At 67.1% G+C, this 57,671-nt stretch carries 50 protein-coding genes, 1 other RNA gene and 3 pseudogenes (1 of these 54 running past the window's edge); 22 read left to right on the forward strand and 32 right to left on the reverse strand.

What is annotated here, in order from left to right:
* Positions 1–2,880 carry the 5' portion of an ATP-dependent RNA helicase HrpA gene (hrpA, locus tag J2W68_RS04525; RefSeq protein ID WP_430539666.1) on the reverse strand. It extends 1,101 nt beyond the left edge of the window, so 2,880 of the gene's 3,981 nt are visible here — the first part of the coding sequence; its start codon is at positions 2,878–2,880; its stop codon lies off the left edge, out of view.
* A gap of 89 nt (positions 2,881–2,969) precedes the next feature.
* Between hrpA and J2W68_RS04530 the strand changes: the two genes are divergently transcribed.
* Complete coding sequence (locus J2W68_RS04530; protein WP_310150522.1) at positions 2,970–3,536, forward strand: Dps family protein; 567 nt, start codon at positions 2,970–2,972, stop codon at positions 3,534–3,536.
* A gap of 296 nt (positions 3,537–3,832) precedes the next feature.
* Here the strand turns inward: J2W68_RS04530 and J2W68_RS04535 are convergent, their stop codons facing one another.
* The 11 genes from J2W68_RS04535 to J2W68_RS04585 all read right to left on the reverse strand — a co-directional run bounded on the left by J2W68_RS04535 (position 3,833) and on the right by J2W68_RS04585 (position 15,633).
* On the reverse strand, positions 3,833–5,539 hold the full coding sequence (locus J2W68_RS04535) for a BatD family protein (protein WP_310233183.1): 1,707 nt from the start codon (positions 5,537–5,539) through the stop codon (positions 3,833–3,835).
* Positions 5,536–7,281, reverse strand: coding sequence for a VWA domain-containing protein (locus J2W68_RS04540; RefSeq protein WP_310233184.1), 1,746 nt, complete (start codon positions 7,279–7,281; stop codon positions 5,536–5,538). The genes J2W68_RS04535 and J2W68_RS04540 overlap by 4 nt, the downstream gene beginning before the upstream one ends.
* Positions 7,278–8,300 carry a vWA domain-containing protein gene (locus J2W68_RS04545; protein WP_310233186.1) on the reverse strand — a complete coding sequence of 341 codons (1,023 nt, stop codon included), beginning with the start codon at positions 8,298–8,300 and terminating at the stop codon, positions 7,278–7,280. Before J2W68_RS04545 ends, J2W68_RS04540 begins: the two co-directional genes overlap by 4 nt.
* Positions 8,297–8,761 (reverse strand): DUF4381 domain-containing protein, encoded by a 465-nt coding sequence (locus tag J2W68_RS04550; protein ID WP_310233188.1) that lies wholly within the window; start codon positions 8,759–8,761, stop codon positions 8,297–8,299. The genes J2W68_RS04545 and J2W68_RS04550 overlap by 4 nt, the downstream gene beginning before the upstream one ends.
* Positions 8,761–9,672, reverse strand: coding sequence for a DUF58 domain-containing protein (locus J2W68_RS04555; RefSeq protein WP_310233189.1), 912 nt, complete (start codon positions 9,670–9,672; stop codon positions 8,761–8,763). Before J2W68_RS04555 ends, J2W68_RS04550 begins: the two co-directional genes overlap by 1 nt.
* Positions 9,669–10,661 carry an AAA family ATPase gene (locus J2W68_RS04560; protein WP_310233191.1) on the reverse strand — a complete coding sequence of 331 codons (993 nt, stop codon included), beginning with the start codon at positions 10,659–10,661 and terminating at the stop codon, positions 9,669–9,671. Before J2W68_RS04560 ends, J2W68_RS04555 begins: the two co-directional genes overlap by 4 nt.
* Before the next feature lie 152 nt (positions 10,662–10,813).
* On the reverse strand, positions 10,814–12,712 hold the full coding sequence (locus J2W68_RS04565) for a type IV pilus secretin PilQ (RefSeq protein ID WP_310233193.1): 1,899 nt from the start codon (positions 12,710–12,712) through the stop codon (positions 10,814–10,816).
* Positions 12,713–12,726: 14 nt separating this feature from the next.
* Positions 12,727–13,248 carry a pilus assembly protein PilP gene (locus J2W68_RS04570; RefSeq protein WP_430539675.1) on the reverse strand — a complete coding sequence of 174 codons (522 nt, stop codon included), beginning with the start codon at positions 13,246–13,248 and terminating at the stop codon, positions 12,727–12,729.
* 20 nt (positions 13,249–13,268) lie between these two features.
* Positions 13,269–13,940: a type 4a pilus biogenesis protein PilO gene (locus tag J2W68_RS04575; RefSeq protein WP_310233195.1), complete on the reverse strand. Its 672-nt coding sequence runs from the start codon at positions 13,938–13,940 to the stop codon at positions 13,269–13,271.
* On the reverse strand, positions 13,937–14,575 hold the full coding sequence (locus J2W68_RS04580; protein ID WP_310233196.1) for a PilN domain-containing protein: 639 nt from the start codon (positions 14,573–14,575) through the stop codon (positions 13,937–13,939). Before J2W68_RS04580 ends, J2W68_RS04575 begins: the two co-directional genes overlap by 4 nt.
* Complete coding sequence (locus tag J2W68_RS04585; RefSeq protein ID WP_310233198.1) at positions 14,575–15,633, reverse strand: pilus assembly protein PilM; 1,059 nt, start codon at positions 15,631–15,633, stop codon at positions 14,575–14,577. The genes J2W68_RS04580 and J2W68_RS04585 overlap by 1 nt, the downstream gene beginning before the upstream one ends.
* Positions 15,634–15,822: 189 nt before the next feature.
* Here J2W68_RS04585 and J2W68_RS04590 point away from each other — a divergent pair.
* Positions 15,823–18,385: pseudogene (locus tag J2W68_RS04590) on the forward strand (penicillin-binding protein 1A).
* Positions 18,386–18,548: 163 nt separating this feature from the next.
* Positions 18,549–19,181 carry a hypothetical protein gene (locus J2W68_RS04595; RefSeq protein ID WP_310233200.1) on the forward strand — a complete coding sequence of 211 codons (633 nt, stop codon included), beginning with the start codon at positions 18,549–18,551 and terminating at the stop codon, positions 19,179–19,181.
* A 33-nt stretch (positions 19,182–19,214) separates the two neighbouring features.
* Here J2W68_RS04595 and J2W68_RS04600 read toward each other — a convergent pair whose 3' ends face one another.
* The 11 genes from J2W68_RS04600 to J2W68_RS04650 all read right to left on the reverse strand — a co-directional run bounded on the left by J2W68_RS04600 (position 19,215) and on the right by J2W68_RS04650 (position 30,656).
* Complete coding sequence (locus J2W68_RS04600; RefSeq protein WP_310233202.1) at positions 19,215–19,598, reverse strand: hypothetical protein; 384 nt, start codon at positions 19,596–19,598, stop codon at positions 19,215–19,217.
* Positions 19,599–19,913: 315 nt separating this feature from the next.
* Positions 19,914–21,215 carry a citrate synthase gene (locus J2W68_RS04605; RefSeq protein ID WP_310233204.1) on the reverse strand — a complete coding sequence of 434 codons (1,302 nt, stop codon included), beginning with the start codon at positions 21,213–21,215 and terminating at the stop codon, positions 19,914–19,916.
* Between the two features lie 263 nt (positions 21,216–21,478).
* Entirely contained in the window at positions 21,479–21,730 is a 252-nt protein-coding gene (locus tag J2W68_RS04610; protein WP_232134337.1) for a type B 50S ribosomal protein L31, read from the reverse strand.
* Positions 21,731–21,812: 82 nt separating this feature from the next.
* Positions 21,813–22,748: a nucleoside hydrolase gene (locus J2W68_RS04615; RefSeq protein WP_310233205.1), complete on the reverse strand. Its 936-nt coding sequence runs from the start codon at positions 22,746–22,748 to the stop codon at positions 21,813–21,815.
* Positions 22,749–22,873: 125 nt separating this feature from the next.
* Positions 22,874–23,662: a response regulator transcription factor gene (locus tag J2W68_RS04620; RefSeq protein WP_310233207.1), complete on the reverse strand. Its 789-nt coding sequence runs from the start codon at positions 23,660–23,662 to the stop codon at positions 22,874–22,876.
* 58 nt (positions 23,663–23,720) lie between these two features.
* A complete protein-coding gene (gene recG, locus J2W68_RS04625) occupies positions 23,721–25,829 on the reverse strand; it encodes an ATP-dependent DNA helicase RecG (protein ID WP_310233208.1) in 2,109 nt (702 codons plus the stop codon).
* A 16-nt stretch (positions 25,830–25,845) separates the two neighbouring features.
* Complete coding sequence (locus J2W68_RS04630; protein WP_310233209.1) at positions 25,846–26,229, reverse strand: RidA family protein; 384 nt, start codon at positions 26,227–26,229, stop codon at positions 25,846–25,848.
* Between the two features lie 63 nt (positions 26,230–26,292).
* A complete protein-coding gene (locus J2W68_RS04635) occupies positions 26,293–28,467 on the reverse strand; it encodes a RelA/SpoT family protein (RefSeq protein WP_310233210.1) in 2,175 nt (724 codons plus the stop codon).
* Between the two features lie 154 nt (positions 28,468–28,621).
* Complete coding sequence (gene rpoZ / locus J2W68_RS04640; protein ID WP_310233211.1) at positions 28,622–28,924, reverse strand: DNA-directed RNA polymerase subunit omega; 303 nt, start codon at positions 28,922–28,924, stop codon at positions 28,622–28,624.
* A gap of 106 nt (positions 28,925–29,030) precedes the next feature.
* Positions 29,031–29,675, reverse strand: coding sequence for a guanylate kinase (gene gmk, locus J2W68_RS04645; protein ID WP_310233472.1), 645 nt, complete (start codon positions 29,673–29,675; stop codon positions 29,031–29,033).
* A gap of 120 nt (positions 29,676–29,795) precedes the next feature.
* On the reverse strand, positions 29,796–30,656 hold the full coding sequence (locus J2W68_RS04650) for a YicC/YloC family endoribonuclease (RefSeq protein ID WP_310233214.1): 861 nt from the start codon (positions 30,654–30,656) through the stop codon (positions 29,796–29,798).
* A gap of 122 nt (positions 30,657–30,778) precedes the next feature.
* On the opposite strand from J2W68_RS04650, the gene rph reads away from it, so the two are divergent.
* The 7 genes from rph to pepQ all read left to right on the forward strand — a co-directional run bounded on the left by rph (position 30,779) and on the right by pepQ (position 38,566).
* The gene (gene rph, locus J2W68_RS04655; RefSeq protein WP_310233215.1) at positions 30,779–31,507 is read left to right on the forward strand and encodes a ribonuclease PH; all 729 of its coding nucleotides are present in this window, start codon (positions 30,779–30,781) and stop codon (positions 31,505–31,507) included.
* The gene (locus tag J2W68_RS04660) at positions 31,504–31,911 is read left to right on the forward strand and encodes a VOC family protein (protein ID WP_310233216.1); all 408 of its coding nucleotides are present in this window, start codon (positions 31,504–31,506) and stop codon (positions 31,909–31,911) included. The genes rph and J2W68_RS04660 overlap by 4 nt, the downstream gene beginning before the upstream one ends.
* Complete coding sequence (gene rdgB, locus J2W68_RS04665; RefSeq protein ID WP_310233218.1) at positions 31,908–32,513, forward strand: RdgB/HAM1 family non-canonical purine NTP pyrophosphatase; 606 nt, start codon at positions 31,908–31,910, stop codon at positions 32,511–32,513. The genes J2W68_RS04660 and rdgB overlap by 4 nt, the downstream gene beginning before the upstream one ends.
* Before the next feature lie 46 nt (positions 32,514–32,559).
* On the forward strand, positions 32,560–33,723 hold the full coding sequence (gene hemW / locus J2W68_RS04670; RefSeq protein WP_310233475.1) for a radical SAM family heme chaperone HemW: 1,164 nt from the start codon (positions 32,560–32,562) through the stop codon (positions 33,721–33,723).
* A gap of 179 nt (positions 33,724–33,902) precedes the next feature.
* Positions 33,903–36,173 carry a DUF1631 family protein gene (locus tag J2W68_RS04675; protein ID WP_310233219.1) on the forward strand — a complete coding sequence of 757 codons (2,271 nt, stop codon included), beginning with the start codon at positions 33,903–33,905 and terminating at the stop codon, positions 36,171–36,173.
* Positions 36,170–36,514 (forward strand): PilZ domain-containing protein, encoded by a 345-nt coding sequence (locus J2W68_RS04680; RefSeq protein WP_310233220.1) that lies wholly within the window; start codon positions 36,170–36,172, stop codon positions 36,512–36,514. Before J2W68_RS04675 ends, J2W68_RS04680 begins: the two co-directional genes overlap by 4 nt.
* 702 nt (positions 36,515–37,216) lie before the next feature.
* A complete protein-coding gene (gene pepQ / locus J2W68_RS04685; protein WP_310233222.1) occupies positions 37,217–38,566 on the forward strand; it encodes a Xaa-Pro dipeptidase in 1,350 nt (449 codons plus the stop codon).
* Between the two features lie 84 nt (positions 38,567–38,650).
* On the opposite strand, the gene J2W68_RS04690 is transcribed toward pepQ, so the two are convergent.
* Positions 38,651–39,973, reverse strand: a complete 1,323-nt coding sequence (locus J2W68_RS04690; protein WP_310233224.1) for an aminopeptidase P N-terminal domain-containing protein — start codon at positions 39,971–39,973, stop codon at positions 38,651–38,653.
* 1 nt (position 39,974) lies between these two features.
* Entirely contained in the window at positions 39,975–40,514 is a 540-nt protein-coding gene (locus J2W68_RS04695; protein ID WP_310233476.1) for a UPF0149 family protein, read from the reverse strand.
* Positions 40,515–40,609: 95 nt separating this feature from the next.
* Here J2W68_RS04695 and J2W68_RS04700 point away from each other — a divergent pair, with 95 nt between their 5' ends.
* From J2W68_RS04700 to J2W68_RS04735, 8 genes and pseudogenes are all read left to right on the forward strand, one after another.
* Positions 40,610–42,865: a putative bifunctional diguanylate cyclase/phosphodiesterase gene (locus J2W68_RS04700; RefSeq protein ID WP_310233225.1), complete on the forward strand. Its 2,256-nt coding sequence runs from the start codon at positions 40,610–40,612 to the stop codon at positions 42,863–42,865.
* A gap of 31 nt (positions 42,866–42,896) precedes the next feature.
* The gene (locus tag J2W68_RS04705; RefSeq protein WP_310233226.1) at positions 42,897–43,118 is read left to right on the forward strand and encodes a TIGR02449 family protein; all 222 of its coding nucleotides are present in this window, start codon (positions 42,897–42,899) and stop codon (positions 43,116–43,118) included.
* Entirely contained in the window at positions 43,115–43,414 is a 300-nt protein-coding gene (locus J2W68_RS04710; RefSeq protein ID WP_310233227.1) for a cell division protein ZapA, read from the forward strand. The genes J2W68_RS04705 and J2W68_RS04710 overlap by 4 nt, the downstream gene beginning before the upstream one ends.
* A 112-nt stretch (positions 43,415–43,526) precedes the next feature.
* Positions 43,527–43,711, forward strand: a non-coding RNA gene (gene ssrS, locus J2W68_RS04715) — 6S RNA.
* A 56-nt stretch (positions 43,712–43,767) separates the two neighbouring features.
* A complete protein-coding gene (locus J2W68_RS04720) occupies positions 43,768–44,346 on the forward strand; it encodes a 5-formyltetrahydrofolate cyclo-ligase (protein ID WP_310233229.1) in 579 nt (192 codons plus the stop codon).
* Between the two features lie 10 nt (positions 44,347–44,356).
* Positions 44,357–44,836 carry an EVE domain-containing protein gene (locus J2W68_RS04725; RefSeq protein WP_310233230.1) on the forward strand — a complete coding sequence of 160 codons (480 nt, stop codon included), beginning with the start codon at positions 44,357–44,359 and terminating at the stop codon, positions 44,834–44,836.
* Positions 44,833–45,483 carry a ribose-5-phosphate isomerase RpiA gene (gene rpiA, locus J2W68_RS04730; RefSeq protein WP_310233232.1) on the forward strand — a complete coding sequence of 217 codons (651 nt, stop codon included), beginning with the start codon at positions 44,833–44,835 and terminating at the stop codon, positions 45,481–45,483. The genes J2W68_RS04725 and rpiA overlap by 4 nt, the downstream gene beginning before the upstream one ends.
* 162 nt (positions 45,484–45,645) lie before the next feature.
* Positions 45,646–45,765: pseudogene (locus J2W68_RS04735) on the forward strand (ribose-5-phosphate isomerase RpiA); the annotation flags it as partial.
* Positions 45,766–45,971: 206 nt separating this feature from the next.
* On the opposite strand, the gene rpoD reads toward J2W68_RS04735, so the two are convergent.
* The 7 genes from rpoD to sucC form a co-directional block, all read right to left on the reverse strand.
* Positions 45,972–47,852: an RNA polymerase sigma factor RpoD gene (gene rpoD, locus J2W68_RS04740; protein ID WP_310150410.1), complete on the reverse strand. Its 1,881-nt coding sequence runs from the start codon at positions 47,850–47,852 to the stop codon at positions 45,972–45,974.
* A 54-nt stretch (positions 47,853–47,906) separates the two neighbouring features.
* Positions 47,907–48,344, reverse strand: a complete 438-nt coding sequence (gene dtd / locus J2W68_RS04745) for a D-aminoacyl-tRNA deacylase (protein ID WP_310233478.1) — start codon at positions 48,342–48,344, stop codon at positions 47,907–47,909.
* A gap of 169 nt (positions 48,345–48,513) precedes the next feature.
* Positions 48,514–50,151 carry an NAD+ synthase gene (locus J2W68_RS04750; protein ID WP_310233234.1) on the reverse strand — a complete coding sequence of 546 codons (1,638 nt, stop codon included), beginning with the start codon at positions 50,149–50,151 and terminating at the stop codon, positions 48,514–48,516.
* A gap of 1 nt (position 50,152) precedes the next feature.
* A complete protein-coding gene (locus J2W68_RS04755; RefSeq protein ID WP_310233235.1) occupies positions 50,153–50,467 on the reverse strand; it encodes a CcdB family protein in 315 nt (104 codons plus the stop codon).
* A complete protein-coding gene (locus tag J2W68_RS04760; RefSeq protein WP_310233236.1) occupies positions 50,464–50,730 on the reverse strand; it encodes a type II toxin-antitoxin system CcdA family antitoxin in 267 nt (88 codons plus the stop codon). The genes J2W68_RS04755 and J2W68_RS04760 overlap by 4 nt, the downstream gene beginning before the upstream one ends.
* A gap of 211 nt (positions 50,731–50,941) precedes the next feature.
* A complete protein-coding gene (gene sucD, locus J2W68_RS04765; RefSeq protein WP_310233237.1) occupies positions 50,942–51,814 on the reverse strand; it encodes a succinate--CoA ligase subunit alpha in 873 nt (290 codons plus the stop codon).
* 117 nt (positions 51,815–51,931) lie between these two features.
* The gene (sucC, locus tag J2W68_RS04770) at positions 51,932–53,092 is read right to left on the reverse strand and encodes an ADP-forming succinate--CoA ligase subunit beta (protein ID WP_310233239.1); all 1,161 of its coding nucleotides are present in this window, start codon (positions 53,090–53,092) and stop codon (positions 51,932–51,934) included.
* Positions 53,093–53,288: 196 nt separating this feature from the next.
* Between sucC and J2W68_RS04775 the strand changes: the two genes are divergently transcribed.
* The 4 genes and pseudogenes from J2W68_RS04775 to J2W68_RS04790 form a co-directional block, all read left to right on the forward strand.
* Positions 53,289–54,887 carry a sensor histidine kinase gene (locus J2W68_RS04775; protein ID WP_310233240.1) on the forward strand — a complete coding sequence of 533 codons (1,599 nt, stop codon included), beginning with the start codon at positions 53,289–53,291 and terminating at the stop codon, positions 54,885–54,887.
* Positions 54,888–55,051: 164 nt separating this feature from the next.
* Positions 55,052–56,479 carry a sigma-54-dependent transcriptional regulator gene (locus J2W68_RS04780; RefSeq protein WP_310233242.1) on the forward strand — a complete coding sequence of 476 codons (1,428 nt, stop codon included), beginning with the start codon at positions 55,052–55,054 and terminating at the stop codon, positions 56,477–56,479.
* 408 nt (positions 56,480–56,887) lie between these two features.
* The gene (locus J2W68_RS17970; RefSeq protein ID WP_430539667.1) at positions 56,888–57,250 is read left to right on the forward strand and encodes a prepilin-type N-terminal cleavage/methylation domain-containing protein; all 363 of its coding nucleotides are present in this window, start codon (positions 56,888–56,890) and stop codon (positions 57,248–57,250) included.
* Between the two features lie 261 nt (positions 57,251–57,511).
* Positions 57,512–57,614, forward strand: a pseudogene (locus J2W68_RS04790) (prepilin-type N-terminal cleavage/methylation domain-containing protein); the annotation flags it as partial.
* Positions 57,615–57,671: the final 57 nt, after the last annotated feature.

Genomic DNA, 57,671 nt, shown 5'->3' on the forward strand with positions numbered 1-57,671 from the left:
GGTGAACGCATCGGCATCACCGTCGCGCCAGGCCTGCGCGAATGCACGCGCGAAATCCGGCGCCGGCACGAAATTGCGGCGCAACGCCTTCGGCAGGCTGCGGATCATCGCGGCCGCCTTGTCCTCGACGAAACCCGGCGCCAGCCAAGACAGCCGCACCGGATCGATGGCGTTGAGCAGATGCAGCGGCACCGACACCGTCATGCCGTCGTCGACCGCGCCCGGTTCGAACCGGTACGAAACGGCGAGTCGCGCCTCGCCGAGCGCGATGAAAGCCGGAAACAGATCGGCGTCCACCCCGTCGGCGACCAGCAGGTCGTCGCGGCCCCACGTCAGCGCCTGCTTCGCGGCGTCGGGCGCCTTTCGCCACCACGCGTCCAGCGCCTGCGCCGACAGCACATCGGCAGGCAGCCGCTGCGCATACCACTGCGTCATCCAGTCTTCGTCGACGACGATGCCCACGCGGCGCTGCTTGGCTTCTTCCTCGCGTGCGTGTTCGAGCGTGCGCAGGTTGCGCTCGACGAAGCTGGCGCGCGTGTTGATCTCGCCGGTCACCAGACCATCGCGCAGGAAGAGCGCGCGCGCCTCGTCCGGGTACAGCCGGCCATAGTCGACCGGCTTCTTCGGTGCCAGCACCAGGCCGAACAGGCTGATCTGCTCGCTGCCGACCACCCGCCCCTGCGAACGCGACCAGCGCGGATCGTGATGGCGCCGTGCCAGCAGATGATCGAGCTCACTGATGATCCAGTCAGGCTCGATCGCGGCATTGGTCAGTGACCAGACTTTCTCGGTATCCAGCAGCGTGGCCGACAGCACCCACGGCGGTGGCTTTTTCGACAGCGGCGAGCCGGGAAACAGCTGGAAGCGGCGCCCGCGTGGCCCTTCGTACTGGCCGGACACGCGGCCGCCGCCACCAGGGTCGGTGCGATGCCCGACCTGGGTCGGCAGACCGGCGATCAGCGCGCGATGCAGCGCGATGTACGCCGCCGCTTCCGCTTTTGCAGTCACGCGCGGATCCGCGTCCACAACTCCGTTGGCACGCGCCTCGATCGACCACCCGAGGTCCTCGCACTGCAAGCGCAGCTGGCGATGCAGCTCGCGCCATTCGCGCATGCGCAGGAAACCGAGGAAGTTTCGGTCGCACCATTTGCGTAGCTGCGATTGGGTCAGGTCGGCATGGGCCTGCCGGTAGCCGTCCCACAGTTTTACGATGCCGACGAACTCGGACTTCGCATCGGCGAACTGCGCGTGCGCGGCGTCGGCTGCGCCGCGCTGGTCGGACGGCCGCTCGCGCGGATCCTGGATGCCGAGGAACGAGGTGATCGCGAGCATCTCGTCGAGGCAGCCATGCGCGCGCGCGGCGACGAGCATGCGCGCGAGCTTGGCGTCGATCGGCAGCTTCGCCATGGTGCGGCCGGTCGCGGTGAGCGTGCGCGCGCCGTCGATCGCACCGAGCTCGGCCAGTTGCTGCCAACCATCGGCAACCGCGCGCGGATCCGGCGGCTCGACGAAGGGGAAGGACTCGATGTCACCCAGGCCGAGCGACAGCATCCGCAGGATCACGCCTGACAGCGACGCGCGCCGGATCTCGGGATCGGTGAACTGCGCGCGCGATGCGAAATCGGCCTCGGAAAACACCCGGAAGCATGTTCCCGGCGCAATCCGGCCGCAGCGGCCCTTGCGCTGGTCCGCGCTGGCCTGACTGACGGGCTCGATGTGCAGGCGGTCGAGTTTCTGCCTCGGGCTGTAGCGCTTGACGCGCGCAAGTCCAGGATCAACTACGTAATGGATGCGCGGCACGGTGAGCGAGGTTTCGGCGACGTTCGTCGCCAGCACGATGCGTCGCTGCGGCCCGGGATTGAACACGCGGTCCTGATCCTTGGACGACAGCCGCGCATACAACGGCAGCACCTCGGTGTGGCGGTATTTGCGGCGCTCCAGCGCCTGGTGCGCATCGCGGATCTCACGCTCGCCGGGCAGGAAGATCAGCGTGTCGCCGGTACCGCGGATCTGCATGATCTCGTCGCAGACCGACACGATGCCGTCGAGCACGCTGCGTTCTCCCGCGTCATCGCCGTCGCCTTCCAGCGGCCGGTAGCGCACGTCGACCGGAAAGCCGCGGCCTTCGACATCGACCACCGGCGCGCGGTCGAAATGTTCGGAAAAGCGCGCGGTGTCGATCGTCGCCGACGTCACGATCAGCTTCAGATCCGGGCGCCTCCCCAGCAACTGTTTCAGATAGCCCAGCAGGAAATCGATGTTGAGGCTGCGCTCGTGCGCCTCGTCGATGATGATCGTGTCGTAGGCCGACAGCCAGCGGTCGGAGCCGATCTCCGCCAACAGGATGCCGTCGGTCATGAATTTGATCGCGGTCGCTTCGCTGACGTTGTCGTTGAAGCGGACCTGATAGCCGACTGCGCCGCCGATCGGCACCTGCAGTTCCTCGGCCACACGCTTTGCGACCGTGCGCGCCGCGATGCGGCGTGGCTGGGTGCAGCCGATCAGGCCGGCGGCGCCACGACCGGCGGCCAGACACAGTTTCGGCAACTGCGTGGTCTTGCCCGAACCGGTCTCACCGGCCACCACCACGACCTGATGCTCACGGATCAGCCGAGCGATCTCCTCGGCCTTGCCCGCGATCGGCAACACCGGATCGACCTCGGCGCGGGGCAACTGCGCGGCGCGCGTCTCGCGCTGCCGGATCGAGGCCTGCAATCGCGTCTCGAACGCCTCGCGTACGGCGGGGTCGCCGGGCGCGCGGCGCCACCGGCCCAGCAGCGCGAGCAGCCGGCCACGGTCGCGCGTCGTCGCCGCTTCGATCGCGGCCTGCGCGTGTTTCAACGCACCGTTCACCGCCTTGTCGCTGGAATGCTGCGTCACGCCCGGAACCCGCCCTCAAGTCACATATCCACAACGGATGCGCCTCTATTGTGAGCGCAATCCCCCTCACCACTCACCGGAGTCCTGCCATGGCCAAGGCCAAGCCGAGCAAATCCAAGAAATCTTCTGCGGCACCGGTTGCCCCGGCAGTCGCGTCGCCCGACGCACAGTCGAAGGCGCCGGCCATCGATATCGGGATCAGCGACGCCGATCGCAAGGCGGTCGCCCAGCATCTGTCGGTGTTCCTGGCCGATGCCTACACGCTGTATCTCAAGACCCACAACTTCCACTGGAACGTCACCGGGCCGATGTTCAACGCCCTGCACGTGATGTTCGAAGGCCAGTACACCGAACAGTGGAACGCGCTGGACGAGATCGCCGAGCGCATCCGCGCGCTGGGATACAACGCGCCGGGCTCGTACGGCGAGTTCATCCAGCTGTCGTCGATCAAGGAAGAGCCGGGCCTGGAGAAGGCGCCGGACTGGCGCGAGATGGTGCGCCAGCTCGTCGTCGGCAACGAGGCCGTCTGCCGCAGCGCGCGCAAGGCGCTGGATGTGGCCGATGACGCCGACGACGATCCGACCGAGGACATGCTGATCCAGCGTCTGCAGACCCACGAAAAGAACGCCTGGATGCTGCGCTCGCTGCTGCAGTAAACGCCGCGCTCCGATTTTGGAGAACGCCCGGCATTGCCGGGCGTTCTCGTATCTGCATATCCGAACCGCTTCAGGTCGTTTTCAGCGGCTCGACACGGCTTGCGCGCGGAAAACCCGTGTGCAATGTCGGATTGACCGACGACGGCGTGCGGGGCCCGACCTAGGGAAGGTCTGAATAACTGCCGTCATCCCCGCGAAGGCGGGGATCCAGTGACTTCAACCCTTTGAAAACCAAAGACGCTGGATTCCCGCCTTCGCGGGAATGACGGCCAAAAGCGGAATTGTTCAGACCTTCCCTAGCGGCGCGGATAGAGCGGCGGCAGCGTCGGGGCTCGCGTCGCTTGTCCCGGGTGGGGGCGCCAGGCCGCGCCGCCTCGGAATGCCGCACGCAGTGCCTGACGGGCGCCCGCCAGATCGCCGTCGGTCCAGCGCGCGCGCTGCCACAGGGTGACGGCCTCGCGCTGCAGCGGTGCGTCGAGAAGCGCGATCACCGCATCCAGGTCCGCGGCAGGCGGATCTTTCAACGCGCGCAGCGCAGCTTCGACCTCGGCGGGTTCTCCGGTCTGCAGGACGTGCATCAGCCGACGTTGCGCCTGCGCCTCGGTATGCGTGTGCTGCGGTCCCGCCGCTGCATCACGCGGCAGTGGCGACAGCCCGCGTGCATGCACCGGCAGGGCGTACGCTTGCTGGCGATACAAGCGCCACGCCAGCCATGCGGTCGCCAGCCACAGTGCGGCCAGCAGCGTCGCGAGCGCAGGCCATAGCTGGGAGCCTCCGGAACTGGACGGCGTCTCGCGCGGACCGGGCACGGGCGCTGCGTCCGTTCCGACGGCTCCGGCCTGCGCGTCACCGGCCGCAACCGCCAGCCGGACGGCAGGCGGACCGACCTCGCGCGCCGCGCCCGCGCGCACGTCCCACCACGCGATGCGCGGACCCGGCACCTGCAATGCGCCCTCGGCACGTGGCACCACCGAATAGCGCCGCGTCAGCCGCACCCGCGGCCGTCCGTCCTCGAAACTCTCGTCGTACTGCGGCGGCTCGGCAAAGACCTGGGCGCCCTGCAACGGCGGCAGGGCAATGTCCGGCAACTGGGTGCCGACCGCGCCGTCGAATACCGCCTCCAGCACGAACGTGCTCGCCTCGCCGGTACGGCCTTCGGCCGGCGCTTCCAGCCAGCGCGCCTGCACCCCGTACAGCGGCAGCCACGGCTGCGGCGCATTCGCCGGCATCGCGCGTACATCGAGGACGCTGGGGGGGCCGTTCGCCGACAGTTCCCGCGGCCCGCGATTGAAGACGTCGTCGAACATGCCGCCGCCGGCCCCACGCCCTTCGAAGCGTGCGCCAGGAATCGACAGCGTGCCGCTGCGCTCGGGCACGATCTGGAAACGACGCTCGACCACGGTGTAGCGGCGACCATCGACATCGCGGCTGTACTGCACATCGCTGCCGATGCGTTGCATCGACGCACCCTCGGGCGACGGCTGGTCGAGACTGCCCGAGACCAGCGGCGTCGCGTAGTACAGCCGCAGCACGTAGCCCACCGACTGCTGCACGTAAGGCGACTGCACGTCGATATCGGCCTCGATGAACGCCGGCGCACCATCACGCGCTGCGGTGACCGCGGCCGGCGCCACGCTGAGCGACAGCGGCGCGGTGCGTGCATCGCCGACCTGCAGGGCCGGCACCGTCAGCACGCCTTCGCGACGTGGGCGCAGCGCGACGCCGAACAACGAACGCGAGACGCGCCGGCCGCCGCTGAGCCCCACTTCGCGCCGGCTGGTATGACCACTGACCTCGAAATCGCGCGCAAGCGGCGCCCAGTCCGGTGTTTCTCCAGCGCCCTCCGTTTCGACATTGAGCGTGGTCGTTTCGCCGAAGGCGATGCGGTCGCGATCAAGCCAGGCGCGGGTCTGCGCGTGCGCGGCGCCGATGACACATGACAGCGCCAGCACCGCGACGATCCATGCCGCGGATCGCGCGCCTTTCGAACGCACAGCCTTCATCGGTCGCCTCCCGTTGCGCGACGCTCGTGTTCGAGCCGGAATTTCGCCCGCAACAATCCACCCGGATCGTCGGGGACACGGCGCAACCAGGCCGCATTCGCCTGTTCGCGTTCGTCGCCGGCATCGCCATTCGGCGCACCGCTCGCAGGCGCTTCGTCACCCGCCTCCGGCTGCCCTTCAAGCGCGCGCTGCATGCGTTCGCGCTGCTGGGCATCCGCATCGCGCTGCGCCTGCGCATCGGCCGGCGGCGGCGCCTCCGATTCCTGTGGCTGCGCATCCTCGGGCGGCGGAGGTGTATCGCCCTGCCCCTGCGCATCACCGGCCTGACTGTCCGAGGAATCCCCTGCATCGCCCGGTTTCGGCTGGCTGTCGCCATCGCGTGGCTTCTGCGGCGCGCGGGGATCCTCCCCTGGACCCGGTGGCGGCTTGCGCTTGCGCGCGGCCTCGACGGCTGCACGGTTGGCCAGCGCATCGGCCATGCCCGGCTGCTGCGAGAGCGCCTCGTCATAGGCGGCGATCGCCTCGTCGAAGCGGCCGAGCCGCGCCAGCGCATTGCCGCGGTTGTAGGCAGCATCGATGCCCGGCAAGTCGGCCCAGGCCTGCAGGGCGTCTTCGTAGCGCTTTTCGCGATAGGCGGCCGCGCCATCGCGCATCTGCGCATGGGCGACCTGGTCGGCGCGCTGCCAGGGGGTGGCGGCCGGCGCCTGGGCCTGTGCGGACAGCGGCGACAGCAGCGGGAACACGGCGACCATCGCCACGCAGGCCAGGCCCGACCCGCGCCGGAACGCCAGCAGCACCAGGGCGAGCAGTGGCAGCACCAGCCAGTAGCCCTGGTCGAGGACGCGACGCACGCTGGCGTCTGCAGGCGCGGCGCCTGCCGCCGATATCGCGTCCGGCGTCAGCACGCCCAGCGCGCGCAGGTCGTCATCGTCGATCGATAGCGCGTGATACCGCCCCTCGCCCGCGACCGCGAGTGCACGTAGGGCGACTGGGTCCAGACGCGCGTGCGCAAGCCCGCCATCGGCATTGCGGTACGCGGCGCCGGCCGTGGTCCCGAGCCCGAGGACGGACACGCGATACCCCATGCGCGCGGCAATGCCCGCCTCCGCCACCGCTGCCGTATCCGCGTCGCCGGTCAACAGCAGGATGTCGCCACGCAAGGCCTGCCCCTGTCGCAACAGACGCGTCGCCTGCGTGATCGCGCGGTCGGCGCGATGGCCATCGACCGGCATGATCTCCGGCGACAGCGCATCGAGATACAGCGCCACGTTGCGCGCATCGGCGGTCAGCGGTGCCACCGTAAATGCATCGTCGGCATACGCCACCAAGGCGATCTGACCGCCACCGCGCTCGGCCAGCAGCTGCGACAGCTTCGCGCGCGCCTGCAGCAGCCGCGACGGCGGCAGATCACTGGCGGTGCTCGCCGTCGACAGATCGATCGCGACGACCAGCGGCGCCATGCCCTGTGTGTCGAGCGGCACCGCGACTTCGCGCCAACCGGGGCCTGCCAATGCCAGCACCGCCAACAGACCGGCGAGCAGCCACGCGGCAAGTCCCAGCAGACCGCGACGGTCGGGGCGCGCCTCGAGCAGATGCGCGAGCAGGTGGGGATCCACTGCCTCGCGCCAGGCGTCGACGCTGCGCCGGCGGCGCCACCAGATCCAGCCCAGCGCCGGCAGCAGCAGAAGCGCCCACAACCAGCCGGGACGCGCGAACTGCAGTGCATCCAGGGACAGGCTCATGCGGCAGCCTCGCGACGTGAGCGCCACTGCGGCAACAGTGCGAGCAGCAGCACCCCGCATGCCGCCCCGAGCGGCACCGGATAACGCTCGATGCGCGGGCGCAACGCGGGGCCGGGTTGCGCGACAGGTTCGAGACGGTCGATCTCGCCGTAAATGCCGGCGAGTTCGTCGACATCGCGCGCGCGGAATGCGCGGCCGCCGGTGGTCTCGGCGATCCGCTGCAGCGCCGCCTCATCGATCGCGGGCTCGCTACCGGGCATCTGGAATCCGAACAGGCCTCCCGCACCCGCATCGCTGCCGAATGCGATCGTGTGCACGCGCACGCCGGCATCGCGGGCCAGCTCGGCAGCCTTATCCGGGGTCAGCGCGCCGGCATTGCTGACGCCGTCGGTCAGCAGGATCAGCAGCCGCTGGCCACGTGGCGCATCCTGCAGACGCTTGACGGCAAGTCCGATCGCATCGCCGATCGCGGTTTCGCGCCCGACCAGGCCGACGACAGTCGCGTCGAGCTGCTGGCGCACACTCTCGCGGTCCAGCGTCATCGGCGTCATCGCATACGCGCGCTGGCCGAACACGATCAGACCGATGCGGTCGCCGGCGCGGCGCTCGAGAAAATCCGCGATCACCGCCTTCGCCGCGGTCAGCCGATCCACGGGGCGCCGGCCGACGAACATGTCCTCTTCGCTCATGCTGCCCGACAGATCCACGGCGAGCATCAGATCGCGGGCATTGCGCGGTGGTTGTTCGGCTTCGCCCCACTGCAGGGGACGCGCGGCAGCGATGCACAGCAGAGACCAAGCGATCCACAGCAACCAGGGGGTCGCGGATGGGCCTGACGCCTTGCCCGGGGCCGACAGCGCGCCCAGCCCACGATAGGGCACGCGCAGCGCGCCACCATGGGATTGCAGGGGCGGCATGTAGCGCCGCACCAGCCACGGCAACGGAATCGCGAGCAGCCACCAGGGCCAGGCGAAGAGCTCGCGCAATGTCTGCAGCCAGACGGGCACATCAGCACTCATCGACCGCGACCCATCATCAATCCGACGAAGCGCCTGCGCGCCAGGGCGTGCAAGGCCGTGGTCTCCAGTGCGTGCGCATCACGACGGAATGCGCCGTCCCGCAGCGCGGCGCCGGCGCCGGTCGAGAACGGCGCGCCCGCTGCGCCGGCGTCGAGGAACGACAGCCAGTCATCACCCTGCAGACGATCGGCGTCGGAGCGATGCCGCCGCGCCGCACGCCGCAGCAACGACGACATCGCAGCGATCCGCCCGGCCGCGTCGCCGGCGACCGCGACTTCGCGATCGAACAGCCGTTGCCAGCGTCGCCGCTGCCAGGCGCGGAACATGCGCCAACCTGCGAGGCCACAGACGATTGCCAGCAGTGCAGCGCCCACCCACCACCAGCCCACGGCCGGCGGCCACCACGACGGCGCGGTGGACTGGTGGATATCGCGCAGCACCAGATCGGGCATCGTCGCCATCACATTGCCCGACCACGCGCGAAGGCGGGCAACCAGACATCGCTCGCGGCGTCGCTGGACAGGGACTCGACGCCGATGCCCGCGCGCCGCAGATGCGCGATGGCCTCGTCGCGCGGCACGTCGAATGCGTCGCGCCAACGCGCGCGTTGCGCCGCGCCCGACAGATCAAGATCGACCCGGCCCTCGTCGCTGGCGAATCCGAGTCGCGCGCGCGGCGGCTGGCGCTCGACGGGATCGTCGAGCAGCAATACCAGGGCATCGCAATGCGCGCCGACCGCCGCCCAGTCGCGCGCCGGCACCGCCGCGGCGCTGATCGCATCCGCCAGCACCAGCAGTCGCGAGCCCGGGCGGAGCAGGCGCCGCGCATGGTCCATCGCCACGCCCAGGCCTGCATCGTCTTCGGGCGGCTGCGCATACCAGCGCGCCAGCGCGTGCAGCACCCGCAGTGCGCCGCGCGTCCCACCCGCAGGCGCCACCGGCGCTTCGAGGACCGCGCCGCGCAGGGCTGCGACGCGATCGCCGTTCGCAGCCGCCGACCAGGCCGCGATCGCACCCGCGCGTGCGGCCTGGGTGGATTTGAAGCGCACCCGCGTGCCGAAGTAGAGCGCGGCGGCGGTGTCGGCCACGATCAACGTCAGCCGCTCGCGCTCGCGTTGGAAGGTCTTGGTGTGCGGGCGCCCGGTCCGCGCGGTCACGCGCCAGTCGATGTGGCGGGCATCATCGCCGGCGACGTAGTCGCGCGACTCCGCGTACTCCATGCCCTGCCCGCGCTGCGGTGACGGCGCCAGCGCGCGCGCGCCGCTGCGCGCACGACGCACGGCGCCACGTTGCCGCGCGAGTGGACGCAGTGCGACCAGTTCCGCCAGCGACGGCCGGATGCCCGGCGCGACGTCCGCGTCGGCGGGATTCACGGCAGCGGCACCCGCTCGATCAACGCCTGCACAAGACGCTCGCCATCCCAGCCTTCGGCCGTCGCCTCGTAGCTCGGCAGCACCCGGTGACGCAGTACGTCGGGCGCGACGGCGCGCACGTCGTCGGGGGTCACGAAATCACGCCCCGCCAGCCATGCCGTCGCACGCGCGCAACGCTCCAGCGCGATCGAGCCACGCGGGCTCGCACCCCAGGCAATGCGCGCGGCAAGGGCGACGTCGTACCGGGCAGCGTCGCGTGACGCCAGCACAAGCTCGACCAGATAGCGTTCAACGGCCGGCGCCATATGCATCGCCAGCACGGCGCGCCGCGCCTCAAATAACTGCGCGAGCGGCATCCGTTCGACGGGCGTGGACACGTCATCGAGCTGGGCCACGGCGCGATCACGCGCGAGCTGCAGGATGCGCGCCTCGGCCTCCGCTTCCGGGTAGCCCACGCGCACGTGCATCAGAAAGCGATCGAGCTGGGCTTCAGGCAGGGGGAACGTGCCCTCCTGTTCTATCGGGTTCTGGGTGGCCATGACCAGGAACAGATCCGGCAGTCGATAGGTCTGCCGGCCCACCGTGACCTGGCGTTCGCCCATCGCCTCGAGCAATGCGGACTGCACCTTCGCCGGCGCGCGGTTGATCTCGTCGGCCAGCAGCAGCGGATGGAAGATCGGCCCGGGCTGAAACTCGAAGCGCCCATCCTGCGGACGCCAGATCTCGGTGCCGGTCAGATCGGCGGGCAGCAGATCGGGCGTGAACTGCACGCGCGCGAAGTCGGCATCCAGCCGCGCAGCCAATGCCCGTACCGCCATGGTCTTCGCAAGACCGGGCGCGCCTTCGACCAGCAGATGCCCATCGGCCAGCAGCGCCACCAGCAGCCGCTCCACCAGTGCCGCCTGCCCGATGATCTCCTCCGAGAGCGCATCACGCAGCGCGACGAAGCGCGCATGCAGCTCGCCCGCAATCCCGTCATCCCGATCCATTGCCATCCTCGATCACCGGCGCACATCGCGCAGAAGCCCAGTTTGACCGGAACCGGCGCACGAGGTTCACAACGACAGCCAAATCGCTGTTCCCGGAAACGCGAACGGGGCCCGAAGGCCCCGTTTCTGGAACTTTGTGCGGACTGCGTCGATCAGTTGACCGGACGCTGCGCCACGCGCATGACCTTCGGGGTGACGAAGATCAGCAGTTCGGCCTTCTCCTTGGTCCGGCTCCGGCTTTTGAACAGGTTGCCGAGGATCGGAATATCACCGAGGAACGGCACCTTGCGAAGCGAAGCCCGGTCGGTGAACTCGTATACGCCACCGATCGCGACGGTCTGCCCGTCATCGATCAGCACCGCGGTCGTCACGTTGCGCTTGCTGATCAACGGCACTTCGCCGAGGTCGCCGTACTCGACGAACCGAACGATCTCGTCCTTCTTGATGTCCATCGCCAGAAACACGCGACCGTCATTGGTGATCGTCGGCGTGACCTTGAGTTCAAGCAGGACATCCTTGAATTCGACGGTAGGCACGCTGTTGCTCTGACCGCCGGTCACCGTGAGATAACCCACCTCCTGGCCCTGGCTGATGATTGCCTCGCGCTGGTTGCTGGTCACGATGCGCGGATTGGAGATCACCTCGCCGCGCCCCTCGGTCTGCAGTGCCTGCAATTCCACTGCCCAGTCGATGGTGCGTCCGAGAATCGTAAAGCCGAGCGTCGGTGCGCCCCCTTCCAGTGCCACGGGCAGGTTCACATTCAACCCGCCGGGAGTCAGGTCCGCACCCAGCCCGCCCCCGACATTGACACGTTCCTTGGTCGCACTGACACCGAAGCGCGCGCCCAGCTCACGCGCAAAGTTCTCGTTTGCAATCACAATGCGCGCTTCGATCACCACCTGGTCAACTGGCTTGTCCAGCATCGTGACCAGGCGCCTGATCTCCGCAACTCGCTGCGGAATGTCGATGACCAGCAAGGTGTTCGTACGGCGGTCAAAGCTCAGGCTGCCACGCGATGACAAGAATCCCGCTTCGCGGCTCTGACTTCCGCCACCGGAGCCGCTCGACCCACCACCGCGCACCGAGGTTTTGCTCTCCTCGGTCAGCAACTTCGCGATGTCTTCCGCATTGCCATAGCTGATCGGGATGTACTCCGTCGTCATCTCGGCGCGCTCTTCGATCGCCAGGCGCGCGTCTTCCTTGGCCTGTTCGAACGCGGCGATCTCGCTCTGCGGTGCCACCCAGACCACGTTGCCACTGCGACGCTTGTCGAGGGACTTGGCCTGTAGGACGATGTCCAGCGCCTGGTCCCAGGGCACGTTCTGCAGGCGCAGAGTCACGTTGCCGGTCACGCTGTCGCTGGCGACGATGTTGAGATCCGACTCGTCGGCGATCAGCTGCAGCACCGTGCGGACCGGGACGTCCTGGAAGTTGAACGTAACGGGTGCACCGCCGTAGGCACGGACCTCGGACACGGTTGCCGACGCAGCTTGGCCCATTGTCGCGGCCGTCGTGGCTGCACCGACCGCGCGATCGCTGGCAACCGCGCTCGTGCGCGGGATGATCTCGACAATGTAGTCGCGACCGCTTTGATAAGCCATCGGCTCGAACTCACCGCGGGCGCTGAGCACGACCTGCGTGCCATCTTCCCCTTGGCGCGCGTCGATGCGCTGCACCGGCGTCGCGAAGTCGGTCACGTTGAGCGGCCGCTGCAACGCAGCCGGCAGGGTCGCGCTGCCGAGGTTGATGACGACATTGCCCCCCTGTGTGCGCAGGTCGGGCGCAGCGCCGTCGCCATCGAAGCGAAGCACAAGCTTGCCCGAGCCACCATCGCCGCGACGGAAATCGATATCCGTCACCGCGATTGCGCCAGCCGGCTGGACTGCGGCTGTGGAGGTCTGCAGCAGCGGCAGCATTGATGCAGGCGTCGGCGCCTGCGCCGCCTGGGCGCCGCTGAATGTCGCCACCAGTCCAATGGCAAGACCGAGCGCGCCGGCCCGCACCGATTTCATCCGGCCCGACTGCAGGCTTCCCGCGTTGCTCACGGTCATGTTGCTTCCCCTCATCATTGTTCGTTCAGCGCGAGCGAAGCCGGACGTTCCAACCAGCCGCCGGCGCCATCGGGCACGAGCTCGACGAGCTCGATGCGATTTTCGTTGACCGAGGTGACACGGCCATCGTTCTGTCCCAGGTAATTGCCTGGGGTAATGCGGTAGGTCACCTTGTCCGGCGCAAGCACCAGACCGACGATGCGACCGCCGGTGCCGATCGTCCCCACCATCGACATGCTGTCGAGCGGATACTGCTCGGTGATCTCTTTGCGCCGGTTCGAATCCGGTCGCGGACCACTGCCGCCGCTGTCGTCCGTGAACGCATTGCTGAAGGGATCGCGGATGCCTTGCGCCGAGTACTCGAACGTCTCGAACTGCTGCATCACCGGCAGGGGCTCGAGCGCAGGCGCCGGCCGTTGCTTGACCTCTTCGGCCCAGACCTCGAGGTTGGGCGCATCGCCCGGCTCGCTGGTCACACCACGGCCGCAACCGCTTGCGCCGAGTGCCAGAGCCAGCAGCGCGATGCCGCGTATCATCTTGCCCGTCTGTCCAGACATCACGGCGTGCCCTCCGTCGCCTGCGCGGCCTGGGCCTGCACGGCGGCCTCGTCCTCATCGAGATACCGGTAGGTTTTCACCGTACCCGAGAGCTCAAGACTTGAATTGGGACCGATGGCTGCCAGGCCGTCGGTGCCCGCCGACCGAGGTTTCAGTGAGATGTCGTGCATGGTCATGATCACCACGCGGGGCAGTGAGGCGACACCGCTGACGAACGCGCCGAACTGGTGGTAGGTGCCGACCATGCGCAGCGCGATCGGCTGCTCGGCATAGAACTCGCGCGGCGTTTCCTCGCCCGGCTTGAACAGGTCGTTCTGGATGCCGGTTGCGATTGCGGTCTGCGAGATGTCGACGATCAGATCCGGCATTTCCGTTTTGCTGGGCAACTGGCGGAGCATCTGCTGGAGTTGCTGTTCCATCTGCGCCAACTGCTGCTTGAGCGGCTCGAGATTCGCGGCCTTGCCCTGCTTGGTTTCGAAGTCCGCGCGCAATGTCGCTTCCTGCGACTCCAGGCTGGTCAGTTCGTCGCCCTTCTCCCGGGTGATGACGTACCACAGCAGGAAGAAGATCAGCAGGCCCACGAGAATGCAGGCACCGATCCGGTATTCGCGCGGCCACGACCCGGTGTTGTTGAAGTCCAGCTCGCGCAGCGACATCTTCTTCTTGCTCACGACGCGGCTCCTTCGACAACGGGTGCGGCCACCGGTTCGGCGTCGACCGGGGCGGCGGGATCGCCGCCCTCGATGGCCGCAGCCTCCTTGGCCGCGGGCGTGGACAGCTGCACGCTCAAGGTGAAGGCGTACGGCAGGCCCGGCACGCCATCCTGCGCTTCGATCACCGACAGCTGCGGACTGGTCATCCAGCCGGAGCCGTCGAGCGAACGCATATAGGTACTCACGCGCGCATTGGACTGCGAGCGCCCTTCCAGCGTCAGCGTTTGGCCTTCCTGCTTGAGCGAAGTGAGCAGCACGCCGTCGGGAATCGTCCGCACCAGTTGGTCGAACAGATGGACCATCTGCGAGCGGTTGCCCTGCAGCTCCTCGATCACGGCCTTACGGGCCAACAGGCGCGCGCGCTGCGATTCAAGTGCGTCGATCTCGGTGATCTGCGTGTCGACCGCGGCGATCTGCTGCTGCAGGAACGCGTTGCGCTCGTTCTGGCCGTCGATCTGCGCGTTGTAGTACATGTTCACGAGGAACCACAGCGCCACACCGGCCGCTGCAGCGACGCCGACCATGACACCGAATTCCTTCTGCCGCTGCTTGCGTCGTTCGGCGCGCCACGGGAGGAGATTAATCCTGGACATCAGTCGAAGCTCCTCAGCGCCAGGCCACAGGCGATCATCAGCGCGGGGGCGTCCTGGGCCAGCGCATGCGCCTGTACACGTGGCCCGAGTGTCATCTGCGCCAGCGGATTGGCGAGCACAGTCTGCACACCCAGCTGTTCTTCGACCATGTCGGCCACGCCCGGGATCGACGCACATCCCCCGGCCAGCACCACCTGGTCGACGCGGTTGAAGTCGCTGCCGGCGTAGAAGAACTGCAGCAGGCGGCTGACCTGCTGGACCATCGCTTCCTTGAACGGCTCGAGCACTTCGACTTCATAACTCTCGGGCAGGCCGCCCTGGCGCTTGGCCAGACCAGCTTCTTCGTAGCTCAGGCCGTAACGCCGCATCACTTCGTCGGTGAGCTGCTTGCCGCCGAACACCTGCTCGCGCGAGTACAGGCTGCGCCCGTTGCGCAACACGTTGAGCGTGGTCATCGTCGCGCCGACATCCACAAGCGCGACCACGCCATCAGAGGGCATGCTCAAGGTACCGGCGATCATCGCGAACGCGTTCTCGACCGCGAAGGCCTCGACATCGATGACCTTGGCGGTCAGGCCGCCGAGCTCGAGCGCGGATGCGCGCAACTCGACGTTCTCCGAGCGCGAGGCCGCAAGCAGGACCTGCACCATCTCGGCATTGCCCGGCATGGGACCGAGCACTTCGAAATCGAGGTTCACTTCCTCGATCGGATACGGAATGTAGTTGACCGCCTCGAGTTCGACCTGCGATTCGAGATCGTCCTCGTCGAGATCGGCCGGCATCGGAATGGTCTTGGTGATGACCGCCGAGCCGGCAACCGCGGCCGCGGCATGCTTGGCCTTGCTGCCCGAGCGCGACACTGCGCGACGGATCGCCTCGCCGACGGCCTCGACCTCGACGATGTTCTTCTCGACCACCGCGTTGGGCGGCAGCGGCTCGACCGCGTAGTGCTCCACCCGGTAGCGATTGCCTTGGCGCGACAGCTGCAACAGCTTGACCGCAGTCGAGCTGATGTCGACACCGATGACCGGCATCTGGCTTTTTGTGATGAGCCCCACGGTATATCCCCTTTGCCACGGGCGTTTAGCCACGCCTCGTGTCCCGGCGCATTAAATAGCGGACTTTCCGGGTATTGGCAACACGCGCGGTCGAATCCGGAAAGCTGAACACCCTGCAGCCACCGGCCTCGAAGGCCTCCTGCAAGCCCTGTTCCACGCTTGCGCACCGCGGCCGTGGACGGCTCCCCTATACTTTGCCGCCATGAGCCCAGCCCCTTCGTCGACGCCCAAGCCCCGCCCATCCCGTTTCCGCCGTCTGCTGCGCTGGACCCTGGTCCTGGTGCTGGTGCTCGGCATCCTCGGCGCGATCACCGGCGGCATTCTCTACGCAGCCGTGGCCTCCAAGCTACCCGACGTCGAAACGCTGCGCGACATCGAGATGCAGGAACCGATGTACGTCTACGCGCGGGACGGCAGGCTGATCGCCCTGTTCGGCGAGACGCGTCGTTACCCGGTCAAGATTGAGGAGGTACCCGAGCGCCTGAAGCAGGCCTTCCTCGCGACCGAAGACGCACGCTTCTACGAGCATGGCGGCATCGATTATCGCGGCGTCGCGCGCGCGTTGTGGCTGTTGGCCACGACCAACGACCGCCGCGTCCCCGGCGGTTCGACGATCACCCAGCAGGTCGCGCGCCAGTTCTTTCTGAGCTCGGAATACAGCTTCACCCGCAAGTTCGCCGAGATGCTGCTCGCCCGGAAGATGGAGCAGAACCTGTCGAAGGACGAGATCTTCGAGCTTTATCTCAACAAGAGCTTCTTCGGCAATCGCGCCTACGGCGTCGCCGCGGCGGCCGAGTTCTACTACGGCAAGTCGCTGGCCGAGCTGGACCTCGACGAAATGGCGTCGCTTGCAGCCATCCCGAAGTTCCCGTCCAGCGGCAACCCGCTCAGCAACCCCGAGCGCGCGAAGGAACGGCGCGATGTCTACGTGCTTGCACGCATGCAGGAACTGGGTTTCATCAGCGCGCAGGAAGCATCCGCCGCGCGCGCGGTGGACATGCACGCCAGCCCGCACGAGCGACCGATCGAGGTCTTCGCGCCGTACGTGGCGGAAATGGTGCGGCTGGAAATGCTCGCCCGCTATGGCGGCGATGTGCTGACCCGCGGCTACCACGTCACCACCACGATCGACCCGACGATGCAGGCGGGCGCCGAACTGGCTGTGCGCAATGGCCTGACCACCTATGACCGCCGCCACGGCTGGGTAAAACCAGCCGAAACCTTCGAACTGGCAACCGATGAAGACGCCGCGGCCACTGCGCGCCGTCTGCGTGGCATTTCGCCACAGGGCGGCATGCTGCCGGCCATCGTCGTACGCAGCGGCGAAGGCACCGCCGACGTCGTGCTGGCCGACGGCAGCACCGTAACGCTCGACGCCGCCGCCAGCCGGTGGACCGGCAAGAATCCCGCCGCGTTGCTCACACGCGGCGATCTGACCCGCGTGCGTCGCGTCGAGACGCCGGCCAAGCCCCCGGCCGATGCCGACCCCGAGGCGCTGCCGCCGCCCGTGATCACCTGGCAGCTCGAACAGCTGCCGCGCGCGCAGGCCACCCTGGTGTCGATGGAGCCCGACGACGGCGCGGTGCGCGCGCTGATCGGCGGCTTCAGCTTCGCCGGCAGCAACTTCAACCGCGCTACGCAGTCGCGCCGGCAGCCGGGTTCCAGCTTCAAGCCCTTCATCTTCGCGGCCTCATTCGAGAAAGGGTTCAATCCGGCCTCGATCGTGCTCGACGCACCCGTGCTGTTCCGGATGCGCCGCGGACAGGACTGGCGCCCGCAGAACTCCGACGGCCGGTTCGTCGGCCCGATGCGCCTGCGCGAAGCACTCGTGCAGTCGCGCAACCTCGTGGCCGTACGCCTACTCGATGCGATCGGCGTGGATTACGCGCGTCGATACATCAGTCACTTCGGCTTCGAGGAATCGCAGCTGCCGCCGAATCTTTCCATCGCGCTGGGCACACCCTCGTTGACCCCGCTGGACGTGACCCGCGGCTACGCGGTGTTCTCCAACGGTGGCTTTCGCGTGACGCCATGGTTCATCGACGAGGTGCGTGACCGCGAGGGCACGCTGGTGTTCAAGGAAAATCCCGCGCGCGCCTGCCGCGGCTGCGGGAGTGGTGGCACGCCCGGGCAGTCCTCGACGCCCGGCCATGTGGTCGACGGATTCAACCTGGGACCGGCCGCCGAAAAGCGCGAGGTCACTGCGGCGCCGGCCGAAGCCCCGCCACCGCCGGAGCCGCGCGCCGATGGCGCCGCTCCGGTAATGGCGCCCCGCGCGATCGACGAACGCGTGGCGTACCAGATGATCTCGATGATGCGCGACGTCGTGCGCCGTGGTACCGGCACCGCGGCGCGTGTGCTCGAGCGTGAGGACGTCGGCGGCAAGACAGGCTCGACCAACGACCATCGCGACGCCTGGTTCTCCGGCTTCGGCGGCAACCTCGTGACCTCGGTCTGGGTGGGCCGCGACGACAACCGCTCATTGGGCTTCCGCGAATACGGTGGCCGTTCGGCACTGCCGATCTGGATCGACTACATGCGCATCGCGCTCGACGGCGTGCCCGAAGCGACGAACGAGCCGCCAGAAGGCATGGTGCGTGTGGCGGTGACCGCCGGCGGGCGCCTGCTGCCGAGCTCGTCCGACGGCGGCATCATCGAGTACGTCAAGGCCGAAGACCTGGAGCGCATGGAGTCGGAAATCGACCTGCAGATCGACGATGTGCCGACCGAGGAAGCGTTCGACATCTTCTGACCGCTAGCGGCGGGTCCCGCGCCATCGCTTTGATCAAGACACGTTAGGTGCGAGAAATGCCGTTCGGGACACGGCTGCAAGCTGAAGCGCATCGCGCCGTGTCTTGACCGGTCACGATGCTGGCGTACAGTCGATCGCAGGTGATCGACGACAGGGGACGCGCATGCACCGCGCACGTCAACACGCGGAGACTCAGACCCGCGAACGCCGCCATCGCCTCGCGCATGAGGCCGCACGGCTGATGGCAGAAGGTGGGATCCGCGACTTCCACGTGGCCAAGCTCAAGGCCGCGAGCCGGCTCGGCATCCACGACGATGCCTCGTTGCCGCGCAATCGGGAAATCGAGGACGCGCTGCGCGAGTATCAGCGGCTGTTCATCGGTGCACGCCAGACCTATGCGCTGCGCATGCGGCGCGAGGCGGCGATGCATGCGATGGGTTTCTTCGAGCAGTTCTCACCGCGACTTGTCGGACCGGTGCTCGACGGGACGGCAGATGCACATTCCGCGGTGATGCTGCACCTCCACACCGACGACCCGGCCGGCCTCGCCCGTTTTCTGGACGATCACCGCATTCCGGCTGAAAGCCGGATGCGCCGCTTGCGCCTGGACCGCCAGCGGACAGGCGATTTCGATGTGTGGATCTTCGCCGCCGAAGACCTGATCTTCGATCTGACGGTGTTGCCGGAAGCGAGTCTCCGACAGGCACCGCTGTCCACGATGGACGATAAACCGGTGCGCCGCGCATCCAGATCGCAGCTCGAACAGCTGATCGCGCTGGAGCACGGCGCCGGCTGAGTCTCGGGCCACCGAAGCGATGGCTCGTCCTGCTCACTCCATAACGATCTGCGCGCTCTGCCCTGCCCCGAACACCCGCGCCCGGGCACCGACCTTCAGACCTTCCGCACTCGCGGCGCGGATCGCCGACTCTGTGCCGTCATCGAACCGCATCATCACCATATAGGCGGTCACGGCCTGGCCACCCGCCGCAGGCGCCGCAGCGGCACCCTCCACGACATCGCGCGCAGCGCCACTGGCAACCTCGTAGGCCTCGTAGGAATACTCGCCGGTGACGCGGGATGCCGCACGCCCGGCCACCCGTCCCAGCGCGCGTCCGAACGCGCCGGTGGTCTGCGACGGCTTCGCCTGCTGTTGGGCGGTTGCTGCGACCTGCATCGGACTGATGCCCGTGATCAGGCCGCTTCGGAACGACATTTCCTGCGCCGTCACGTTCGACGCTGTCAGTACCGCTGCACAGGCAAGTACCGTGGTCCACATCCATCGCATTTTCATCCGGCTTTCCCCTTTCGAGTGAGTCGAACGCCGCGGCGGCCCCGACGAATGGGACGCGAATCGGCGCGTATCGAAGCCAGTTTGACGCGCGCATGATGCGGCGACAGCCGGAACGCGCCCGGCATGGGTGTCAGAATTCCCGGACAAGCGGGTGGCGTTTCCAAACAGGACAAAGGCGGCCCGAAGGCCGCCCTGTGGTGACGCGCCAGGCCCGAAGACCCGGTTTGTTGTCCTGCATCAGCGCTGGTCGGCGCCCTTGTAGTCGCGAACGTCGTAGCCGGTGTAGATCTGACGCGGGCGGCCGATCTTGGCTTCCGGATCGACCTGCTGCTCGAGCCAGTGCGCAACCCAGCCGGCGGTACGGCCGATCGCGAACATCACGGTGAACATCTCGGTCGGAATGTTCAGCGCCTTGTAGATGATGCCGCTGTAGAAATCGACGTTCGGATAGAGCTTGCGCTCGACGAAGTAGTCGTCCTTCAGCGCCGCTTCCTCGAGCTTCATCGCCACTTCGAGCAGCGGATCGTTGATACCCAGCTCACCGAGCACCTTGTGGGTCATCTCGCGGATGATCTTGGCGCGCGGATCGAAGTTCTTGTAGACCCGATGGCCGAAGCCCATCAGGCGGAACGGGTCGTTCTTGTCCTTGGCACGCAGGATCGCCTTGTCGACGTTCTTGGCATCGCCGATCTCGGCCAGCTGCTTGAGCACCGCCTCGTTGGCGCCGCCATGCGCGGGGCCCCACAGCGCTGTGATGCCCGCGGCGACCGACGCGTACGGATTCGCACCGGTCGAACCGACCAGACGCACGGTCGAGGTCGATGCGTTTTGCTCGTGATCGGCGTGCAGGATGAAGAGCAGGTCCATCGCCTTGGCGACGACCGGATTGAGCTCCAGCGGCTCGCTCGGCACTTCGAACATCATGTGCAGGAAGCGGTCGACGTAACCCAGGCTGTTGCGCGGATAGCGGATCGGCTGGCCGACCGAATAGCGGTATGCCGCCGCGGCCAACGTCGGCACCTTGGCGATCAGGCGGATCGCGGCGAGACGGCGCTGCTCGGGATCCTGCAGGTCGAGCGTGTCGTGGTAGAACGCCGACATCGACGCGACCGACGCGGCGAGCATCGCCATCGGATGTGCATCGTGGCGGAAGCCCTGCAGGAAGCTCTTCAGCGACTCGTGCATCATCGTGTGATGCGTGACTTCGTGCTCGAACTTCGCGAACTCGTCGGCGGTCGGCAGCTCCCCGGCCTGCAACAGGTAAGCGACCTCGAGGAAGCTCGACTTCTCGGCCAGCTGGTCGATCGGGTAACCGCGGTATAGCAGCACGCCTTCATCGCCATCGATGTAAGTGATCGCGGACTTGCAGCTGGCAGTGGCGGTGAAGCCGGAGTCGTAGGTGAAGCAGCCGGTTTCCTTGGGCAGCTTCGAGATGTCGATGCAGGGGTTGCCGAGCGTGCCGTGCAGAACGGGCAGCGTCACCGTTTTGCCGGCGGCATCGAGCGTGACCTGGTCGAGCTTGGCGTTGGATTCAGACACTCTGGAGGCTCCTCATTTCTCCGGACGGCGACACCATCCGGCATGGCGGGCGGCGCTTGCCGCAACGCGTCAATTATCGCATAGCGATCCCATGCGCGCCCGTACGCGGCATTGCACGAAAGTCGAACACGACGATGCACGCCGTGGCATCGCGACGGCGGCGGAGAGCAGACAGCAGGAATGCAGACGGCCGCCCGAAGGCGGCCGCTGATGTCGTCGGACGATGCGCGCCACATTCGCGGCACGCACCATTCCACACGCGCTTACTTGGCGTAGCGCCTGCGGAACTTGTCGACGCGACCGCTGGTGTCGATGATCTTGTTCTGGCCGGTGTAGAACGGATGCGTAGCCGACGAGACTTCGATCTTGATCAGCGGATATTCGTTACCGTCCTCCCACTGGATCTTTTCCTTCGCCGTGGCGGCGAGGGTCGAGCGGGTGAGGAACTTGAAACCGTCGGACGTGACGTCCTGGAAGACGACTTCGCGGTATTCGGGATGGATGTCGGCCTTCATGGCGGCACCAAAGTTGCGCAAGGGAAGAGCGGCATTTTAACCATTGACCGCACCGCGGCGCAAGCCACGGTGCGGCTGCCACTCAGCGGGCGAGCACGCGACGGATCCGTGCATGGAACCGCGCCTCGTCGTAACGCATCAGGATGCGGGCATTGTCGGGCCGGCCGAGCTGGCGCTGCCAGTCGACGACCGTGGCGCCCCGGGCCGGCCCCTGATCGAGCACGACGTCGAGCGGACGCGCGACCACCTCCACCGCCGCCTCGGGTTCGAGCACCCAGGCCATCGCCAGCGCATCGGCCGAATGCCAGTCGTCGCCGCGACGGTCGGCAGACCATTCGCGGGTCTTGCGCGAGATCGCCTCATAGAATTGCCCGACCTCGCCGCCGGCCTGCATCCAGCCGAGCACGGCGTCGTGCGGCAGTCCATGGGCGACCGTCGCCTCCCAGTCGGACAGGTCGAACACCGGGAACGCGTCGAATACGATCTTCGCGGCTTCGGGGTCGAAGTAGGCGTTGAACTCGGCGCTAGGCGTGATGTTGCCGTGTCCGGTCACCGCGCCGGACATCGCCACGAACCGGGAAATGCGCGAGGGCAGGCCCGGGTCGAGCTTCAAGGCCAGCGCGACGTTGGTCAGCGGACCCAGTGCGACCAGCACCAGACGGCCCGCATGCACATGCGAGAGGCGCAGGATCGCAAGCGCGGCGTGTTCGGCCTCCACTTCACGCGACGCTGGCGTGTAGCCGATATCGCCAAAGCCGTCGTTGCCATGCACATAGGCGGCATCGGGCGCGGCGTGGAGCAGCGGCGATGGACTGCCTGCGAACACCGGTATATCCGCGCGGCCAGCCACTTCACAGAGCTTCAGTGCGTTGGCGACGGTGTGATGCAGGCCGACGTTTCCGGCAGCAATGGTCAGCCCGACGATGTCGTGCGCCTCATCGTCGAACGCCAGCAACAGGGCCAGGGCGTCATCGACGCCCGGGTCGGTATCGATCAGCAGCGGGGTTTTCTCGGTCATGCCGCATTATCGCCCGCGTTCTGCCTGACGGCGACCTTGGGCACTTCGCTCCACACCCCAGGGACGAGACCTGCGCAGCGTGACCGGCGCCGGCCGAACGACCGCGAGGCACGGCTCGCGCGCCGTCAGGGGGTCAGACCATGGTCGCGTGCATACGCATACAGCTGACAGTTGTTGTCGAGCCCCAGCTTGTGCATCGCATCGTTCTTCTGACGGCTGATGGTCTTGACGCTACGTGACAGGCGGGCAGCAATCTCGCTGACGCTCAGTCCGGTGACGAACAGGCGCACGACTTCCGCTTCATGCGGAGACATGTGCACCTGCGGACCATCGAGCGCACCCGCATGGTCGAGCATCGTGCGCATCGCACGACAGAAATGGATGCGCCCGCTCGCGACCCTCTGGATCGCGGTCAACAACTCGTCGCGCGCGGACGCCTTGTCCACCAGTCCGCGCGCACCCGCGTCCACCACCGCCCGCAGCATCGCCGGGTTGTCCAGGTCGGTCAGCACGATGATCGGCAGGGACGGAAACTGTCGCCGCAGGGTCAACAGAAGCGGCAAGCCATCGCAATCACGGAGCTGCGGGCCTCGCATCGAAAAATCAGTCACCAGCAGGTCGCCTGGGCGCGACTCTTCCAGAAGCGTCAGCAGCGCAGCGCCGTTGGACGCCTCGCCCGCAACTTCAAGCGCCTCACCCGCACGCTCGATCTCGGCGCGGACGCCTGCCAACGTGAATGGGTGGTCGTCCGCAATGAAGATTCTCAGTAGGCCGTCCATCATCCCTCCCTGGGTAATGAGGCCGGATGCCTCGTCGGCTGGCATCGTCTCAGAATTATCCCGTTCCAGACCCAAAAGCCCAATGCAAAAGCGTGGCTTAGTCACATAAAACAGGGGACTGGTACGGTATTTCATCGATCCTATAGAACGATGAGGCGGGCGCAGGCCCAAGCGTGCCAAGCGGATCGTCCATTCAGGCCGAGGCGTAGCGCGTTGCGCCTCCAATCCAACGGGCGACGACGCGCTCCGCGATTTCAGGGGCATCCGCCAGGAGCGCATCACCGATGCGATGGACATCCGGCAGGAGGTCCGCATCCCGGGCCAGATCGGCCAAGCGGAATTCGGCGAGTCCGGTCTGACGCGTCCCGAGCAGCTCGCCCGGCCCCCGCAGCGCAAGATCCTTCTCGGCGATGATGAAGCCGTCGCTGGTTGTGCGCATGGTCTCCAGGCGCTCACGCGCCATGCGTGACAGCGGCGACTGGTAGAGCAGAACGCAGCTCGATGCGGCACTGCCCCGCCCCACGCGGCCACGAAGCTGGTGGAGTTGCGCAAGGCCCAGACGCTCGGCGTTCTCGATCACCATCAGCGATGCGTTCGGCACATCGACGCCCACCTCGATCACCGTGGTGGCGACCAGCAGATCGATCTCGCCCTGCTTGAACGCGCGCATCGCATCCTGCTTGGCCGCGGGCTTCATCCGCCCGTGCACCAGCGCGACACGAACTTCCGGTAATGCGGTGGACAGCAGCTCGAAGGTCGTTTGCGCGGCCTGGGCCACGACCTCATCCGAGTCATCGATCAGCGTGCACACCCAGTAGGCCTGCCGCCCCTCGGCGCAGGCGTGGCGGATACGCTCGATCAGCGCCGACCGTCGTTCACTGCTGAGCACCACCGTCTGCACCGGCGTGCGACCGGGCGGCAGTTCGTCGATGGCCGAGACGTCGAGGTCGGCATAGGCCGACATCGCCAGCGTGCGCGGAATGGGCGTCGCGGTCATCACCAGCTGGTGCGGCACACGGTCGCCGCCTGCGCCCTTGTCGCGCAGCGCCAGACGCTGGTGCACGCCGAAGCGGTGCTGCTCATCGACGATCGCAAGCGCCAGGTCATGGAACGCGACGCTCGCCTGCATCAAAGCGTGTGTACCGACCACGAGCGGCGCGGCGCCCGATGCGATGTCGGCGAGCACCGCAGCGCGCGCGCGGCCGGTGACCTTGCCGGCAAGCCACGCGACGCGCACGCCGAGCGGCTCGAACCACGCGCGCAGGTTCTGCGCGTGCTGCTCGGCCAGCAGTTCAGTGGGCGCCATCAGTGCGGCCTGACGGCCACCATCGATCGCGGTCGCAGCGGCAAGCGCCGCCACCACGGTCTTGCCGCTGCCGACATCGCCCTGCACCAGCCGCAGCATCGGCTTGCGTCGTGCGAGATCGGCGAGCAACTCACGATGCACGCGCGCCTGCGCCCCGGTCAGCGCAAACGGCAGCGACGCCTGCAGCGCCGCGGCGAGCGCGCCCGGCCGCAACGCCAGCGCGCGATGCGCCTGCAGCGCGATGCGCTGCCGACGCAGGCTGAGGTGGTGGGCGAGCATCTCCTCGAGCACCAGTCGACGCTGCGCGGGATGGCGGCCCGATGCCAGCATCGCCATGTCCGCATCGCAAGGCGGCCGATGGACGTAGAGCAGCGCCTCGCGCAGTGTCGGCATGCCGAGCGTTGCCAGGGCCTCGCCCGGCAACAGCTCGAGGGCGGCGTCGCCGGGCAATCGGTCGAGCGCCTGCCCGACCAGACGGCGCAGCACTTGCGGGCCGACGCCTTCGATTGCGGGGTAGATCGGATCCAGCCGATCGTCGAGAACAGTGATCGCATCCGCGCCGAGCACGCGGTAGCTCGGATGCACGATTTCCAGGCCCTGCTGGCCGGGCCGCGGCGTGCCGAAGCAGCACAGGCGCGTGCCGACGGCCAGCTGCGCGACCTGCGCGGCGCGGAAGTGGAAGAAACGCAACACAAGCGTGCCGCCGGACCCGTCGCCGATCGCGACGCGCAGCATCGGCCGTCGGCGGAAGCCTTTTTCGATCGCCTCGACCGTGCCTTCCACCTGCGCCGGCACGCCGCCGCGCAGATGGCGGATCGGCGTGACATGCGTGCGGTCTTCGTACTGTCTGGGCAGGTGCAGCCACAGATCGCCGATCGTCGCCAGGCCACGCGCAGCGAGTTTCTCCGCGACCTTGGGCCCGACACCCGACAACGCGGACACCGATGTGCGTCCTGCGTCGGCGAGCGTCGGCGCGTGCGTGCCGGACCGGCTCATGCGGGACCGGAAGGACTCAGCCGAGCACCATCACCGCATCGACCTCGAAGCGCGCACCCTTCGGCAGCGCCGGCACTTCGATGGTGGAGCGTGCGGGATACGGCGATTCAAAGTACTCCGCCATCACCGCGTTGACCTGTGCGAACTCGCCCAGATCGGTGACGTACAGACCGACGCGCACGATATCGTCGAGGCTGCCGCCGGCCGCGATGGCGACGGCCTTGAGGTTGTCGAACGCGCGACGTGCCTGCGCGGTGATGTCGCCGGCAACGATCTCGCCAGTGGCCGGATCGAGCGGGATCTGCCCCGAGAAATACACGGTGTCGCCGGCACGGACGGCCTGCGAATACGGTCCGATCGCGGCGGGCGCATCGGAGGTGGAAATGGGCGTGCGGGGCATCGTGGAACTCCGGCAGCGGGAAAGCCCGCATTCTAGCGGGCGCGCGCATGGCCGCGGTTCGGATTACATCCGCTGCACGCCGTGCACAACCGGCAGACGGCGTGTCCGTCGGATCACTTCGGCCAGATGCTTGCGACCCTTGACCTCGATCGAGAAGCGGATCGCCGCGATGGTGCTGTCGCGCTCCAGGTATTCCACGCCGTCGATATTCGAGTGCACACGCGCGATCGCCGCGGCCACCTGCGCCAGCACGCCCGGATGGTTCTCGACTTCGATGCGCAGCGCGACGTTGTAGTCGCCGACGACCTCGCGGTCCCAGTCGATCGCGACCCAGCGCTCGGGCGACTTGCGGAACTCGGCGACGTTCGGGCAATCCAGTCGATGCACGACGATGCCGCGGCCGGTGGTGTGGTAGCCCATGATGTCGTCGCCGGGAATCGGCATGCAGCAGTTGGCGAAGGTGATCACACCGCGCTCGTCGCCGCGGATGCGGATCGTCTCGCCGGCACGCGCGATCTGTTCGGTCGGCACGCCGCCATCGTGCTGGGCCAGAGCGAGCGCCACCTGCGCCGGCATCCAGTTGCCCAGCGCGATGTCGGCCATGAGTTCTTCGAGCCGCGGGTACTTCGCTTCGACCAGATACGCATCGAGACGCTCCTGTGGCAGCCGGTCGAGCGAGGTGCCGAGCATCTCCAGCGCGCGGTCGAGCATGCGATGACCGAGCTGCACCGCATCTTCGTGCTGCAGATGCTTGAGCTGCGCGCGGATCGAGGTGCGCGCCTTGCCGGTGACGACGAACTCGAGCCACTGCGGGCGCGGCATGGAGGACTTGGCCGTGACGATTTCCACGCGCTGGCCGCTGGCAAGCATCGTGCGCAGCGGCACCAGCTTTCCGTCCACGCGCGCGGCAACTGCCCGGTTGCCGACATCGGTATGCACCGCATAGGCGAAATCCAGTGCGGTCGAGTTACGCGGCAGCGACATGATGTCGCCCTTCGGCGTGAACAGGTAGACCTCGTCCGGGAACAGATCGACCTTGACGTTCTCGAGGAACTCCAGCGACGAACCGGTCGCACGCTGCGACTCGAGCAGGCCGGCGATCCAGGTATGCGCGCGCGACTGCGCACTGTTCGGGCCTTCGCCGCCATGCTTGTACGCCCAGTGCGCGGCGATGCCGCGCTCGGCGATCAGCTCCATTTCCTCGGTACGGATCTGCACTTCGATCGGCGCGCCGTAAGGCCCGAACAGCACCGTGTGCAGCGACTGGTAGCCATTGGCCTTCGGGATCGCGATGAAATCGCGGAAGCGCCCATCGAGCGGCTTGAACACCGAGTGCGCAATACCGAGTGCGTGATAGCAATCGGCCGCATTGCCGACGATGATCCGGTAGCCGAACACGTCCATGACCTGGGTGAAGGTTTTCCCCTCGCCCTGCATCTTGTTGTAGATGCTCCATGGCGATTTCACCCGCCCCACGAGGCGGTACTGCAGCCCGGCGCTGGTGAGCCGCTGCGCAAGCTGCGCCTCGATGCTGGCCAGCGATTCGCGCCGGACCAGCGGCTGGTTGCGGATGCGCTTTTCCAGGATCGTGTGCCGCATCGGATGCAGCGCATGGAAGCCGAGATCCTGCAGCTCGGCCTTGATCTTGTTCATGCCCAGGCGCTGGGCGATCGGCGCGTAGATGTCCAGCGTTTCGCGCGCGATGCGCTCACGCGCCGGTCCCGGCTGCGCGCCCAGCGTCCGCATGTTGTGCAGGCGATCGGCGAGCTTGATCAGGATCACGCGCAGGTCGCGCGCCATCGCCAGCATCATCTTGCGGAAGCTCTCCGCGTCCGCTTCCTGGCGACTGCCGAAGTTGAGCTTGTCGAGCTTGGTGACACCTTCCACCAGTTCGGCGACGGTCTCGCCGAACGCCGACGCCAGTGCTTCACGCGTCAGCGGCGTGTCTTCGATCGTGTCGTGCAGGATCGCCGCAACCAGCGTTTCGATGTCGACCTTCTGCTCGGCCAGCACCACCGCCACCGCCACCGGATGGGTGATGTAGGGCTCGCCGGACTTGCGCATCTGACCGGCGTGCGCGGCCTGGCCGACCGACCACGCGCGGCGCAACTGCACACGTTGCTCATCGGGCAGGTACTGCGCCGCCCGTTCGAGCACATGCATGTACTCGGGCACCGCGTCGTCCGCGGGGACGTCGGGCAGTGCGGGCGCAGTCGCAGCGGGTACGGCAGGGGTCATCCACGAAGCCTACGGGCACGGTCGGGGTTTTGGAACCATATCGGCGCCGACGGACTGGACAGTGCCGCCGCTTGTTCCAAACGCAACGACCCCGCCGGAGCGGGGTCGTTGGTCACGCTGTCGAACCGCGCGCGTCAGCCGCGCGGCAGGCGGATCACAGATCGTCGCCCTTGCCCATGTCGTCGTCAGCCACGACTTCGGCGGCGGCCCATTCCAGCGCCTCGCGTTCCTTGCGCTCGCGCTCGGACTTGTCGACGGCTTCGATGAAGGGCTGATCGATGCGGCGCGCGGCGATCTCGCGCAGTGCCAGCACGGTCGGCTTGTCGTCGTTCTCGCTGTTGTCGAGCTGCGATTCGACGCCATTGGCGAGCTGGCGGGCGCGGCGCGCGGCCAACATGACCAGCTCGAAGCGGTTGTCGACGACTTCCAGGCAATCTTCTACGGTGATGCGGGCCATACGGGCTCCCGGCGACCGGAACGGCCGCGCGAATTGACGAAAAAGGGTCGCGCATCGTAGCGCCGGCCCCATGCCGACGCAAGCGTCGACTATATGAATCAAACAGTTAGCGGGCGCCTGGCGCCGCTTCGGCTGGTTCTTCGCGCAACAGGCGCGCGATCAGGGCGGCGTGGCGCTCGGCCTGACGCTCGCGACGCAGCCGGCTGGCGCGGAAAATCGCGCACATCTCGGCCACGGCAGTGTCGAAATCCTCGTTAACCACCACGTAGTCGAACTCATCGTAGTGCGACATCTCTTCCTGCGCGGCGGCGAGGCGCTGGGCCATCACCGCTTCGCTGTCCTGTCCGCGCTTGCGCATGCGCTGGTCCAGCGCTTCGCGCGACGGCGGCAGGATGAAGACGCTCACGGCCTCGGGCACCTTGTCGCGCACCTGGCGCGCGCCCTGCCAATCGATCTCCAGCAGCACGTCCTTGCCGGCAGCGAGCTGCGGCTCGACCGACTGGCGCGCGGTGCCCTTCCAGTCGCCATGCACCTGGGCGTACTCGAAGAAATCGCCGGAATCGATCATCTGCTGGAATACGTCCTTGCCGACGAAATGGTAGTGCTCGGCGTGGCGTTCGCCCGGGCGCGCGAGGCGCGAGGTGAACGAGATCGACAGGGCGATGTCCGGATCGCGCGCCAGACAGGCGTTGACGATGCTGGATTTTCCGGCGCCCGACGGCGCGGCGACGATGAACAGCGTACCGCGCATCGGCGGCGTATCCGCGGCATGGTGGGATTCGGGGGTCACGCCCGTCTCCAGCGCTCGAAAGGCCGCGCATCGTACCGCTTTACGCGGACCCGCGCCGGAGGCGGGCCGGCCCGCGCAGGATCACTCGATGTTCTGCACCTGCTCGCGGATCTGGTCGATCAGCACCTTCAGTTCGATCGCCGCCTGCGAGCTGCGGCGGTCGACCGATTTGGAGCCCAGGGTATTGGCTTCGCGGTTGAATTCCTGCAGCAGGAAATCCAGACGCCTCCCCTGCGGCTCGCGCTGGGTCAGCACACGGCGGATCTCGACGACGTGGCTGTCGAGGCGATCGAGCTCCTCGTCCACGTCGAGCTTCTGCAGCCACAGCACCAGTTCCTGCTCCATGCGACCGGGCTCGACCGGATGGGGCAGATCGTCGAGCCGCGCCTGCAGCTTGGAGCGCTGGGCTTCGCCGATCTGCGGCATCAGCATGCGAATTTCGGCGGCGATCGTGGCGATGCCGTCGACACGCTCGAGAATCGCCGCGACCAGCTTGCCGCCTTCGCGTTCGCGCGCGGCGATGAAGTCCTCGAGCACGGTGTCGAGCAGCGCCAGCACTTCGACCTGCAGTGCTGCCGGATCGACGCCCCGCGACTGCAGCACGCCGGGGAACTGCAGCAGCTCGGTCAGGCTGGCACGCAGTTCGGGAAATCCGCCGCGCAGATCGCTGGCCAGTCCCTGCAACCGGGTCAGCAACGCCTGGTTGAGCTGGAGTTCGCCGCCGCCTTCAACGCTGCGCAGACGCAGGCCCACGTCGACTTTCCCGCGGGAGACTTTCGTGGCGATGCGCTCGCGCAGCACGGGTTCGACCGCGCGCATCTCCTCCGGCATCCGAGTCCCCAGCTCGAGGAAGCGGTGGTTCACCGCGCGCAGTTCGCAGGCCAGCGTGCCCCACTCGGTGCTGCGCTCGCCGGCGGCGAAGGCGGTCATGCTGCGGATCATCGGCAAGTTCACTGCGGAAAACGGCGGACGAGTATGCCTCAGCCGCGGCGCGGGGTCGGGCGTTCGGGATGGGCGCGTGCAGGCCACTGATAGAATCGGCAGCCGTCTTCCGGCCCTCCCCCATGTCCGAGTTCTCCCGTCCCAGCGGCCGCGCGCCCGCCGATCTTCGCGCCGTCCGTTTCGAACGCGGCTTCACCCGCCATGCCGAGGGTTCGGTGCTGGTGAGCTTCGGCGACACCCGCGTGCTGTGCACGGCCAGCGTGGAGAACCGCGTGCCGGGCTTCCTGCGCGGCAAGGGCGAGGGCTGGGTGACGGCCGAGTACGGCATGCTGCCGCGCGCCACCAACACCCGCAACGATCGTGAAGCCTCGCGCGGCAAGCAGGGCGGCCGTACGCTGGAAATCCAGCGTCTGATCGGCCGCAGCCTGCGCGCCTGCGTGGACCGCAAAGCGCTCGGCGAGCGCACGATCACGCTCGACTGCGATGTGCTGCAGGCCGATGGCGGCACCCGCACCGCCGCGATCACCGGCGCCTACGTCGCGCTGGTGGATGCGATCGGCGTGTTGCGCGCGCGGCGCGAAATCACCCGCGACCCGGTGCACGGCGCGATCGCGGCCGTGTCGGTCGGTATCTATCGCGGCGTGCCGGTGCTCGATCTCGACTACGCCGAAGACAGCGACTGCGACACCGACATGAATGTCGTGATGAACGACGGCGGCGGCTTCATCGAAGTCCAGGGCACCGCCGAAGGCCACGCGTTCCGTCGCACCGAGATGGACGCGATGATGCAGCTGGCCGAGACCGGCGTCGCCCAGCTCGTCGCCCTGCAGCGCGAAGCGCTCGCGGGATGACATCCGGACGCGCGAAGCGGCGCATCGCGTTGACCACGCTGCTGGTGGCGGATTACGACGCGGCTATCGCGTGGTACACGCGTGCGCTGGGCTTCCGGGTGTTCGAGGATCGTCCGCTCGGCGGCGGCAAGCGCTGGGTCCGGATCGGCCCCAGCGATGCGGACGACGCATCGCTGCTGCTCGCGCAGCCCGCCAATGCGGCGCAGCGCGCGCGCATCGGCGACCAGACCGGCGGCCGCGTCGACCATTTTCTCTACACCGATGACTTCGACCGCGACCACGCGACGATGACCGCGGCCGGCGTGACCTTCCTCGAAGCGCCGCGGGTCGAGCCCTACGGCACCGTCGCGGTGTTCGTCGATCTCTACGGCACCAAGTGGGATCTGCTGGAGCCCGTTGCATGAAGACCCTCGTCCTGGCCAGCGGCAATGCCGGCAAGCTCATCGAATTGCGCGCGATGCTCGCGGATTTGCCGCTGACGATCGTGCCGCAGCGCGAACTGGGCGTGGACGATGTGCCCGAGACCGGCACCACGTTTGTTGAAAACGCGTTGATCAAGGCGCGGCATGCAGCGAAGGTCACCGGCCTGCCGGCGCTGGCCGACGACTCGGGCCTGATCGTGGATGCGCTCGGCGGCGCGCCGGGACTCTACAGCGCGCGCTACGCCGGCAGCCCGACCGACGATGCCGCCAACAACACCAAGCTGCTGCAGGCACTCGACGGCCTGCCGGAGGCGCAACGCACCGCGCGCTTCTACGCGGTGATCGTGCTGCTGCGCCACGCCGACGATCCGCAGCCGCTGATCGCCGAAGGCAGCTGGGAAGGTCGCATCCTCGACGCGCCGCGCGGCTACAACGGCTTCGGCTACAACCCGGTGTTCCTCGATCCTGCGCAGGGTCTGACCGCTGCCGAAATGGAACCCGAGCGAAAGAACCGCATCAGCCACCGCGCACTGGCGCTGCAGGCACTGCGCGACCGGCTGGCGACATCCGGCCTGCTCGCCTGATCGATTGCCGCGCGCACTTGCGCATGCCGCCCGCCGCCCTGACCTTCTGTCGATGCTGATCCCGCCGCCGCTGTCGTTGTACGTGCACCTGCCCTGGTGCGTGCGTAAATGCCCGTACTGCGATTTCAACTCGCACGAGTTCAAGGGCGGCACGCCACCGTTCGACGCCTATGTGGACGCGCTGCTGGCCGATCTCGACCAGGACCTGCCGCTGGTCTGGGGCCGCACGGTGCACAGCGTGTTCTTCGGCGGGGGCACGCCAAGCCTGTTTCCGGCCGATGCGATCGAACGCCTGCTCCAGGGCGCGTCCTCGCGGCTGCGTTTCGCGCCCCAGGCCGAGATCACCCTGGAAACCAATCCCGGCACCGCCGAGCACGGCCGGTTTGAGGATTACCGGCGCGCCGGCGTGAACCGGATCAGCTTCGGCGTCCAGACCTTCGACGACGCCACGCTCAAAAAACTCGGCCGCATTCACGACAGCGCGCAGGCTGCGGCAGCGATCGAACTGGCGCGCCATGCCGGCTTCGACAACTTCAACCTCGACCTGATGTACGCCCTGCCCGACCAGACCCTGGCAATGGCGGAAGACGACGTCATACGCGCGATCGAGCTCGCGCCGACGCACATCTCGCACTACCAGCTCACGCTGGAACCCAATACGGTATTCGCCGCGCGTCCGCCGACCGGCATCCCCGACGACGATCTCGCCTGGGACATGCAGGAGCGCTGCCAGGCGCTGCTGGCTGACGCCGGCTATGCGCAGTACGAAGTCTCCGCCTACGCACGCGCCGGCCGGCAGTGCGCGCACAACCTCAACTACTGGCGCTTCGGCGACTACCTTGGCATCGGCGCCGGCGCGCACGGCAAGCTCACGCTGGGCAGCGAGCAGACGATCCTGCGCCGCTGGAAGTCCAAGCATCCCGTGGCGTGGCTGGCCGGCGCCGGCACGCCGGCGGGCATCGGCGGCGACGAGCGCATCACGCCGGCGCGTCGCCCGTTCGAGTTCATGCTCAACGCGCTGCGTCTGGTCGATGGATTCGCGCTGTCCGGCTTTGAAGCCACGACCGGATTGAAGTCCACGGTCATCGACGCGCCGCTTGCGGTCGCGATCGACCGAGGCTGGCTGCAACGCGAGGGCGACCGCATCGTGCCGACCGAACTCGGCCGACGCTTCACCAACGACGTCGTCGCCCTGTTCCTCGAAGACTGAGTCGCGCGCCACTGTCTGCGGCGCAGCAGCAGGGGTATGGCCGTTGCTGCCCGACGAGCCCGTTGTTGCGGACAGGACGCCGCACCCGCGTGCGACTGGCGGCCCACGTTCGACTCCCGGTGGTGAAGCCCGCGCGCGCATGCTAAAGAATGTGATCCATGCCCAGTTCGGCAACCGGAATGCCTGCGACCGCACACACCTCCCTACCGCCCCGCTCGCTTGCCGCGGCCGGCCTGCCTCCGCGCGTGCGCCGCACGCTCGAGCGCGCGCTGTCGTTCGTGTCCACCGAGCTCGACGGGGGGCTGTCCAATCTCGTTGCCGAGTTCGAGCAGGAGCTGTTCCGGCTGGCCGACCAGGCGCGCAACCCCGGGCTGGAATCGGGTTACATGGCCACCTTGCGGGCGTTTCGCGCCAGTCGCGCCGACCTCGTGCCACGTTTCCTGCTCGCCCTGGAAGGCTCGGTCGCCGCGGTGCGCGCGCCCATCTCACCGCCGCCGCCCACGCCGCCGGAGACCGCCTCGTTCGGACCTTTGAGCCTGGTCGAAGACACGGTCATGGACGAAGGCACGGTGCTGCGCGAGATCGCGAGTCGCCAGGAAGCCCGCGCGAACCTGTCGCTGCATCTGCTGGGCCAGCGCTTCGGCGTGCTCGCCGCCGCGCCCGCATTCGATGCCGAACGCCTGCCGCTTGGGCCACAGTGCCTGTGCCGTGCGATCGCTTCGGCCGCACGCGCGCTCGAGATCGAACACGACGCGCGGCTGCTGCTGTACCGCATGTTCGATCGCGTCGTCATGCCCGGCTATGCCCGCACCCTCGAGCGCCTGGACGCGCAACTCGCCGATGACGGCATCCTGCCCTCGCTGACGTTCGTGCCGATGCGCGCCCGGGCCGAGCCAGTCGACACCAAGGACGCAAAACCCATGGCACGGACTGCCGATCCCGCCGAGATGCCGCGCCCGCAGGTGGACGACGCGCATCGTCCCTACACGGCCTGGGGTGAGTCCGAGGCCGCTGACGACGGGCTCGACGATGCGCAGGCACACGAGGCCGCCTACGCGCGCCTGCAGGCACTGATGTCCGGCCGCCGCGAGCTGTTGCGCAAGTTCCAGCCACGCGGCGACGTGCCCCTTCCGCGGCGCCAGCTCGCCACGAGCGAAATCTCCGATGCGCTGCGTCAGCTCCAGCAACAGCCCACGAAGGCCGGCGGAGGCAGCCTGGTCGAAATCAGGCGGTCACTGCTAGCCCAGGCGCGCCAGCGCAGCGGCGAAGGCGCGAGCCTGGCACCGCAGGACGAAGATGCATTCGAACTGCTCGGGATGCTCTACGGGCACATCGAGCAGGAGATCCGCAGCGAGGCGCCGGCGGCGCCGTTGGTACGCGAACTGCAGATCCCAGTGCTGCGCGCCGCGCTGCAGGATCATTCCTTTTTCACCCGCCAGCGCCACCCGGCGCGGCAGCTGCTCAACACTGTGGCCGAGAGCGCCGCCAACTGGCATGACGACACCGCTTTCGATCCGCGCGTGCAGGCAGCCCTGCGCGCCGCGGTCGCCTTCGTCGTCGACAACTACGAAGGCGACGTGTCGGTGTTCGCCGAGGGCAATGCACGTGTCCAGGCGCAACTGCAGACGCAGGCGCGCACGGCGGAACTGCAGGAGCGTCGCCACATCGAGGCCGCACGCGGTCGCGAGAAGCTGGTCGCCGCGCGTGCACGTGCCGACGAGCTGATGCAGGGCATCGTCGGCGAGCGTCGCCTCCCGCGGTTCTCGCGCGCGCTGCTCGACCAGGCCTGGGCCGACGTGCTCACGCTGACCCTCCTGCGCCATGGCGAGTCCTCCAGCGAGGCTGACCACACGTTGGCGATGACCCGCCGCATCGTCGACGCCTCGCTCGATGCTGTGCCGTGCGAGGACGAGGCCCTGCAAGCCGATGTGGAATCCGCGCTCGGCCAGGTCGGTTACCACGGCGAAGAGGCGACGGTGATCGCCCAGCGCCTGACCAGTCATCGCAGCGACGAGGTCGATGCCGCGTCGCGCACCGAGCTGGCGATGAAGCTCAAGGCACGCGCGCGCCTGGGCGAGGAAGCCGGCGCCGCCCGGCGTGAGAAACCACCGGTACGCACGCCCGAGGAGCAGGCGCAATACGACTACCTGCGCACGTTGCCGTTCGGCACCTGGATCGAATTCACCACCAATCAGCAGGGCGACATCGTGCGCCGGCGCATGTCCTGGTACAGCCCGATCACCGACCACGTGCTGTTCGTCAACCTGCGCGGTCAGCGCACCGGCGAACAATCGATGGACGCTGTCGCGCGGCTAATGGCGACCGGCAATGCCCGCGTCATCACCGCTGACCGGGGGCATCTCGTCGATCGCGCCTGGCAGGCCGCGATGGGCGCCCTGCGCAGCTTCGCCGGCCGTGGCGAAGGCCGCTCGCCGGAGATGACGGCATGATGCAGGAATTCCGCCGCGCCAAGCGCCGCAAGGCACCCGACGTCATCCTGGTGACCGATGCGATGACCGCACGCGTCGTCGGCCGCATTGGCAACCTGTCGGAAACCGGCATGCTGCTGATCGCCAGCGAACCCTTCGTTGAAGATGGGCTCTATCAGCTGTCGTTCACCCTGCCCGATGCCCCGGACACGCCGGTCGAGATCGGCGCGCATCTGTTGTGGCTCGACGATGCGACGCTTGCCGGCGCCAGCTGGGCGGGCTTCCGCTTCATTGCGACGACACCTTCGCTGGCGCATCGGCTGCAAGGGTGGGTCAATGCGCCGGGAAGTCATTACGCCTGACGTTCGGCGTCTGCTTTTGATCGTCGAGACGCCGCACCTAGATCTGCAGACCCGGAGGGCGTTGCACGCGACGCCGCGGGCTTCGGACGTGTCGGGGAGACGGTTTTCTTTGGTTCCGTTTCTTTGACTCGCATCTTCGATGCTCGCCCCTTCGGGGCCGGCTTTGCCGTTCGCACTGCGTGCGTGGGCGTCAACCAAAAGAAATGAACTCGGCCGCGTCAGCGGACGAAAGCGTTTGATCTACGCCTGTGCGTTTGCATTTGACAGGAGAAGCCAACGTCAAACGCTTCCACTCGCCTTGCGGCGAGCGGGTTCATTTCTTTTGCTGGCCCCACGCACGCAGTGCGAACGGCAAAACCGGCCCCGAAGGGGCGAGCATCGAAGATGCGAGTCAAAGAAACCGAACCAAAGAAAAGGGCCAGCCCCGACGAAGCTCACCCGGCGTGTCACTTGTTCCGGGATTTTCCGACTCGCCATCCTGGTTCGGTCGAAAAACGCCGCACATCCATGTGCGGCGCCCTACGGGTCTGCAGTCAGCGGTAGGACGTCACAACCTCGCCAACAGCAAAGCAAGAGTCTAGGCAGAGGAAACGCGCGGTACCTGCCCAACAGCGTACAAAACGCAGAGAAGAAGCGCGCAGAACACCACCCCTGCGTCGATACGGCAGAATAGTGCGATCCACTCGTCACCCCGGGATCAAGATGTCCACGCCTGCACCGTCCGCCGCCAGCCTGTACGCCGACCACCTCGCGACGCTGCAGGCGCGCGCTGCCACCGCGCTCGAGCGCGCGGGTCTGGAGCACCTCGTCATTCCGAGCGGCACGCTTCACTACCAGGTGTTCGACGACCGCGATTACCCGTACGCGGTCAATCCGCAGTTCAAGGCCTGGCTGCCACTGACGCGCAATCCGGGCAGCTGGCTGATCGTGACCCCGGGCGCGCGGCCGAAGCTGGTGTACCTGCAGCCGCGCGACTACTGGCATGTGGTACCGGAAGCGCCGTCGGGGTACTGGGTCGAACACTTCGACATCGTCGTGATCCGCAAGCCCGAAGAGGCCCAGCAGCATCTGCCCAAGAATGCGGCGCGCTGCGCGATTCTCGGCGAACCCCAGAGTGCGCTGGGGCATTACGGCGCCTACAAGGCGAACAATCCGCCGGCGGTGGTCGATCATCTCGACTACCACCGCGCGTTCAAGACGCCGTACGAACTGACGATGCTGCGCGAGGCCTCACGTCGCGGCGTGCGCGCACATGCCGCGGCCGAGCGTGCGTTCCGCGCCGGCGCCAGCGAGTTCGGGATCCATCTGGCCTATTGCCAGGCCGCCGGCCAGGACGCCAACGAGTTGCCCTACGGGAACATCGTCGCGCTCAATGAGCATGCAGCGGTGCTGCATTACACCGAACTCGGACGTCTGCCGCCCGATCCGGTGCGCAGCTTCCTGATCGACGCCGGCGCCAGCCACGCGGGCTACGCCGCCGACATCACCCGGACCTATGCCGCCGATACCGCCAGCGAGTTCCAGGCAATGATCGAGGCCGTCGACACCGCGCAGCAGGCGATGGTCGCGCAGGTACGCAGCGGCGCGGACTACAAGCAGTTGCATCTCGACGCGCATCTCGCCCTTGCCGGCGTGTTGCGCGAGTTCGGGCTGATCAAAGTGTCGCCGGAAGCCGCGCTGGCGACCGGCATCAGCGCGGCGTTCTTCCCGCACGGGCTCGGCCACGGCATCGGCCTGCAGGTCCACGACGTGGCGGGCTTCGCCGCGTCCGAGACCGGCGGCGTCATCGCCAAGCCCGAGGGCCATCCGTTCCTGCGCCTGACCCGTGTACTGGAGCCGGGCATGGTGGTCACGATCGAGCCCGGCATCTACGTGATCGACATGCTGCTTGAAGACCTGAAGGCCGCTGGCCACGGCGACAGCATCGACTGGGATCGCATCGACGCTTTCCGCCCCTATGGCGGCATTCGCATCGAGGACGATGTGGTCTGCACCGGCGACGCGCCGGAAAACCTCACGCGTGACGCGTGGGCGGCAGAGAACACGATCTGAACCTGTAGGCGCGCGCTTGCGCGCGATGGGCATCCCCGTGAGAGACCCATCGCGCGCAACCACGCTCCCGCACACCGCGGCGCTTCAGCGCGCCATGAACTCTTCGATCTCGTCTGCCGTGCGCGCCAGTCCCGTCGTCAGCACTTCGTGCCCGGTCTTCGTGACCAGTACATCATCCTCGGTGCGGATGCCGATGCCGCGCCATTTCGCATCCACCGTCGTGTCGTCGGTCGAGACGTACAGGCCAGGCTCTATCGTGAACACCATGCCGGGCTCGAGCAGGCGCGATTCGCCTTCGATGCGGTAGTCGCCGACATCGTGCACATCGAGGCCGATCCAGTGACCGGTCTTGTGCCGGTAGAAGCGCTTGTAGCTGCCATCGGCGATGCGCTTCGCCAGCTTGCCCTTCAACAGCCCGAGCCGCAGCAGACCTTCGGTCAGTGCCTCGACCGCGGCATTGTGGCCGGCCTCGTAGGCCACGCCCGGTCGCGCCTGCGCCAGGGCGGCCTGCTGCGCGGATTCGACGACTTCATGCAGCGCGCGCTGCGCAGGCGTGAAGCGACCGTTGACCGGAAACGTGCGGGTGATATCGGCGGCGTAACCGCGGTATTCGGCGCCGGCGTCGATCAGCACCAGATCACCGTCGCGCGCCTGCGCGTTGTTGGCGCGGTAATGCAGCACGCAGGCGTTGGCACCGGCACCGACGATGCTTTCGTATGCGGGACTCGCGTCGTGGCGACGGAACACGTATTCGAGCTCCGCCTGCAGCGCGTACTCGTGAATGCCCGGGCGCGCCGCGCGCATCGCCGCGGCATGGGCGTCGACGCTGATCTTCGCCGCGCGCCGCATCAGCTTGAGCTCGCCGGCATCCTTGAACAACCGCATCTCGTCGAGCAGATGTCCCAGCTCCAGGAACTCGTGCGGCGGCTGCGCGCCGACCCGCACCTGCGCACGCACACGATTGAGCCAGCCGATCAGCTGCAGATCGAATTCGGTATCGCGGCCGAAGTGGTAGTAGACGCGCGTGCGACCTTCGAGCAGGCCGGGCAGGATCTCGTCGAGGTCATCGATCGGATATGCATCGTCCATGCCCAGCGCGTCGATCGCGCCCTCGGGACCGACCCGCGGGCCGTCCCAGCCTTCCCGTTCCAGATCGCGCTCGCGGCAGAACAGCAGCGCTTCACCATGCTTGCGTCCCGGCACCAGCACCAGGACCGCATCCGGCTCGGCGAACCCGGTCAGGTACCAGAGGTCGGAATCCTGCCGGTAGGCATGGTGAGTGTCGCGGCTGCGCACCCGCTCGGGCGCACTGGCCAGTACGAGGATCGCGTTGTCGCCGACCAGCCGCATCAGCTGACGGCGACGCTTCTGGTAGGTGGCCGCGGTGATGCCGGTGGCGATCGCCATGTCAGTTCAGCCGGCTGCGGTGACGCGGCCCGAGCGCGGCGTCGCCATGCAGCAGCAGGACCGCCACGCGTACGAACTCCTCGATCTCGGTCAACGCGTCCTCTTCGACCGCATCGTCCTCGTCGTCGGGATCGGGTTGCGCGGCCGCCAGGCGCGCCAGGTCGGCCAGCGCTTCGCTGCCTTCTTCCGACAGCGAGGACCGTTCGCCCGCAGCCAGTCCGAAGCCACCGAGAAAACCGCGACACCAGTCGAACAGCGCCGCACTGCGCACCGACAACGGCTCGCCGTCTTCTGGCATCAGCAGGGCGAACGCGAAGTCGCGATCCTCGAGCTGGTGTGCGGTCGCCACGCGCAGACGGTCGAGGGCGCTGCCGGACGCGGGCGCAGGCAGAGCGGCATCCGCCAGCACCGGCGCCAGCCAGGCGGCGACATCGTCGCCGCCGCCGGCCAGCCAGCCACTGAGACCACCGTGCAACTCGCTGCCCGGCATCGCCAGTTGCAGTTGGCGGATCTCGGCATCGATTTCGGCAAGGCTCGGCAGGGTTTCGGACACGGTGGACGCTCTCGGGCAGGGGTGCGCCATTCTACCAACGGCGATCGTGTGACCTGGCGCACGCTTGTTGCCGGAGCGCGCGCATGCCTACACTCGCGTTCGCCGACCCCGGCACGGAGTGCTGCCGCGTGATCGAACCCAGTCAGCTGCACGTGCCCGGCGCCGCGGTGCTGATCGCGTTGCTGGTGCTGCTGGTGGTCCTGCTGATACGCCGCCGCAGCAGCGAGCGTGCCTACGTTGCCGAGATCAATGACCACAGCGACCGTCTCAAGCTCGCGTTGTGGGCGAGCGGCGAGCGCTACTGGGACTACGACATCGGCAGCGGGCAGCTGCGGCGGCTGGTCGACGACGCACCACAAGGGAACGGCCGCATGCTCGAAGACAGCATGCCGGTCGACGCGCTCCTCCACCCCGACGATCTGGATCTGGCGCGCGAGGCGCTGGGCCACTACCTCGACGGGGAATCCGGGCGTTACCAGGTGCAGCTGCGGGTTACCGACGGCGCGGGCGGCTGGATCTGGGTGCGCGTGCGCGGCCGCGCGGTCGAGCGGGACGAGGCTGGCGACGTGCGACGCATCGCCGGCACCGCGCTCAACGTCTCGGCCACGCGCGAGGCCGAACGCGAACGCCAGATTGCCGCCACGGTACTGCGCAGCATGGGCGAAGCGGTCGCGGTCCTGGACGCGGATTTCCGCTATGTTTCTGTCAATCCGGCGTTCCTGCGCATGACTGGGTATCCGGAAGCCGAAGTCCTCGGGCGCGGTGCAGCCCTGCTCGACAGCGAACAGAACGACAGCGCGTTCTACCGCCGCATCCGTGCCCAGGCCCGCCGCGAGGGCCATTGGAGCGGCGAGCTCTGGCAGCGCCGCAAGGATGGCGAGGAACTTCTGGCCGCTCTGGAGCTGCGCACGGTACGCGACGCCGACGACGGCAGCGTGCTGCACGTCTGTGTACTCAACGACATCACCCAGCAGAAACGTACCGAACAGGAACTGCGCTACCTCGCGAACTTCGACACCCTGACCGGCCTGCCCAACCGGTCACTCCTGTCGGAGCGCCTGTCGCGCGCGATCGTGCGCGCGCACCGCGAGGACTCCCGCCTGGCAGTGCTGTTTCTCGATCTCGACCGGTTCAAGGACGTCAACGACTCCCTGGGCCACGCCGCCGGCGACCGCATCCTGCGTGCGGCCGCAGTGCGGCTGCAGCAGACGGTGGGCGCGCAGCATACGGTGGCGCGGCTGGGCGGCGACGAGTTCACCGTGGTGCTCGAAGGCCTGGACCGGCCTGATGACGCCGAGTATATGGCGCGCGAGATCATCAACGCCTTCGGCGCGCCCCTGTCGCTCGACGACCGCCGCGAAGTCTCGATCTCGCCGTCGATCGGCATCAGTCTCTACCCCGACCACGCCCAGGTGCCGACCGAGCTGCTCAAGCAGGCCGACACCGCGATGTACCAGGCCAAGGCAGCCGGACGCTGCACCTTCATGCGCTACAACGACGACATGGACCTGGCGGTGCGCCAGCGCGCCACGATCTCCGGCGCGCTGCGCAAGGTGCTCGACCGCGGTGAACTGCGGCTCGTATTCCAGCCGCGCCTGTCGCTGTCGCCGCCGCGCATCACCGGTGTCGAAGCGTTGCTGCGCTGGTCGAGTCCGGAGCACGGCGACATCCCGCCGGCCGAGTTCATTCCGATCGCCGAGGAAAGCGGGCTGATCCTGGAGATCGGCGAATGGGTGCTGCGCGAGGCCTGCCTGGTGCTGCAGCGCTGGCGCCAGCACGGCATGGACACGCTCAACGTCTCGGTCAACGTCTCGGTGCTGCAATTGCTGCGCGGCGATTTCGTCGGCGTGGTGGCCCGGGTGCTCGACGACGTGGGCATCCCACCGCACCTGCTCGAACTCGAATTGACCGAAAGCGTGCTGATGGCCAACGCCGAACAGACCGCCGAACGCCTGCAGGCGTTCCGCACGCTCGGCGTGTCGCTGGCGATCGACGATTTCGGCACCGGCTATTCTTCGCTGGCGTATCTCAAGCGCCTGCCGATCACCACCATCAAGATCGACAAGGCCTTCGTCGACGGCCTGCCCCACGATGCCGAAGACGCCGCCATCACCCCGACCATCGTCGCCATGGCGCATTCGCTGGGCCTGCGCGTGGTCGCCGAGGGCGTCGAGACCGAGGGCCAGATGCGTTTCCTTGCCGAGCGCGGTTGCGACGAGATCCAGGGCTTCTGGGTCTCGCCACCGCTCGACGCGCTGCAGTGCCTGGCCTTCATGCGCAACTGGCGCCCGGGCGAGCTGCTCACCGCGCCTCACGTGCCGCTGGCTGTGCTGCCTTGACCGCCACCGGCGCGCTGCCTATGGTGCGGCAATGACCGAGCCCGACGTCATCGCCGAGCTGCACAGACTGACGTCGCGAATCGACGCGTTGATCGAGCGCGTCCGCATCCTCAGTGATGAGAACCGCAGCCTGCGCCAGCAGCAGGAATCCATCGTCGGCGAGCGCGCCCAGTTGCTGTCGAAGAACGAGCAGGCACGCTCGCGGGTCGAAGCGATGATCGCCCGTCTGAAGTCCTTGGAGCAGCACACATGAGCGCGACCGAAGCCGTCAGCGTCCGCGTGCTGGATCGCGAATACACCGTCGGCGTCACCCCCGACGAGCGCGACAGCCTGATGGCGGCGGCGAAGCTGCTCGACACGAGAATGCGCGAGATCCGCGGCGCCAACCGCATGGCCGCGGTCGATCGCATCGCGATTCTCGCGGCCCTGAATCTCGCGCACGAACTGCAACTGCTCGGCGACGGCCAGTCGCACGGCTCGAAGGAAGTTGCCGATTCACTGGCCTCGCTGCATCGCAAGCTGGACGTGCTGGACGCCGAACAGCGCTGAGTCGGATGCATCTTCGCGACATCTGCACGCAACTGAATCTTTGCCGCCCTCTCGGGCGGCGCGACCGACGAACGGAACACGCCCCGCATGTCGATTGGCTATACTTCGCGTGCGTTCTCTGCCGTGTTCGACAGCGTGCAAAACATTCGCCTTGTCCCTTAATAACGACACCGGGGACGTCAGGAAACCGGGAGTGCCAGTCCGCCCCCGAGCGGAAAGCCCAAAGGAATCCCAGCGTTCCCACTTGAACCCCGGGTTCAAGGTCGTTTCGCCTGCATCGGCATCGGCGGAGAACGTATTTTTTTGAGTCCGCCTGCCGCGTCGCCGGCACTTCCGACGACGAGCCCGGCCGCATGACCGACCGCACTGCCCTCCGCCGCCGCCTGCGCGACCAGCGCCGCGCCCTGCCCGCGCCTGCGCGCATTGCCGCTGCCGAAGGCCTCGCCACCCAGCTGTTCGCACTGCCGGCATTGCCCGAAACGGGCTATGTGGCCGGTTACTGGGCGAATGATGGCGAGATCGGCCTGCATGTCTTCCAGATGCGATTGCCCGCCGGATTGATCTACTGCCTGCCCGTGCTGCATGACGAGGTGCTGCGCTTCGCGCCCTGGCGTGCTGGCGATCCGCTGGTCACCAACCGCTACGGCATTCCCGAACCCGATGTCGAACCAGCCTCCGCGCTCGATGCGAGCGCGATGGCGCTGGTCGTCGCGCCGCTGGTCGGCTTCGACGCGCGCGGCAACCGGCTGGGCATGGGGGGCGGCTGGTACGACCGCAGCTTCGACTTCCGCCGCGCGCAGTCCGCGCCGCCTCTGCTTGTGGGGGCGGCGTTCGCGCTGCAGCAGGTGGAGGCGCTCGACGCCGCGCAGTGGGATGTGCCGCTCGACGCGATCTGCACCGAATCGAATACGCTCCACCCGCCCACAGCCTGACCGAGACGCGATGAGCACCCGCAAACGCTATTGGCTGATGAAGTCCGAACCCGAGGACTTCTCGATCGACGACCTGGCCCGCGTCGGCACCGAGCCCTGGACCGGCGTACGCAACTATCAGGCGCGCAATTTCATGCGCGACGGCATGCGGGTCGGCGACGAGGTGCTGTTCTACCACTCGAACACCGACGTGCCCGGCATCTACGGCATCGCGGAGGTCGCCTCCACCGCCTACCCCGACCCGAGCCAGTTCAAGAAGTCGTCGAAGTATTTCGATGAGAAGGCCACCGAGGAGACACCGCGCTGGTTCCTCGTCGATGTCGGCTATGTGCGCACGCTGGCCCACCCCATTTCGCTGGCGCAGATCCGCGAACACAGCACCGACCTCGGCGAGGAATTCGCGCTGATCCGCAAGGGCGCGCGCCTGTCGGTGCTGCCGGTCACGTCAGCGCAATGGAAACTGCTGTTGTCCCTGGAGAAGAAGCGATGAGTGAAGGCAAGCGCCTGGCCGCCGAAAAGGCGATCGAGTACGTGGAAGACGGCATGATCGTCGGTGTCGGCACCGGTTCGACTGTCGCCTACTTCATCGACGCGCTGGCGCGCATCAAGCACCGCATCGACGGCGCGGTGTCGAGCTCGGACCAGAGCACCGAGCGTCTGCGTGGCCATGGCATCGACGTGCTCGACCTCAATGCGACCGGCCCGCTGGCGCTCTACGTCGACGGCGCCGACGAGTGCGATCCGGGCCGGCACCTGATCAAGGGCGGCGGCGCGGCGCTGACGCGCGAGAAGATCATCGCCGAGGCCAGCAAGCAGTTCATCTGCATCATCGATCCCGCGAAGCAGGTCCCCGTACTAGGTGCGTTCCCGCTACCGGTCGAAGTGATCCCGATGGCGCGCAGTCTCGTAGCCCGCACGATTCTGGAGACGACCGGCGGCCAGCCGGTCTGGCGCGAAGGCGTGAAAACCGACAACGGCAACTGGGTGCTCGATATTCACGGCCTGTCGATCACCGATCCGGTGTCGCTGGAAGCGAAGCTCAATCAGATCCCGGGCGTGGTCAGCGTGGGCCTGTTCGCCCGCCGCAAGGCCGATGTGGTGATCGTGGGCACGGCGACGCCAACGGTCATCAGCTGAGCCGACCGGAAAGCGCTACTCGGCCACCACCTGTAGGAGCGCGCTTGCGCGCGAAGAAGAACCCGCAACAGGCAATCGCGCGCAAGCGCGCTCCTACCAACGGGTGAGAATAGAGAGACCCGCCGGACGTTCGCCCCGGACATGGCCCACAAAGAAGCCCGCCCGGTGGCGCTGGAGACGCAGCTCAACCAGATCCCCGGCGCGGTCAACGTCGGCCTGTTCGCCCGCCGCAAGGCCGACGTGGTGATCGTGGGCACGGCGACGCCAACGGTCATCAGCTGAGCCGACCGGAAAGCGCTGACCGGACACCACCTGTAGGAGCGCGCTTGCGCGCGAAGAAGAAGCCGCAACAGGCAATCGCGCGCAAGCGCGCTCCTACAAAGACGACGGCTGAAACCAGAGAGAGCCGCCAGACGTTCGCCCCGGACATGCCCCATAAAAAAAGCCCGCCTTCCGGCGGGCTTTTTCGTATCACGTGCAGCCTCGACTCACTCGACGTCGAGGAAGCTCCGCAGCTGTTCGCTGCGCGAGGGATGACGCAGCTTGCGCAGCGCCTTCGCCTCGATCTGGCGGATCCGCTCGCGAGTCACGTCGAACTGCTTGCCGACTTCCTCGAGGGTGTGGTCGGTGTTCATGTCGATGCCGAAGCGCATGCGTAGCACCTTGGCCTCGCGCGGGGTCAGGCCGGCGAGCACGTCGCGGACCGTTTCCATGAGGTTGGTGTTGGTGGTCGCATCGATCGGGGACTCCACATTGGTGTCCTCGATGAAGTCGCCCAGGTGCGAGTCCTCGTCGTCGCCGATCGGGGTCTCCATGGAGATCGGTTCCTTCGCGATCTTCATGACCTTGCGGATCTTGTCTTCCGGCATGTCCATTTCCTTGGCCAGCTCCTCCGGCGTGGCCTCGCGGCCGTACTGCTGGAGCATCTGGCGGGAAATGCGGTTGAGCTTGTTGATCGTCTCGATCATGTGCACGGGGATGCGGATCGTGCGCGCCTGGTCGGCGATCGAACGCGTGATCGCCTGGCGGATCCACCAGGTGGCATACGTCGAGAACTTGAAGCCGCGACGGTGCTCGAACTTGTCCACGGCCTTCATCAGGCCGATGTTGCCTTCCTGGATGAGATCGAGGAACTGCAGACCGCGGTTGGTGTACTTCTTGGCGATCGAGATCACCAGGCGCAGGTTGGCCTCGACCATTTCCTTCTTGGCCTTGCGGGCCTTGGCCTCGCCGTAGGCCATCGCGCGGTTGATCTCCTTGAGATCGCCCAGGGTGACGCCCATCGCCTTCTCGATCGCGAGCGTCGCTTCCTGCTCGGCGACGATCTGGTCGCGCACGTCCTTCAGGCCGGACGACCACTTCTGCTTGCGCTTGATCATCTCGTCCGCCCAGCCCGTATTGGTCTGGTTGCCATCCCACGCGCGGATGAAATCCTTACGCGGCATCTTGGCGACGCGGGTGGAGAGGTCGAGGATGCGACGCTCGTGGTCCTTCAGCTCGGACACGACCTCACGCAGCTTGCGGACCAGCAGATCGGTCAGCGGCAGCGGCAGCTTGAAGGTCATGAAGACCTCGGCCATCTCGGCGCGCAGCTTGATCGACGACTTCGCAGTCGCACCGTGCTTGGCGTACGACTTCTGGAACTTGTTGAACAGGTCGGCCATCAGGTCCATGCGACGCAGGACTTCTTCCGGGTCCGGACCGGTCGGGCCGGTGCTCTCTTCCTCGTCCGAGGAATCGTCGGAATCGTCGTCGTCGGTCTCGGCTTCTTCCACCGCTTCGACGACGGCCGGCGCGTTGCCCGCTGCCGCTTCCTCTTCAGCCGCCAGTTCTTCGAGCAGCTGGTCGTTGAAGCCGGCGACGACTTCGGCCAGGCGCTTCTTGCCACCCTTGTGCAGTTCATATTCTTCGAGCAGCAGCTGCACCGACCACGGGAAGCTGGCCACCGAGGTCATCATCTGGTTCAGACCTTCCTCGATGCGCTTGGCGATCGCGATCTCGCCTTCGCGGGTCAGCAGCTCGACCGTGCCCATCTCGCGCATGTACATGCGCACCGGGTCGGTCGTGCGGCCACCTTCGGTATCGAGCGAGGTCAGCGCAGCGGCGGCTTCTTCCGCAGCGGTCTCGTCGACTTCGCGGTTGCCACCCGATTCGCCGGCCAGCAGCAGCGTTTCCGCATCGGGCGCCACTTCATGGACAGCAATGCCCATGCCGTTGATCATGCCGATGATGTCTTCGATCTGCTCCGGATCGACCATGTCGTCGGGCAGGTGATCGTTGACTTCGGCATAGGTCAGATAGCCCTGCTCAAGACCCTTGCTGATGAGGATCTTGATGTCGGACTGCTGGGCGGGACGTTCATTCGCCATGTGGCGCACCGTCTGAAAAGTGAACCCGTAATTATACCACCAGCGGGGCCGGGATCATGCCCTGAGCAGGAAGGTGACCGGGCCGTCGTTGACCAGGCTGACCTCCATATGGGCACCGAAGCGGCCGGTTTCCACCCCCGGGTGGCGTGACCTGCAGACGGCGACCAGGCGATCGAAGATCCGTTCAGCCTCTTCGGGCGGCGCGGCGGTACTGAAACCCGGCCGATTGCCCGAGCGTGTATCCGCCGCCAGCGTGAATTGGCTGACCAGCAGCAGGCCACCGCCGACCTGCGCTAGCGACAGGTTCATGCGACCGGCATCGTCCGAGAACACCCGGTAGGCGAACAGGCGATCGGCCATGCGGGAGACCTCGGTCTCGCCGTCGCCCGGTTCGATGCCGACGAGCGCGAGCAGGCCGGGGCCGGTCTGGCCGATGACAGCGCCATCGACACGGACGGCCGCTTCGCTGACGCGCTGGATCAGGCTCAACACAGGCGTGCGCCGCCAGACGGCCCTCCGAGACATTCGAAGGCGCCGTCCCACCCTGTAGGAGCGCGCTCGCGCGCGAAGAGTGGTCCGTGGAAAGCGCCATCGCGCGCGAGCGCGCTCCTACAAGGACAAAAGGCTGCCCGGTTCGCAGGCTGGCCGCGGAACCCGCCAATCACCCCGAATACCGGTTGCTGATCGGATACCTGCGCTCACGACCGAACGCGCGCCGCGAGATCTTCGGCCCCGGCGCGGCCTGGTGACGCTTCCACTCGCTGGTGCGCACCAGTCGCAATACACGGTCCACGGTGGCCGCATCGAAGCCGGCCGCGACGATCTCGTCTCTCGATTCCTCCTGGTCCACGAAGCGGCGCAGGATCGCGTCGAGCACGTCGTAGGGCGGCAGCGAATCCTGGTCGAGCTGGTTGTCGCGCAGTTCGGCCGAGGGTGGGCGGGCGATCACCGCCGGCGGAATCACCGGTGCGCCGCCGACGGTGTTGCGCCACTTCGACAGGCCGAAGACTTCGGTCTTATAGAGGTCCTTGATCGGCGCATAGCCGCCGCACATGTCGCCGTAGATCGTCGCGTAGCCCACCGCGTACTCGCTCTTGTTGCCGGTGGTGAGCAGCAGGCCGCCGTGCTTGTTCGACAGCGCCATCATGATCGCGCCACGGGTGCGCGACTGCAGGTTCTCCTCGGCGATGTCGCCGTCCTTGCCTTCGAACGCTTCGGCCAACGTGTCGAGGAAGCCCTGGAACGGCAGCTCGATCGGAATGGTCAGCATGCGCACGCCGAGCGCCTCGCATTGCTCGGCGGCAAGGTCATTGCTGAGCCCGGCGGTGAAGCGCGAGGGCATGCGCACCGCGGTGATGTTCTCCGCGCCCAGGGCGTCGACCGCCATCGCCAGCACCACCGACGAATCGATCCCGCCCGACAGGCCGACCCAGGCTTTCGAAAACCCGTTCTTGCCGCAGTAATCGCGCGTGCCGCGCACCACCGCGCGCCAGGCCAGCGCGTCGATGCTCTCGTCGCCATCGTCCACCCAGACCACCGGCGAGAACTTGCGCGTCGCCGGATCGAAGTCCACCACCAGCCAATGGTCGTCGAACGCAACCGCCGCCGGGTGCACGGTGCCGTCGGCATCGGCGACGACCGAGGCGCCGTCGAACACCAGCGCATCCTGCCCGCCGACCACGTTGACGTAGGCCAGCGCCACGCCGCTCTCGCGGGTGCGCTCGGCCAGCAGCGCGTCGCGCTGGCGATGTTTGCCGCGCTCGTACGGCGATGCGTTCGGCACCACCACGACGGCCGCCCCCGCGGCGGCGGTATCGGCCAAAGGCTCAGGGAACCAGAGGTCCTCGCAGACCAGTACGCCGACCTGCACGCCGCCGACATCAACCACGCAGGGCTCGCCGTCCGGGTCTACATGGAAATAGCGGCGCTCGTCGAACACGTTGTAATTCGGCAGTTCGCGCTTGCGATAAGTGCGCTCGAGCTTGCCGTCGCGCAGCACGCTGGCCGAGTTGTAGAGCACGCTGCCCGCCGATTCCGGCCAGCCTACGACGGCGACGATGCCGCGCACGTCCTTGGCGATCTGCATCAACGCCGCTTCGCAGTCGATCAGGAACGAGGGGCGCATCAGGAGGTCCTCGGGCGGATACCCGCTGATCGCAAGTTCGGGGAAGACCACCACATGCGCACCGAATTCGTCGCGCGCCGCCGCGATCATCTCCGCGATGCGCTCGGCGTTGCGGCCGACATCGCCGACCGGAAAGTCGAACTGGGCGAGTGCGATACGCAGGGGGTCGGTCATGTCAGATGCCATGTGTCAAAAGATCGATAGCGGACAGGATGGCATGCCGCTCATCCGACAGGTCGGCGACCCGCTTGCCGATCATGCGCATCGGGATACCCATGATCTGCGCGGTGTCCATCACCATGCGCCGCTCGCCGACTACAAGGCACGGCATCAGTCGTTCGATCACGCCACCTGCGCGCTCGACCGTCACCAGCGGCACGACCACGCGTGAGCCGATGGTCTCGATCAGATCACTCTGGACATCCAGAAAGTACGGAATGACTTTTCTCGATGCGGCGTCGGCGTTCGCATAGACGGCGAACTGGCTCATCCACCGGCCTTGGACAGAAACGTGCGCACGTGATCACTCAACATGCCGTCTCGCTCGACGCGGCGGTTGTAAGCCTCGATCGCGTCCCGGTTCTGCACCAGCCACTTGTCTCGCTTGCGCGCGCGCACCTCCGCTTCCAGCGCTTTTTCAAGCGTCGCCGACAGGTTGATATCCAGCGCGCGGGCATCCTCGAGCAGGCCCTGATTCACGCTGACGTTGGTGGCGCGCTTGCCGTAGCCGGCATAATCTTCGCGAATGCGCATGACGGAGCCCTCGTGGATGCGCATCCAAGATGCGCATCGAAAAGCACCCTGTCAACCGCCTCTCTTGAAATCCCCCTGTAGGAGCGCGCTTGCGCGCGCAGTGACACGCGCCGGGAAACTGCCATCGCGCGCAAGCGCGCTCCTACCGAAAGCCCGCCCACGAAAAAGGCCGCCCGGAGGCGGCCTTCTCGAATCACGCGATGCGGCGTGACTACTTCACGAGCGCAGCGATCGCTTCGCCCAGGTCGCCCGGCGAACGGACGGTCTTCACCCCGGCCGCTTCCATCGCCTTGAACTTGCCTTCGGCCGTGCCCGAGCCGCCCGAGGCGATCGCACCGGCATGGCCCATGCGCTTGCCCGGAGGGGCCGACGCGCCGGCGATGAAGCCCACGACCGGCTTCTTGACGTGGGCCTTGATGTACTCGGCGCCCGCTTCCTCGGCGTCGCCGCCGATCTCGCCGACCATGATGATGCCCAGCGTCTGCGGATCTTCGTTGAACAGCTTGAGGCAGTCGACGAAGTTCAGGCCGTTGATCGGGTCGCCGCCGATGCCGATGACGGTCGACTGACCGAGGCCGGCCGCGGTGGTCTGCTTGACCGCTTCATAGGTCAGCGTCCCCGAGCGCGACACGATGCCGATCTTGCCTGGCATGTGGATGTGGCCCGGCATGATGCCGATCTTGCACTCGCCCGGCGTGATCACGCCCGGGCAGTTCGGACCGACCAGCGTCACGTCCGGATGCGACTTGAGCACGTTCTTGACGCGCAGCATGTCGAGCACCGGAATGCCCTCGGTGATGCAGACGATGACCTTGATGCCGGCCGCAGCCGCTTCGAGGATCGCGTCGGCCGCGAACGGCGGCGGCACGTAGATCACCGACGCATCGGCGCCGGTGGCCTCGACCGCTTCGCGCACGGTGTTGAACACCGGCAGGTTGATGTGCGTAGTGCCGCCCTTGCCGGGCGTGACGCCGCCGACGACCTCGGTGCCGTATTCCACCATCTGGGTGGCGTGGAAGGTGCCCTGCTGGCCGGTGAAGCCCTGCACGATCACCTTGGTGTTCTTGTTGATCAAAACGCTCATTGGAAATCCTGTCGTGTCGTAGGAGCGGCCTTGGCCGCGATGCCCTTTCCGGAAGTTCCGGAATGCGGAACGGAAGGCCGTCGCGCGCAAGCGCGCTCCTACAGATGATGTGTGGGCTTACGCGGCGGCGGCGACGGCCTTCTTGGCGCCGTCGTTGATGTCGTCGGCCGCGGTGATCGCCAGGCCCGACTCGGCCAGCAGCTTCTTGCCCGCTTCGACGTTGGTGCCTTCCAGGCGCACGATCACCGGCACCTTGACGTCCACTTCCTTGACCGCGGCGATGATGCCCTCGGCGATCATGTCGCAGCGGACGATGCCGCCGAAGATGTTGACGAAGATCGCCTTGACCTTGTCACTCGACAGGATGAGCTTGAACGCCTCGGTCACGCGCTCCTTGGTCGCGCCGCCGCCCACGTCGAGGAAGTTCGCCGGCGAACCGCCGTTGAGTGCGATCACGTCCATCGTCGCCATGGCCAGGCCCGCGCCGTTGACCATGCAGCCGATGTTGCCGTCCATGGTCACGTAGTTCAGGTCGTACTGACTGGCACGCGCCTCAGCCTCGTCTTCCTGCGTGGCGTCACGCATCGCCGCCAGATCCTTGTGACGGAACGTGGCGTTGTCGTCGGAGTCGACCTTGCCGTCGAGGGCATAGAGGTCGCCATTGTCGAGGATGGCCAGCGGGTTGAGTTCGACCAGCGCCAGGTCCTTCTCGTTGAACAAGGTGTACAGGCCGCCCATGATCTTGGCGAGCTGGTTGGCCTGCTTGGCGGTCAGACCGATCTTGAAGCCGATCTCACGGCCCTGGTAGGGCTGGAAACCTTCGACGAAGCTGACGTTGAGGCTCTCGATCTTCTCCGGCGTCTCGGCAGCCACCTGCTCGATGTCCACGCCACCCTCGCTCGAGACGATATAGGTGATCGACTGCGTGCCGCGGTCGACCAGCACCGACAGATACAGTTCCTTGGCGATCTCACCGGCTTCGGTGACCAGCACCAGATTGACCGGCAGTTCAACGCCAGCGGTCTGATAGGTGGCCATCTTGGTGCCGAGCATCTTGGCCGCAGCGGCCTTCACGTCGTCGGTGGTCTTGCAGAACTTCACGCCGCCGGCCTTGCCGCGGCCGCCCGCGTGGATCTGGGCCTTGACCATCCAGGGGCCATCGCCCAGGGACTTCGCTACTTCGACTGCTTCGTCGGCGGTGGACGCGACGCGTCCTGCCGGCACGGGGATGCCGTAATCGGCAAACAACTGCTTCGCCTGGTATTCGTGGAAGTTCATGTGGGGTCCGTACAGAAAGGAGATGACACCGGTCGACGGGCGGCACACAGGGCGCGGCGGGTCGGCGGGGTCCGCTATTCTCGCTCATGCGGCGGTGACGGGCAAAACCGCCCCGCCGGCCGCTCCGGGCCGACGCCTATACTCGGCCGTCCGGCCCCGATGAAACGCGCCCGTGCCCCTGCTTGCACCCTCCAAAATGACCCCGGCACTGCTGCAGCGAGAACTCTCGCTGTTCGCGCTATACCGGGTACTGGAGGCCGCCCTGCTGGCGCTGCTGGTGTTCAGCCCCTGGGGGGAGATGCTCGGCGACGTCATCGACACGCCGGTCGCGATCTCGGTCGGCATCGGCTATCTGGTCGCCTCGGTCGGGCTTTGGTGGCATGCGCGGCGCGCCAAGGCCGACTTCCCCAGCCATGCAGTCGTCGGTGTGGCAGTCGACATCGTGGTCGCCACCCTGATCACCCATGCGATCCCCGAGGTCGCCCCTGGCATCGCGATGCTGCTGCTGTTCAACATCGGCGCCGCGTCGCTGTTCGTCACCCTGCGCAGCAGCCTGTTGATGGCCGCAGCCGCCGCGCTGGCACTGTTGCTCGAACGCCTGTTCGGCCTGCTGGGCACCGGCACATTCGACCGCCCGTTCGCCGAAATGCTGATGTTCGGGCTGGGCTTCTTCGCCGCGGCCTCGCTGACCCGGCAGCTCGGCAAGCAGGTCCGCGAGACGCAGGCGCTGGCGGACCGGCGTGGCGCCGAGGCCGAGAATCTGGCCGAGATCAACGAGCTGATCATCCGTCGCATGCAGACCGGCGTACTGCTGGTCGACGGCACCGGCCACATCCGCCTGACCAACGAAGCCGCCACGCTGTTGATCGGGGAGAGCGAAGCGCCCGGCGAGGACGGCCTGCACGGCCGCACGCTGTCGCAGCTCGCGCCGCCGTTGGCGATGCGCCTGGCGGAATGGTTGCGCAGCGGCAGCGTGGACAGCGCGCCCCTCACCCTGCGCGAGCACACCGACGTCATGCCTCGCTTCGTGCGCCTGCTGGCCGAAAGCGACAACACGCTGGTCTTCCTCGACGACACCTCGCTGGTCTCGCGCCGCGCCGAATCGCTGACCCTGGCGACGATGGGCCGGTTCTCCGCCAGCCTCGCCCACGAGATCCGCAACCCGCTTGCCGCGATCAGCTACGCGACCCAGCTGATGGAGGAATCGGACCAGATCGGGGAGGCCGACCGTCGCCTGCTGCAGATCATCCATCAGCAGTGCATGCGGACGAACGGCATCGTCGAAAGCGTCCTCGGCCTCGCCCGCCGCGAACGCGCCCGTCCCGAACACGTGGATCTGGTCGCCGCCGCCCAGGCGTTTCTGCAGGACTACCGGATGATCGTCAGCGACGAGAACGCCGAACTGAAGGTCAGCTGCGACCAGTCCACGCTGCGCGCGATCTTCGACCCGCGCCACCTTCAGCAGGTGCTGACCGCCCTGGTCAACAACGCCGTGCGCTACGGCCGCATGCCTGGCGAACCGGCGCGTATCACCCTGCGCCTCGAACAGGCGGGCGACTGCCCCACGCTCAGCGTGCTCGACCGCGGTCCCGGCGTGCCCGACGCGGTCGCCTCGCAGCTGTTCCGCCCGTTCTTCACCACCTCCGAAAGCGGCACGGGCCTGGGCCTCTACATCGCCCACGAGCTGTGCCGGGCGAACGAGGCGCATCTGGAATACATCGCCGTGCCGGGCGGCGGCGCGTGCTTCAGGGTCACGTTGGCGGCGCGGAAGACGTTGCTGCGGACTACGGGCTGACTGCGATTCGTACAGCCGGGCATATCCGGCGGGACACACACACGCCCGCAAACTCGCACCATCAACCCCACCATCGTGACGCGCGTCACCCGTGTGACCCTCGTCGCGTTTGGCAGAATCTGTCACTATGCGTCACACCCCAGTTCCGGTTGTGTGGCCCATCGATGAGCGAATCCCGCAGCGTTCTGATCGTCGATGACGAACACGATATCCGTGAACTGCTGGTCCTCACCCTCGGCCGCATGGGGCTGCGCACCGAAACCGCACCCACGCTCGCTGCCGCCCGCGAACTCCTGGCGTCCGCCTCCTACGATCTGTGCCTGACCGACATGCGACTGCCGGACGGCTCGGGCCTGGAGCTCATCGGCGAAATCAGTACCCGCTACCCCGGCATGCCGGTGGCCATGATCACCGCCTACGGCAACGTCCAGGCGGCGGTCGAGGCGCTGAAGGTGGGCGCCTTCGATTTCGTGAGCAAGCCGGTCGACATCCACGTGCTGCGCGGCCTGGTCCGCCAGGCGCTGGAACTGGGCGAGCGGGCCAAGCGCGACACCGAGGAACACAGCAGCCGCCTGCTCGGCACCTCCGACGTCATGGTCACGCTGCGCAACACCATCGCCAAGGTCGCCCGCAGCCAGGCGCCGGTCTTCATCCACGGCGAGTCCGGCACCGGCAAGGAGCTCGTCGCCCGCACCATCCATGCGCAAGGCGCGCGCGCCGCCGGCCCGTTCGTCCCGGTCAACTGCGGTGCCATTCCGACCGAGCTGATGGAGAGCGAGTTCTTCGGCCACAGGAAAGGCAGCTTCACCGGCGCGCACAGCGACAAGCCCGGCCTGTTCCAGGCCGCCGACGGCGGCACCCTGTTCCTCGACGAGATCGCCGAACTGCCGCTGGCCATGCAGGTCAAGCTGCTGCGCGCGATCCAGGAAAAGTCGATCCGTCCGGTCGGCGCCGCTGCCGAGATCCAGGTCGACGTGCGCATTCTCTCGGCCACGCACAAGGACCTGTCGCAGCTGGTCAACGACGGCCGGTTCCGCCACGACCTCTACTACCGCATCAACGTCATCGGTCTGCACGTGCCACCGCTGCGCGAGCGCACCGGCGATCTACCGTTGTTGTCGAGCGCCATCCTGCAGCGCCTTGCCCAGGCCATGCACCGCGCAGCCCCTGTCCTGGCCGAAGATGCCGTCGCCGCGCTCGAGGCCTACGGCTTCCCCGGCAACGTACGCGAGCTCGAGAACATCCTCGAGCGCGCACTTGCGATGGCCGACGAGGACCGGATCACCGCGGCCGACCTGCATCTGCCGGTCCCGCGCGCAGGCACGCAGTCGCCCCCCGGGCAACACGGCTCTCCTTTCGTCACCGGCACCCATCAGGCCCTGCCGCAGAACGCCGCCCCGCGCGATCCGCGCACCATCAGCCCCTACGAGACGGCCGGCACCGCGCTGCCCTCCTTCATCGAAGACATCGAGCGCGCCGCCATCCAGCAGTCGCTGCAGGAACACCGCTACAACAAGACCAAGACCGCCGCCGCACTCGGCATCACATTCCGCGCGCTGCGCTACAAGCTGAAGAAGCTCGGCATCGATTGACCTATGCCCCACCTGTAGGAGCGCGCTCGCGCGCGACGAGGCTGTCCCGAGATTTCCGCATCGCCGCCCACCCACCCAGGCCCGCTCGAAAGCGCACCCCCCACGCATCGCCCCACACCTGAGCCGCGCCGGAACAGTCCCGCAACAGGACTGAAGACTTCTCCAACGCGGCCGATATCGCCCCAAACGCCGCAATGCGTCAGTAAGTGACCTTTCAGGTCAATCACAACCGCGGTTGCCGACAACGCATTAGCCTGAACAGATCGCAAGCCCCGATTTGGCCGTCACAGGAAGTTGGCACGCCTTGTGCGTCATACCCTCCGCACGTGCATGTCGCACGGCTGCCCACGGATCGGCACCAGCCGGGCCACGCGGCACGTGGAACCACTCACTCCTAGGGGATACACCATGAAGAATCAGAAGGGCTTCACCCTGATCGAACTGATGATCGTCGTTGCGATCATCGCGATCCTGGCCGCGATTGCGCTGCCGGCTTACAACCAGTATCGGGTCAAATCCGCGAACAATGCTTGCCTGGCAGAAGCCAAGGCATTTATGAATTCTTGGGTTTCGGCTCAGAAGGGTGGGTTCGCAGCTACTGAAGTTCCGACCTACGTTGCGCAAGCCTGTACCTCTGGCGGCGGTAATGCCGCCAATGTTGAAGCGACCCCGAGTTACGACGCAACGTTTGCCTTCAAAGCCCCGGGCGACACCAACGTCGAGTGCCAGTCGGCCACGGCAAGCTGCAGGCTGGCTACCGCTCCCAACTGAGCAACTTAGGACAGAGCAGGGTTTATACGCTTTGTCATTTAGACGCCCCGCCTAGGCGGGGCGTTTTTATATTCAACGCAACGATGCAAGCCTTTGTTAGCCAGCGTGGTTGCAACGAACAGCGTCTGATCTGAGCCATGCGCAACACGTATCTCAGATCGCTGCCTCTCCGGAGAGGCAGGCGGCCCAGCTAACAATGATTGGCCCGCATATTGCGTCTTTCCGTCACGCACATACGCGCTTTTTAAGGAACGCGACGCTATGCATCGCCATGCTCGTGGCTTCACTCTGATCGAATTAATGATCGCCGTTGCCATAATCGCGATTCTCGCGGCGATCGCACTACCCGCCTACAACGCCTACCGGGTTCGGACGAGCGAAAGCACCTGCTTGGCCGAAATGTCGAGTTACTCGCGGTTAG

Source organism: Luteimonas terrae, from assembly GCF_031457535.1.
Taxonomy (GTDB): domain Bacteria; phylum Pseudomonadota; class Gammaproteobacteria; order Xanthomonadales; family Xanthomonadaceae; genus Luteimonas; species Luteimonas terrae_A.

Coding starts and splice junctions, on each gene's coding strand:
- J2W68_RS04530 (WP_310150522.1), top strand. CDS start 2,970: ATGGCCAAGGCCAAGCCGAGCAAATCCAAGAAATCTTCTGCGGCACCG.
- J2W68_RS04535 (WP_310233183.1), bottom strand. CDS start 5,539: ATGAAGGCTGTGCGTTCGAAAGGCGCGCGATCCGCGGCATGGATCGTC.
- J2W68_RS04540 (WP_310233184.1), bottom strand. CDS start 7,281: ATGAGCCTGTCCCTGGATGCACTGCAGTTCGCGCGTCCCGGCTGGTTG.
- J2W68_RS04545 (WP_310233186.1), bottom strand. CDS start 8,300: ATGAGTGCTGATGTGCCCGTCTGGCTGCAGACATTGCGCGAGCTCTTC.
- J2W68_RS04550 (WP_310233188.1), bottom strand. CDS start 8,761: ATGGCGACGATGCCCGATCTGGTGCTGCGCGATATCCACCAGTCCACC.
- J2W68_RS04560 (WP_310233191.1), bottom strand. CDS start 10,661: ATGGATCGGGATGACGGGATTGCGGGCGAGCTGCATGCGCGCTTCGTC.
- J2W68_RS04565 (WP_310233193.1), bottom strand. CDS start 12,712: ATGACCGTGAGCAACGCGGGAAGCCTGCAGTCGGGCCGGATGAAATCG.
- J2W68_RS04570 (WP_430539675.1), bottom strand. CDS start 13,248: ATGATACGCGGCATCGCGCTGCTGGCTCTGGCACTCGGCGCAAGCGGT.
- J2W68_RS04580 (WP_310233196.1), bottom strand. CDS start 14,575: ATGTCCAGGATTAATCTCCTCCCGTGGCGCGCCGAACGACGCAAGCAG.
- J2W68_RS04595 (WP_310233200.1), top strand. CDS start 18,549: ATGCACCGCGCACGTCAACACGCGGAGACTCAGACCCGCGAACGCCGC.
- J2W68_RS04600 (WP_310233202.1), bottom strand. CDS start 19,598: ATGTCGTTCCGAAGCGGCCTGATCACGGGCATCAGTCCGATGCAGGTC.
- J2W68_RS04610 (WP_232134337.1), bottom strand. CDS start 21,730: ATGAAGGCCGACATCCATCCCGAATACCGCGAAGTCGTCTTCCAGGAC.
- J2W68_RS04615 (WP_310233205.1), bottom strand. CDS start 22,748: ATGACCGAGAAAACCCCGCTGCTGATCGATACCGACCCGGGCGTCGAT.
- J2W68_RS04620 (WP_310233207.1), bottom strand. CDS start 23,662: ATGAAATACCGTACCAGTCCCCTGTTTTATGTGACTAAGCCACGCTTT.
- recG (WP_310233208.1), bottom strand. CDS start 25,829: ATGAGCCGGTCCGGCACGCACGCGCCGACGCTCGCCGACGCAGGACGC.
- J2W68_RS04630 (WP_310233209.1), bottom strand. CDS start 26,229: ATGCCCCGCACGCCCATTTCCACCTCCGATGCGCCCGCCGCGATCGGA.
- J2W68_RS04635 (WP_310233210.1), bottom strand. CDS start 28,467: ATGACCCCTGCCGTACCCGCTGCGACTGCGCCCGCACTGCCCGACGTC.
- rpoZ (WP_310233211.1), bottom strand. CDS start 28,924: ATGGCCCGCATCACCGTAGAAGATTGCCTGGAAGTCGTCGACAACCGC.
- gmk (WP_310233472.1), bottom strand. CDS start 29,675: ATGCGCGGTACGCTGTTCATCGTCGCCGCGCCGTCGGGCGCCGGAAAA.
- J2W68_RS04650 (WP_310233214.1), bottom strand. CDS start 30,656: ATGATCCGCAGCATGACCGCCTTCGCCGCCGGCGAGCGCAGCACCGAG.
- rph (WP_310233215.1), top strand. CDS start 30,779: ATGTCCGAGTTCTCCCGTCCCAGCGGCCGCGCGCCCGCCGATCTTCGC.
- J2W68_RS04660 (WP_310233216.1), top strand. CDS start 31,504: ATGACATCCGGACGCGCGAAGCGGCGCATCGCGTTGACCACGCTGCTG.
- rdgB (WP_310233218.1), top strand. CDS start 31,908: ATGAAGACCCTCGTCCTGGCCAGCGGCAATGCCGGCAAGCTCATCGAA.
- J2W68_RS04675 (WP_310233219.1), top strand. CDS start 33,903: ATGCCTGCGACCGCACACACCTCCCTACCGCCCCGCTCGCTTGCCGCG.
- J2W68_RS04680 (WP_310233220.1), top strand. CDS start 36,170: ATGATGCAGGAATTCCGCCGCGCCAAGCGCCGCAAGGCACCCGACGTC.
- pepQ (WP_310233222.1), top strand. CDS start 37,217: ATGTCCACGCCTGCACCGTCCGCCGCCAGCCTGTACGCCGACCACCTC.
- J2W68_RS04690 (WP_310233224.1), bottom strand. CDS start 39,973: ATGGCGATCGCCACCGGCATCACCGCGGCCACCTACCAGAAGCGTCGC.
- J2W68_RS04700 (WP_310233225.1), top strand. CDS start 40,610: ATGCCTACACTCGCGTTCGCCGACCCCGGCACGGAGTGCTGCCGCGTG.
- J2W68_RS04705 (WP_310233226.1), top strand. CDS start 42,897: ATGACCGAGCCCGACGTCATCGCCGAGCTGCACAGACTGACGTCGCGA.
- J2W68_RS04710 (WP_310233227.1), top strand. CDS start 43,115: ATGAGCGCGACCGAAGCCGTCAGCGTCCGCGTGCTGGATCGCGAATAC.
- J2W68_RS04720 (WP_310233229.1), top strand. CDS start 43,768: ATGACCGACCGCACTGCCCTCCGCCGCCGCCTGCGCGACCAGCGCCGC.
- J2W68_RS04725 (WP_310233230.1), top strand. CDS start 44,357: ATGAGCACCCGCAAACGCTATTGGCTGATGAAGTCCGAACCCGAGGAC.
- rpiA (WP_310233232.1), top strand. CDS start 44,833: ATGAGTGAAGGCAAGCGCCTGGCCGCCGAAAAGGCGATCGAGTACGTG.
- rpoD (WP_310150410.1), bottom strand. CDS start 47,852: ATGGCGAATGAACGTCCCGCCCAGCAGTCCGACATCAAGATCCTCATC.
- J2W68_RS04750 (WP_310233234.1), bottom strand. CDS start 50,151: ATGACCGACCCCCTGCGTATCGCACTCGCCCAGTTCGACTTTCCGGTC.
- J2W68_RS04755 (WP_310233235.1), bottom strand. CDS start 50,467: ATGAGCCAGTTCGCCGTCTATGCGAACGCCGACGCCGCATCGAGAAAA.
- J2W68_RS04760 (WP_310233236.1), bottom strand. CDS start 50,730: ATGCGCATTCGCGAAGATTATGCCGGCTACGGCAAGCGCGCCACCAAC.
- sucD (WP_310233237.1), bottom strand. CDS start 51,814: ATGAGCGTTTTGATCAACAAGAACACCAAGGTGATCGTGCAGGGCTTC.
- sucC (WP_310233239.1), bottom strand. CDS start 53,092: ATGAACTTCCACGAATACCAGGCGAAGCAGTTGTTTGCCGATTACGGC.
- J2W68_RS04775 (WP_310233240.1), top strand. CDS start 53,289: ATGACCCCGGCACTGCTGCAGCGAGAACTCTCGCTGTTCGCGCTATAC.
- J2W68_RS04780 (WP_310233242.1), top strand. CDS start 55,052: ATGAGCGAATCCCGCAGCGTTCTGATCGTCGATGACGAACACGATATC.
- J2W68_RS17970 (WP_430539667.1), top strand. CDS start 56,888: ATGAAGAATCAGAAGGGCTTCACCCTGATCGAACTGATGATCGTCGTT.